Source organism: Pseudomonas sp. NPDC007930 (assembly GCF_042958985.1).
Taxonomy (GTDB): domain Bacteria; phylum Pseudomonadota; class Gammaproteobacteria; order Pseudomonadales; family Pseudomonadaceae; genus Aquipseudomonas.
On record NZ_JBIBKC010000027.1, the window covers coordinates 1 to 44,707 of the forward strand.

At 66.0% G+C, this 44,707-nt stretch carries 43 protein-coding genes; 17 read left to right on the forward strand and 26 right to left on the reverse strand.

The genetic code is table 11. The features are described from left to right. Window positions 1–206: 206 nt before the first annotated feature. Window positions 207–824 carry a helix-turn-helix domain-containing protein gene (locus tag ACFZCE_RS25995; protein ID WP_390943422.1) on the reverse strand — a complete coding sequence of 206 codons (618 nt, stop codon included), beginning with the start codon at window positions 822–824 and terminating at the stop codon, window positions 207–209. A 318-nt stretch (window positions 825–1,142) separates the two neighbouring features. On the opposite strand from ACFZCE_RS25995, the gene ACFZCE_RS26000 reads away from it, so the two are divergent. From ACFZCE_RS26000 to ACFZCE_RS26025, 6 genes are all read left to right on the forward strand, one after another. Next, window positions 1,143–2,198 carry an extracellular solute-binding protein gene (locus tag ACFZCE_RS26000; RefSeq protein ID WP_390943423.1) on the forward strand — a complete coding sequence of 352 codons (1,056 nt, stop codon included), beginning with the start codon at window positions 1,143–1,145 and terminating at the stop codon, window positions 2,196–2,198. Window positions 2,199–2,320: 122 nt separating this feature from the next. Continuing rightward, window positions 2,321–3,082, forward strand: a complete 762-nt coding sequence (locus tag ACFZCE_RS26005; protein WP_390943424.1) for an ABC transporter permease subunit — start codon at window positions 2,321–2,323, stop codon at window positions 3,080–3,082. Then, window positions 3,082–3,903: an ABC transporter permease subunit gene (locus tag ACFZCE_RS26010; RefSeq protein ID WP_390943425.1), complete on the forward strand. Its 822-nt coding sequence runs from the start codon at window positions 3,082–3,084 to the stop codon at window positions 3,901–3,903. The genes ACFZCE_RS26005 and ACFZCE_RS26010 overlap by 1 nt, the downstream gene beginning before the upstream one ends. Before the next feature lie 35 nt (window positions 3,904–3,938). Then, window positions 3,939–5,078: an ATP-binding cassette domain-containing protein gene (locus ACFZCE_RS26015; protein ID WP_390943426.1), complete on the forward strand. Its 1,140-nt coding sequence runs from the start codon at window positions 3,939–3,941 to the stop codon at window positions 5,076–5,078. Window positions 5,079–5,080: 2 nt separating this feature from the next. Further along, a complete protein-coding gene (locus ACFZCE_RS26020; protein WP_390943427.1) occupies window positions 5,081–5,980 on the forward strand; it encodes a dihydrodipicolinate synthase family protein in 900 nt (299 codons plus the stop codon). Between the two features lie 58 nt (window positions 5,981–6,038). Continuing rightward, entirely contained in the window at window positions 6,039–7,469 is a 1,431-nt protein-coding gene (locus tag ACFZCE_RS26025) for an FAD-linked oxidase C-terminal domain-containing protein (RefSeq protein WP_390943428.1), read from the forward strand. A 331-nt stretch (window positions 7,470–7,800) separates the two neighbouring features. Here ACFZCE_RS26025 and ACFZCE_RS26030 read toward each other — a convergent pair whose 3' ends face one another. Next, window positions 7,801–8,400: a helix-turn-helix domain-containing protein gene (locus tag ACFZCE_RS26030; protein ID WP_390943429.1), complete on the reverse strand. Its 600-nt coding sequence runs from the start codon at window positions 8,398–8,400 to the stop codon at window positions 7,801–7,803. 216 nt (window positions 8,401–8,616) lie between these two features. On the opposite strand from ACFZCE_RS26030, the gene ACFZCE_RS26035 reads away from it, so the two are divergent. From ACFZCE_RS26035 to ACFZCE_RS26065, 7 genes are all read left to right on the forward strand, one after another. Further along, a complete protein-coding gene (locus ACFZCE_RS26035; protein ID WP_390943430.1) occupies window positions 8,617–9,402 on the forward strand; it encodes a transporter substrate-binding domain-containing protein in 786 nt (261 codons plus the stop codon). Window positions 9,403–9,452: 50 nt separating this feature from the next. After that, window positions 9,453–10,358 (forward strand): dihydrodipicolinate synthase family protein, encoded by a 906-nt coding sequence (locus ACFZCE_RS26040; protein WP_390943431.1) that lies wholly within the window; start codon window positions 9,453–9,455, stop codon window positions 10,356–10,358. Between the two features lie 11 nt (window positions 10,359–10,369). Further along, window positions 10,370–11,101, forward strand: coding sequence for an ABC transporter permease subunit (locus ACFZCE_RS26045; RefSeq protein WP_390943432.1), 732 nt, complete (start codon window positions 10,370–10,372; stop codon window positions 11,099–11,101). Further along, entirely contained in the window at window positions 11,094–11,903 is an 810-nt protein-coding gene (locus ACFZCE_RS26050) for an ATP-binding cassette domain-containing protein (protein WP_390943433.1), read from the forward strand. Before ACFZCE_RS26045 ends, ACFZCE_RS26050 begins: the two co-directional genes overlap by 8 nt. Further along, window positions 11,893–12,699: a pyrroline-5-carboxylate reductase dimerization domain-containing protein gene (locus ACFZCE_RS26055; protein ID WP_390943434.1), complete on the forward strand. Its 807-nt coding sequence runs from the start codon at window positions 11,893–11,895 to the stop codon at window positions 12,697–12,699. Before ACFZCE_RS26050 ends, ACFZCE_RS26055 begins: the two co-directional genes overlap by 11 nt. 208 nt (window positions 12,700–12,907) lie before the next feature. Further along, entirely contained in the window at window positions 12,908–14,149 is a 1,242-nt protein-coding gene (locus tag ACFZCE_RS26060; protein ID WP_390943435.1) for an OprD family outer membrane porin, read from the forward strand. A 22-nt stretch (window positions 14,150–14,171) separates the two neighbouring features. Continuing rightward, window positions 14,172–14,564, forward strand: a complete 393-nt coding sequence (locus ACFZCE_RS26065; protein WP_390943436.1) for a hypothetical protein — start codon at window positions 14,172–14,174, stop codon at window positions 14,562–14,564. Between the two features lie 183 nt (window positions 14,565–14,747). Here ACFZCE_RS26065 and rhmD read toward each other — a convergent pair whose 3' ends face one another. The 15 genes from rhmD to ACFZCE_RS26140 form a co-directional block, all read right to left on the reverse strand. After that, complete coding sequence (rhmD, locus tag ACFZCE_RS26070) at window positions 14,748–15,932, reverse strand: L-rhamnonate dehydratase (RefSeq protein ID WP_390943437.1); 1,185 nt, start codon at window positions 15,930–15,932, stop codon at window positions 14,748–14,750. A 27-nt stretch (window positions 15,933–15,959) separates the two neighbouring features. Next, complete coding sequence (locus tag ACFZCE_RS26075; protein WP_390943438.1) at window positions 15,960–17,279, reverse strand: MFS transporter; 1,320 nt, start codon at window positions 17,277–17,279, stop codon at window positions 15,960–15,962. A 66-nt stretch (window positions 17,280–17,345) separates the two neighbouring features. Continuing rightward, window positions 17,346–18,269 carry a dihydrodipicolinate synthase family protein gene (locus tag ACFZCE_RS26080; protein ID WP_390943439.1) on the reverse strand — a complete coding sequence of 308 codons (924 nt, stop codon included), beginning with the start codon at window positions 18,267–18,269 and terminating at the stop codon, window positions 17,346–17,348. Window positions 18,270–18,580: 311 nt separating this feature from the next. Next, the gene (locus ACFZCE_RS26085; protein ID WP_390943440.1) at window positions 18,581–18,841 is read right to left on the reverse strand and encodes a helix-turn-helix domain-containing protein; all 261 of its coding nucleotides are present in this window, start codon (window positions 18,839–18,841) and stop codon (window positions 18,581–18,583) included. Further along, window positions 18,810–20,027 carry an MFS transporter gene (locus tag ACFZCE_RS26090; RefSeq protein WP_390943441.1) on the reverse strand — a complete coding sequence of 406 codons (1,218 nt, stop codon included), beginning with the start codon at window positions 20,025–20,027 and terminating at the stop codon, window positions 18,810–18,812. The genes ACFZCE_RS26085 and ACFZCE_RS26090 overlap by 32 nt, the downstream gene beginning before the upstream one ends. Beyond that, a complete protein-coding gene (locus ACFZCE_RS26095; RefSeq protein ID WP_390943442.1) occupies window positions 20,024–20,743 on the reverse strand; it encodes an ATP-binding cassette domain-containing protein in 720 nt (239 codons plus the stop codon). Before ACFZCE_RS26095 ends, ACFZCE_RS26090 begins: the two co-directional genes overlap by 4 nt. Continuing rightward, entirely contained in the window at window positions 20,740–21,519 is a 780-nt protein-coding gene (locus tag ACFZCE_RS26100; RefSeq protein WP_390943443.1) for an ATP-binding cassette domain-containing protein, read from the reverse strand. The genes ACFZCE_RS26095 and ACFZCE_RS26100 overlap by 4 nt, the downstream gene beginning before the upstream one ends. Further along, window positions 21,516–22,403: a branched-chain amino acid ABC transporter permease gene (locus ACFZCE_RS26105; RefSeq protein WP_390943444.1), complete on the reverse strand. Its 888-nt coding sequence runs from the start codon at window positions 22,401–22,403 to the stop codon at window positions 21,516–21,518. Before ACFZCE_RS26105 ends, ACFZCE_RS26100 begins: the two co-directional genes overlap by 4 nt. Next, complete coding sequence (locus tag ACFZCE_RS26110; RefSeq protein ID WP_390943445.1) at window positions 22,396–23,289, reverse strand: branched-chain amino acid ABC transporter permease; 894 nt, start codon at window positions 23,287–23,289, stop codon at window positions 22,396–22,398. The genes ACFZCE_RS26105 and ACFZCE_RS26110 overlap by 8 nt, the downstream gene beginning before the upstream one ends. A 38-nt stretch (window positions 23,290–23,327) precedes the next feature. Continuing rightward, the gene (locus ACFZCE_RS26115) at window positions 23,328–24,413 is read right to left on the reverse strand and encodes an ABC transporter substrate-binding protein (RefSeq protein WP_390943446.1); all 1,086 of its coding nucleotides are present in this window, start codon (window positions 24,411–24,413) and stop codon (window positions 23,328–23,330) included. A gap of 25 nt (window positions 24,414–24,438) precedes the next feature. Then, window positions 24,439–25,134, reverse strand: a complete 696-nt coding sequence (locus ACFZCE_RS26120; RefSeq protein WP_390943447.1) for an FCD domain-containing protein — start codon at window positions 25,132–25,134, stop codon at window positions 24,439–24,441. Beyond that, the gene (locus tag ACFZCE_RS26125) at window positions 25,131–25,901 is read right to left on the reverse strand and encodes an Asp/Glu racemase (protein ID WP_390943448.1); all 771 of its coding nucleotides are present in this window, start codon (window positions 25,899–25,901) and stop codon (window positions 25,131–25,133) included. The genes ACFZCE_RS26120 and ACFZCE_RS26125 overlap by 4 nt, the downstream gene beginning before the upstream one ends. Next, the gene (locus ACFZCE_RS26130) at window positions 25,898–27,145 is read right to left on the reverse strand and encodes a D-amino acid dehydrogenase (protein ID WP_390943449.1); all 1,248 of its coding nucleotides are present in this window, start codon (window positions 27,143–27,145) and stop codon (window positions 25,898–25,900) included. Before ACFZCE_RS26130 ends, ACFZCE_RS26125 begins: the two co-directional genes overlap by 4 nt. Before the next feature lie 15 nt (window positions 27,146–27,160). Beyond that, window positions 27,161–27,508 (reverse strand): Rid family hydrolase, encoded by a 348-nt coding sequence (locus tag ACFZCE_RS26135; protein WP_390943450.1) that lies wholly within the window; start codon window positions 27,506–27,508, stop codon window positions 27,161–27,163. A gap of 511 nt (window positions 27,509–28,019) precedes the next feature. Next, entirely contained in the window at window positions 28,020–29,099 is a 1,080-nt protein-coding gene (locus ACFZCE_RS26140) for a tartrate dehydrogenase (RefSeq protein ID WP_390943451.1), read from the reverse strand. A 154-nt stretch (window positions 29,100–29,253) separates the two neighbouring features. Between ACFZCE_RS26140 and ACFZCE_RS26145 the strand changes: the two genes are divergently transcribed. Continuing rightward, window positions 29,254–30,405 carry an MFS transporter gene (locus ACFZCE_RS26145; RefSeq protein WP_390943452.1) on the forward strand — a complete coding sequence of 384 codons (1,152 nt, stop codon included), beginning with the start codon at window positions 29,254–29,256 and terminating at the stop codon, window positions 30,403–30,405. Between the two features lie 37 nt (window positions 30,406–30,442). On the opposite strand, the gene ACFZCE_RS26150 is transcribed toward ACFZCE_RS26145, so the two are convergent. The 8 genes from ACFZCE_RS26150 to ACFZCE_RS26185 all read right to left on the reverse strand — a co-directional run bounded on the left by ACFZCE_RS26150 (window position 30,443) and on the right by ACFZCE_RS26185 (window position 38,439). Further along, entirely contained in the window at window positions 30,443–31,846 is a 1,404-nt protein-coding gene (locus ACFZCE_RS26150; RefSeq protein WP_390943453.1) for a PDZ domain-containing protein, read from the reverse strand. 32 nt (window positions 31,847–31,878) lie between these two features. Then, on the reverse strand, window positions 31,879–32,886 hold the full coding sequence (locus ACFZCE_RS26155; protein WP_390943454.1) for a hypothetical protein: 1,008 nt from the start codon (window positions 32,884–32,886) through the stop codon (window positions 31,879–31,881). 113 nt (window positions 32,887–32,999) lie between these two features. After that, entirely contained in the window at window positions 33,000–33,968 is a 969-nt protein-coding gene (locus ACFZCE_RS26160; RefSeq protein ID WP_390943455.1) for an ABC transporter substrate-binding protein, read from the reverse strand. A gap of 8 nt (window positions 33,969–33,976) precedes the next feature. Further along, window positions 33,977–34,780, reverse strand: a complete 804-nt coding sequence (locus ACFZCE_RS26165) for an ABC transporter permease subunit (protein WP_390943456.1) — start codon at window positions 34,778–34,780, stop codon at window positions 33,977–33,979. Then, the gene (locus ACFZCE_RS26170; RefSeq protein ID WP_390943457.1) at window positions 34,777–35,562 is read right to left on the reverse strand and encodes an ATP-binding cassette domain-containing protein; all 786 of its coding nucleotides are present in this window, start codon (window positions 35,560–35,562) and stop codon (window positions 34,777–34,779) included. Before ACFZCE_RS26170 ends, ACFZCE_RS26165 begins: the two co-directional genes overlap by 4 nt. Continuing rightward, window positions 35,559–36,119, reverse strand: coding sequence for a carboxymuconolactone decarboxylase family protein (locus tag ACFZCE_RS26175; protein ID WP_390943458.1), 561 nt, complete (start codon window positions 36,117–36,119; stop codon window positions 35,559–35,561). Before ACFZCE_RS26175 ends, ACFZCE_RS26170 begins: the two co-directional genes overlap by 4 nt. Window positions 36,120–36,223: 104 nt before the next feature. Further along, window positions 36,224–37,270 (reverse strand): AraC family transcriptional regulator ligand-binding domain-containing protein, encoded by a 1,047-nt coding sequence (locus ACFZCE_RS26180; protein ID WP_390943459.1) that lies wholly within the window; start codon window positions 37,268–37,270, stop codon window positions 36,224–36,226. A gap of 167 nt (window positions 37,271–37,437) precedes the next feature. After that, the gene (locus ACFZCE_RS26185; RefSeq protein WP_390943460.1) at window positions 37,438–38,439 is read right to left on the reverse strand and encodes a phosphotransferase; all 1,002 of its coding nucleotides are present in this window, start codon (window positions 38,437–38,439) and stop codon (window positions 37,438–37,440) included. Between the two features lie 218 nt (window positions 38,440–38,657). Here ACFZCE_RS26185 and ACFZCE_RS26190 point away from each other — a divergent pair, with 218 nt between their 5' ends. Genes ACFZCE_RS26190 through ACFZCE_RS26200 form a run of 3 tightly spaced genes read left to right on the forward strand, consistent with a single transcriptional unit; the run spans window position 38,658 to window position 42,769 of the window. Then, window positions 38,658–39,950: an aminotransferase class III-fold pyridoxal phosphate-dependent enzyme gene (locus tag ACFZCE_RS26190; protein ID WP_390943461.1), complete on the forward strand. Its 1,293-nt coding sequence runs from the start codon at window positions 38,658–38,660 to the stop codon at window positions 39,948–39,950. Between the two features lie 60 nt (window positions 39,951–40,010). Beyond that, window positions 40,011–41,306, forward strand: coding sequence for an MFS transporter (locus tag ACFZCE_RS26195; protein WP_390943462.1), 1,296 nt, complete (start codon window positions 40,011–40,013; stop codon window positions 41,304–41,306). Between the two features lie 5 nt (window positions 41,307–41,311). Next, the gene (locus ACFZCE_RS26200) at window positions 41,312–42,769 is read left to right on the forward strand and encodes an amidase (RefSeq protein WP_390943463.1); all 1,458 of its coding nucleotides are present in this window, start codon (window positions 41,312–41,314) and stop codon (window positions 42,767–42,769) included. A gap of 87 nt (window positions 42,770–42,856) precedes the next feature. Here ACFZCE_RS26200 and ACFZCE_RS26205 read toward each other — a convergent pair whose 3' ends face one another. Next, a complete protein-coding gene (locus ACFZCE_RS26205) occupies window positions 42,857–44,491 on the reverse strand; it encodes a hypothetical protein (protein WP_390943464.1) in 1,635 nt (544 codons plus the stop codon). Window positions 44,492–44,707 lie beyond the last annotated feature (216 nt).

The following is a 44,707-nucleotide window of genomic DNA, read 5'->3' on the forward strand; positions in this document are numbered from 1 at the left end:
GATGGGCCCTGAAGCTCATGCACAAAGTCAGCAGAGCTCACAGATTGATCTCTTCCGTAAAGCCGTGAAATGGCTTAAGTGAACAGCATTACGGCACAGCCGGCCTCCCACCGGGCTTGTGTAACTGATTGATTTACAAGAAATCACAAATCTGGTGAGAGGCCGTGGTCCGGCACTCCGGCTGTGCCGGGCGAAGGGCCCTTCGCTCAGTGGGCGTTGTTGATGATCCACAGCACCTCGGCGTCTTCCGGCCCGGCGGTGGTCCACAGGTGTTCGGTGCTGGCGTCGTAGTACATCGCGTCGCCCTCATTCAAGTGCATCGGCTGGTACAGGCGGCTGTTCACCACCAGGGTGCCCTTGAGCACGAAGAGGAAAATCTCCGCGTCGCTTTTTGGCCACACCGCGTAGTCGTCTACCGAGCGCGCGCTGATCACGCTGCGCAGCGGGGTCATGCGCTTGTGCTTGAGGTCGTGGCACATCACCTCGTTAAGGCAGGTTTTAGACTGGTGCACGCTGGCCTGGCGGGCCCGGGTGATGCTGCGCCGGCCTACCAGCCGCGGGGGCTCTTCGCGGTCGGTGAGCAGCTGGATCACGTCCAGGCCAAAGCCGCTGGCAAGCTTTTGCAGGGTGGAGATGGTCGGCGACAGTTCGCGCCGTTCGATCTTCGACAGGGTCGAGGCCGAAACCCCGGTGGCTTCACTGGCGCCCTTGAGGGTCCAGCCGCGCTGGCGGCGCAGGTTGGCGAGGGTGCGGTCCAGTGCCGGCGCGCCGTCGCTGGCCTCCTGCACGGGGCTCGCGTCGAGGTGGGTAGGCGACGGTGGCATCAAGGGGCGGTCCTTCTCTAGGGGCAAAAGCGATGGTTGCTGGCGTAGGCGCAAGCATAGGCGCTTTTCCTAAAAGACTCAAAATTTCGTATAGTGAAAATATTCCCCGATACTCGTTGACACCATTCGAAAAGAGATTAACCTCTGACCCAGGCCCCGTGGCGGCCCCAACAGAGAATGGACCTTCCGTTCCAGGGGCGCGAGTGGCCACCATAACAAAGCAAGCCATCTTCTTTTGCAAGCGTAAGGCCCGCCTGGAACGCGGCGGGCGCGGTCACTGCCTCGATGTCATCCGATAACAAACAGCAGGGGTACGCGATGAACGATTTACCGATCAGCCGGCGCCATTTGCTGGCCCTGGCCGGCGCTACGGCAGCCGGCGCCCTGGTAGCGCCCTACGTCAAGGCCGCCACGGCGCCCAGCAAGGAACTGGTATTGGTGACCTGGGGCGGCAATTACCGCCAGGGCATGGAAGACGGCCTGGTCAAGCCGTTCATGAAAGAAACCGGCATCAACGTGACCATCCTCGACACCCCCGACATCGCCAAGGTCAAGGCCCAGGCCATGACCGGCAACGTGCAGTGGGACGTGTTCGACGCCCCCGGCTCGATGGGCGCGGCGGGTGCCGCCAATGGCTACTGGGAAGACCTCCCGCAAGGCCTGTTCGATGAAAGCGACCTGCTGCTGCCGGTGCAAAAACAACTGGTGCCGTTCTTCACCTTCGCCGGCGGCGTGGCCTACGACCCGGCGCGCACCCCCGATGGCAAGCACCCGAACACCTTCAAGGACTTCTTCGACCCGGTGGCGTTCCCAGGCCGGCGCACCCTGCGCCCACGGGCGATGGAAATCCTCGAGATCGCCCTGCTCGGCGACGGCGTGGCCCCGGCCGACCTCTACCCGCTGGACGTAGACCGCGCGTTCAAGGTGCTCGAGCGGATCAAACCGCACGTGTCGAAATGGGTCGAGGCCACCCCGCAAACGGTGACCCTGCTGCAAACCGGCGAGGCAGACTTCAGCTTTACCTACGCCAACCGCATCCAGGCGAGCAACCGTGACCAAGGCGTGAAGCTGGGCTTTTCGTTCGAGCAGAACCTTAACGGCGTGGAATACCTGGCGGTGCTGAAAAACGCCCCCAATAAAGACAACGCGTTCAAATTCCTGCAATTCGCCATGCGCCCTGAATACCAGGCCTCGTGCATGGAGGCCAAGGGCGGCGCGCCGATCAGCCGCAAGGCTTACCCGCTGCTCAAGCCGGAATCGCTGCAGTGGCTGCCCAAGCTCGACGCGCCGAACAACGCCTACATCAACGACGGTTGGTGGGCGAAGAACCTCGAACCGCTGGAACGCCGCTTCAAGGAATGGTTGCTGGCCTGAGCCCGGCCACTGGCAGGGTTTTCTGTTTCTGCTTCGAGGACGTCACCGTGAATATGCGCGCAACGAGCGGGCCCTGGCCCTTCATTGCCCCGGCGGCCATTTTGGCGATGCTGGTGGCATTGGTGCCCTTACTGTTCATCCTCCACACCAGTACCGCCGGCGGCACCAGCGCCGAGGCCTTCCATTCGGTGGGCAGCAGCGCGCTGTTTCGCCGGGCGCTGGTCACCACCGTGCAGGTGGCGGTGCTGGCCAGTTTGATCAGCCTGGTGCTGGGCTACCTGGTGGCCCTGCACCTGGTGCGCCAGCCGCCGCGGCGGCGGGCGATGCTGATGGTGCTGGTGCTGCTGCCGTTCTGGACCAGCATCCTGGTCAAAAGCTATGCCTTTACCATCATCCTCGGCCGCGAGGGCCTGATCAACGGCGCCCTCAGCTGGCTGCTGGGCACGCACATCGAGTTGCCGTTGATCTTCAACCGGGCCGGCGTGCTGATCGGCATGACCAACTACCTCACCCCTTTGGTGGTGTTCCCGATCCTCGCCAGCCTGCTGGCGATCGACCCGGCGCTGTACCGCGCCGCCGAGATCATGGGCGCGCGGCCGGCGCGGATCTTCTTCACCGTGACCTTGCCATTGAGCGCCCCCGGCGTCGCCGCCGCGGTGCTCAGCGCCGCGGTGGTGTCGCTGGGGTTCTTCATCGTGCCGGCGCTGCTGGGCGGCAAGCAGGACTTGATGCTCGCCAACCTGGTCGACTTCTACACCCGTGAAGTGCTCGACTGGGGCGTGGCCTCGGCGGTGGGGGTGATGCTGTTCGTACTGATTGGCGTGTTCGCGGTGCCGGCAATGGTGCTGCGCCGGCGCAAACAACAACAGCTGGGGGTAGCGTAATGGCCACACAACAGCAACCGATCAAGGATGGGCGCAAGCGCTTTGGGCAGCTCAGCGGCACGCTGCTGGCCAGCCTGGTGTACGTGTTCCTGCTGGCGCCGAGCCTGATCGTGATCCCGGTGTCGTTCGGCTCGCGCTACGAGCTGAAATTCCCGCCCAGCGAATACTCGCTCGAGCTGTTCCAGCTGCTGTTTTCCTCCAGCGCCTGGACCCAGCCGCTGTGGCTGAGCCTGCGCGTGGCGCTGATCACCACCGCCCTGGCCACGGCCATCGCGATCCCGGCCAGCTACGCGCTGGTGCGCTTTCACTTCATTGGCCGCAACCTGCTGCACGGTTTGATCATGAGCCCGCTGGTGGTGCCTTCGGTGGTGTTTGCCCTTGGTATCTACCTGTACTTCTCGTACCTGCGGCTGACCGGCACGGTGCTCGGGCTGGTCATCGCCCACACCATGTTCGTGCTGCCCTATGCGCTGGTGATCATCACCGCCGGCATGCAGAAGCTCGACACCAACCTGGAGTTCGGCGCGATGCTGATGGGCGCCGGGCGCTTGCGGATGCTGCGCACCGTGGTGCTGCCGCAACTGTACCCGTCGATCTCGGCGGCGGCGCTGTTCGCCTTTTTGATCTCCTTCGACGAAGTGGTGATTTCCTGGTTTCTCGCCGGGCCGACCACCACCACCTTGCCGGTGAAGATGTTCAGCGCCATCCAGTGGGAAATTTCCCCGGTGATCGCCGCGGTGTCCACGGTGCTCACGGTGATCTCGCTGGTGGTGTGCCTGGTGAACGTCGCCCTGCAGAAAAAAGACCTGCCTTCGACCTGATACGCCCCAGGCGTGTGTACCCAAAGGAACTGCGCATGACAGCCACCCCCATGATCGAACTGCAGAGCATCGGCAAAACGTTCAACCAGTTCGTTGCCCTCAAGCCCACCAGCCTGGCCATCGAGCAGGGCGAATTCCTCACCTTGCTGGGGCCATCCGGTTCGGGCAAGAGCACCTTGCTCAACCTGATATCCGGCGCCTATTCCAGCAGCAGCGGGAAGATCCTGCTCAAGGGCAAAGACATCACCAGCGCGCCGCCGCGTGACCGGGAAATCGGCATGGTGTTCCAGAACTACGCCTTGATGCCGCACCTGTCGGCGTTCGACAACGTGGCCTACCCGCTGCGCGTGCGCGGCGTGGCCAAGGCGCAGATCCACACCCGGGTGATGGACGCGCTCAAGCGCGTGGGCCTGGCCGGCTTCGAGCAGCGCAAGCCCAAGCAGCTTTCCGGGGGCCAGCAGCAACGGGTGGGGATCGCCCGCTGCATCGTTTATTCGCCGTCGATCATCCTTATGGACGAACCCCTGGGCGCGCTGGACAAAAACATGCGCGAGCAGATGCAGGACGAAATCAAAACCCTGCACCGGGAGATCGGCACCACGTTCATCTACGTGACCCACGACCAGGAAGAAGCGCTGAATATGTCTGACCGCATCTGCCTGATGAACGAAGGCGGCATCGTTCAGTTGGGCACCCCGGACGACCTGTACTTCCGCCCGGTCAATGCCTTTGCGGCGCGCTTTATCGGCGAGTCGAACCTGCTCGCCGGCAGCGCCCTGAGCGCTACCGAGGTGCGCCTGAAAAACGGCCAGGTGTACAGCGTGGCCGGCCACCCGGCGCTGGTGCCCGGGCAGGCCTATGAACTGCTGCTGCGCCCGGAACGGGTGCGCATCGTCGCCCCTGGCCAGGGCGGGGCGATGGCCCGCGGTACGGTGGCCGGGGTGGCGTTCATCGGCAGCCTGACCACGCTGACGGTAAACCTGCCCGACGGCAGCGCGCTGAAGCTCAAAACCACCTCCTTGCCCAGCCAGAACCGGCCGCAGCCGGGGGAAGCCATCGACCTGTGCTGGGCCCCGGAAGATTTCATCGTGCTGGGCGCCGAGCCGCCCGCCACCCCGCGCCACCTCGCCGCGCCTGACGCGGTGGGCTATTCCTCCGTCATTTCGAGAGCCTGATCATGCCTTTGAATTCCCTCGCCGGTATCGTCACCGCCACCCCCACACCGCTGCTCGGCGACAGCGTAGACGTGGCCTCGGCCCAGGAACTGGCGCGCTACCTGATCGCCAACGGCAGCACCGCGCTGGCGCCGGTGGGCGGCACGGGCGAATACGTGTCGTTGAGCTTGCGGCAAAAGGTCGAGATGGTCCAAGCCACGGCGCAGGCCGCGGCGGGCCAGGTGCCGACCATCGCCGGGCTGATCGCCCCGGGCCTGGGCGAGGCGCTGGGCGCTGGCAAGCAGTTGCTCGAGGCTGGCGCCGACGGCCTGCTGGTGACCACCCCGTACTACGTGCGGCCGACCCAAGCCGGGATCATCGATTACTTCAAGTGTTTGTCTGACCGCCTCGACACGGACCTGGTGCTGTACGAGTTCCCGTACCGCACCGGCGTGGCGCTGACCGCCGAAACCGTGCAAACCCTCGGCGAAACCACGCGCATCGTGGCGATGAAGGCCTGTAACGCCGACACCGGCCTGCAACTGCGGGTGATCGAGGCCGCTGGCGAGCGGATTTCGATCCTCTCCGGTGACGAAGACGTGTACCCGCTGCACATCGCCGCCGGTGCCCGCGGCGGGCTGGTGGCGTCGTCGTGCATCATCCCGCGGGTGTGGAACCGCATCACCGCGCTGGTGCAGGGCCAGCAGATGGCCGAGGCGCTGGCGCTGCACGCGCGGATCCGGCCGTTCCTCAAGTTGCTGTTCAGCGAACACAACCCGGTGCCGCTCAAGGCCGCGCTGCGGATCATCGGCCGCCCGGCCGGCGAGCCGCTGCTGCCGCTGCAGCCGGCCAGTAGCCAGACGCTCACGGCGCTGGCGGCAATGCTCCCCGAGGTGCTGGCGCTGGAAGCGTCGTTGGCCTGAGGCGGGTTGAAACGGCGGGGCCACGGCCCTGCCAGGGCATAGGGGCAAGGGGAAGGCAATGGTTGATGAACACCCGCTGGTGAGTGAAATCCGCGCGCGGCTGGGCGCCAAGGGCGTCAGGGCCGGCAGCGATGCCGAGGGCTACCTCGAAGACTTTTGGGGCCGCGCCCGCGGCCAGGCGCTGTGCGTGGCGCTGCCGGCCAGCACCGAGGAGGTCTCGGCGGTGCTGGGCTTGTGCCACCGGCACCAGGTGGCGGTATTCCCCCAAGGTGGCAACACTAGCACCTGCCTGGGCGCGGTGCCGGATGGCAGCGGGCAGTCGATTGTGCTCGGGCTGGGCCGGATGAACCGCATCCACGGGGTCGACCCGGTGGACTACTCGCTGGTGGCCGAGGCCGGCTGCATCTTGGCCGACATCCAGCAGGCCGCCGCCGCCGAAGGGTTGTTGTTCCCGCTCAGCCTGGGCGCCGAGGGCAGTTGCCAGATTGGCGGTAACGTTTCGACCAACGCTGGCGGTACCGCGGTGCTGCGCTACGGCAACACCCGCGACCTGGTGCTGGGCCTCGAGGCGGTGCTGCCCGACGGGCGTGTCTGGAACGGCTTGCGCACCTTGCGCAAGAACAACACCGGTTACGACCTCAAGCATTTGTTCATTGGCGCCGAGGGCACCCTCGGGGTGATCACCCAGGTCGCGCTCAAGCTGTTCCCGGCGCTGGAGCGCCTGACCACGGTGCTGGTGAGCTTCGACGACATCGCCCACCTCAGCGCCCTGACCGGGCCGCTGCGGCGCGCCTTCGACACGGCGATCATTGCCATGGAGCTGATCAGCGCCAGCGAAGTGGGCATCGTCAAGGCGATCTACCCCGACCTCAACGTGCCGTACGCCGCCGGTGAAGGCTGGTACCTGCTGCTCGACATCGCCCACGGCAGGGAAGGGGACATCACCGACACCCTGCAAGGGGTGCTCGGCGAGGCCATTGAGCAAGGCTACCTCAGCGACGTGCTGATCGGCGCCAGCGAGGCCCAGCGCGAGGCGATCTGGAAGCTGCGGCACACGGTGACCGAAGCCCATAAGCAATACGGCATGGGCATGTCTCACGATGTGGCGATCCCGCTGGCGGCGATCCCGGGGTTCATCCAGGCCGCCGGAGCGCTGGTGGCGCGGCAGTTTCCCCAGGCCGAGGTGGCGCTGGTGGGGCACGTGGGCGACGGCAACCTGCACTACAACGTGATGTTCGAAAAAACCGTGTGGGCAGCGATCGGCGACCAGGCTGCCACGCGCAAGGCGGTGTACAAGGCGATCTACGACCTGGCCGCCAGCCTCGGCGGGACCTTCAGCGCCGAGCATGGCGTGGGCGCCCTGCACGTGGCCGAGATGGGCACCTACAAGCCGGCGCTGGAGCTGGAACTGATGCACGGCATCAAGGCCTTGCTCGACCCCGGCCAGCGCATGAACCCGGGGAGGGTGCTGCCGCCGTGGGTGGGTTGAAGGGCCCTTCGCCCGGCTGTGCCGTAATGCTGTTCACTTAAGCCATCTCACGGCTTCATGGAGGGGATCAATCTGTGAGCTCTGCTGATTTTGTACATGAGCTTCAGGGCCTATCGCCCGGCACAGCCGGCCTCCCACGGGTTCTGTATTGCCCAGTAAATCAATCACTTACACAAATCTGGTGGGAGGCCGGCTGTGCCGGGCGAAGGGCCAGTCCGGTCATGCGCTTGGTAAAACCTCGGGAGAGGTCAGGGCTTTTTACCCTCGATTTAGCGCTCTGATTGCTTACGTGAACAGCATTACAGCTGTGCCGGGCGATAGGCCCTGAGCCCTAGCCGCTGATCACCCAGAGGATTTCAGCATCGTGCTCGCCCTTGCTGGTCCACAGGTGCTCGGTGCTGGCGTCGTAGTACATCGAGTCGCCCTCGTGCAGCTCGATCGGCTCGTACAGGCGGCTGTTGACCACCAGTGTGCCCTTGACCACGTAGAGGAAGATCTCCGCGTCGGTCTTGGGCCACGACGAGTAGTCGTCGAGCGAGCGCGCGCCGATGGTGGTGTAGAGCGGGGTCATGCGCTTTTGCTTGAGGTCGTGGCAAAGCACCTCGTTGCTGCAGCTGTTGTTCGCATAGCGGCTGCCCTGGTGGGCGCGGGTGATGCTGCGCCGGCCGGCCAGGGTCGGGGTGGGCTCGGCGTTGGAGAGCAGCTGCACCACGTCCAGGCCAAAGCCGCTGGCGATCTTCTGCAAGGTGGAAATCGTCGGCGACAGCTCGTTGCGCTCGACCTTCGACAGCGTCGAGGAGGCCACGCCGGTGGCCTGGGCGGCGTCTTTGAGGGTCCATTGGCGCTCACGGCGCAGCTCGGCAATCTTCTTGGCGATGTCGGTTTCACTGCCTGAAGCAACCGCCTTTTTTTCATTAACGTTCTGATTCATATCGTTTTGTGTCGCTCTATCAAGGGGCCGCGGCGGCGCGTGGGCGGGGCTGTATCGCCATCCTACCCGGCGCCGCGCGTTTCCGAAAGCGACATGAGATTTCGTATAGTGGAAATAGTTTCGTATAGGCATTGACTTTGCCCCGGATCGGATTAATCTCGGTTTCATTGGCGATGGGGCAGTACCCAACGCCGCCGGCGACCCAAGGGGGCAACCATGAAACTGAAGGCAACAGCGTTGAAGGCAATGGGCGTGGTGCTGGGTTTGGCGGCATCGATCAGCGCGGCCAGCGCCGCCACCGAGCTGCGCGTGGGCACCTCGCTGACGCAAATGCCCTGGGGCTTCTACGACGCCCAGCAAGCGCCGACCGGCATCGACGTGGCCATGTGCGGGGCAATCGCCCAGCAGATGGGCTACCAGGCCAGCTTCACCAACCTCGACTACAAAGGCCTGGTGCCGGCGCTGCAGGCCGGGCGCTTCGATGTGGTGTGCGCGGCGATGTACATCACCCCCGAGCGTGAGCAGGTGATTTCGATGGTGCCGTACCTGCGCGCCAGCCAGGCGGTGGTGACGCAAAAGAGTTCGGCGATCAAGGGCATCGACGACCTCTGCGGGCATTCGGTGAGCGTGCTGCAAGGCTCCGGCTCGCTGAAGGTGCTGCAAGGGGCCAGCAGCACCTGTGAGGCCGCCGGCAAGCCGGCCATCGCGATCCAGTCGTTCGACACCCAGCCGGTGGCCATCCGCGCCATGGAAAACGGCAGCGTCGAGGCCTTTATCGCCACTGACTCGTTGATTTCCTACTACCTGCAGCGCAACGACAACCTGAAGAAGGTCGCCACCGGGATCAACCCGATGACCCTCGGCATCGGTGTGCCCGCCGGCGACACCGCGCGGGTGGGGGAAATCAAGCAAGCGCTGGCCAAGCTGCAGGCCAGCGGTGAATACGCCGCCATTCTCAAGCAGTGGGGCATCGAAAACGCGGGCATCGCCGCGGGCAACTGACACGCGCCCTGGCGCAGTACTTCATTCAACGTGAAACAAAGGTGGTTGGTGTGAAAAAAGAACTCAAAGGCATCCTCAGCGCGATCGTCACCCCCTTCAACCAGGGCGGCACCGCGGTCGACAACGGCCGCTACGCTGAACTGATCGGCACCCAGGTGCGGGCCGGTATCCATGGGGTGGTGGTCAGCGGTTCCACCGGCGAGCACCCGGCGCTGAGCCTGGCTGAGCGGCGCACGATGTTCGAAGTGGCGATCGAAGCGGCCGCCGGCAAAACCGACGTGATCGCCCACGTGGGCAGCAACAACGTGCGCGACACCCTCGAGCTGGCCCGCCATGCCCGCGAAGTGGGCGTAGACCAGATGCTGGTGCTGACCCCGTACTTCGACAGCCTGGGCTTCGACGACGTACGCCGCTTCCTCGGCCAGGTGGTCGAGATCGCCGGCGGCGCGATCATCTACTACGACACCCCCGGCATCACCCGCCTGAACATCAGCGAGCAGGAGATGGTCACCCTCAAGCGCGAAGGCCTGGTGTCGCACATCAAAGACAGCCCGCAAAGCTTCGCCCGCACCATGCGCTTGCTCTCCAACCCGGAAGCGCCAACCGTGCTGGCCGGCTCCGACCCGGCGCTGCTGGCGGCGCTGCTGCACGGCGCGCCAGGCTCGATCATCGGCGCCTCGGCTTGCGTGCCAGAGCTGTGCGTCGAGCTGTACAACGCCATCAAGGTGCAGCGTGACTACCCGCAGGCGCTGGCGGTCTGGGCCAAGCTGTGGCCGATCCTCGACTTCATGCTGCTCAACGGCTACGTGCCGCTGGCCAAGGCTGGCTGCGCCGCCCGCGGGCTGGACGTGGGCGCGCCGCGTGAGCCGATGAAGCCGTCGCCGGCAGCGCTGAAAGAACGCTTTGCGCAACTGCTGAGCAACCTCGGCGTGCAGCCGTACGCTGCCCACCGCTAAGGAGAACGGCGATGTCGGTTTGGGACTGGTCGGTATTTTTCCATAACCTGGTGCACCCGGCGATCCTCCAGGGGCTCTGGACCACGGTCTGGTTGACCTTCTCGACGCTGGTCCTGGCGATTGCGCTGGGTACCGCGGTGGCGCTGGTCGGGCGCATCGAAAACGTCGCCGCGCGGGCGTTCTACCAGGGCTACGTGGCGTTTTTCCGCGCCACGCCGCTGCTGGTGCAGTTGGTGTTTCTGTACAGCGCGTTGCCACAGATGGGCGTGCGCTTGTCGGTCATGGAAGCGGCCATCATCGGTTTGATGCTCTCGGAAAGCCCCTACGTGGCGGAGATCGTCCGTTCGTCGCTGTCGGCGGTGCCGGGCGCGCAATGGGAGGCGGCGCGGGCGATTGGCATGCGCCCGGCGACCATCATGCGCGCGATCATCTTTCCCCAGGCGTTTCGCATCGCCATCCCGCCGCTGGGCAACGAGTTCGTGCGGCAACTGAAAAACACCTCGCTGGTGTCGATCATTTCCATGACCGAGCTGTTCCGGGCCACCGACAGCCTGACCCAGACCAACTTCCGGGTGCTCGAAGGGCTGGCGGTCGCCACTTTGTATTACCTGGCGCTCATGGTGATCTGGACGGGGTTGCAGAACCGCCTGGAACGCCGCAACTCCAAATGGTTCGCCGAGGCGGGCAAGGCCGATGCCACTGAGGCGGCCGCTGCCCCGGCAAAGGTGGCTTCCCATGCATGAGTCTTTTTTGCAGGTCACGGACCTGGTCAAGCACTACGGCAGCTTCACCGCGCTCAAGGGCGTGTCGCTGGCGGTCGCCAAGGGCGAAGCCATCGCCCTGATCGGCCCCAGTGGCTCGGGCAAGAGCACCTTGCTGCGCTGCATCAACGTGCTCGAAACCATCACCGCCGGGAGCATCCGCGTGGATGCCAGCGAAATTGGCTACCGCGCCACCGGCCAAGGCCTGAAACGCCTGGGCGAAACCACCCTGGCACGCCAGCGGGAAGACATCGGCATGGTGTTCCAGAGCTTCAACCTGTTCCCGCACATGTCGGCCCTCGACAACGTCACCGCCGGCTTGCGCCTGGTGCGTGGCCGCGACGAGGCCAGCGCCCGCCAACGCGGCCTCGAGCTGCTGGCGCGGGTGGGCCTGGCCGACAAGGCCGGGCACTTTCCACGCCAGCTCTCCGGTGGCCAGCAGCAGCGGGTGGCAATCGCCCGGGCGCTGGCGATGGAGCCGAAGGTGATGCTGTTCGACGAGCCCACCTCCGCGCTGGACCCAGAAACCGTGCAGGAAGTGCTGAACGTGATCCGCGATGTCAGTGCCTCGGGCATGACTACCCTGATCGCCACCCACGAAATGGAATTCGCCCGCCGGGTGTCGCACCGCACGCTGTTCATGGAGGCCGGGCAGATCGTTGAGCACGGCCCTTCGGAGCAGGTGCTCGGCGCGCCGCAGACCGAGCGCTGCCGGAAATTTCTCAAAGGCCTCAGCGGCCTTGCCACTTCATCGAATACCGAGGACCTGAACCATGCACATTGAACAACGCGTTGGCATTATCGGCGGCAACGGCTGGCTGGGCGGCGCGATCGCCCAGGCGGCGCTGGCCGCCGGGCTGATCAAGCCCGCGCAGCTGACCCTCTCGGGCCGCTCGAACAAACCCCTGGCCCCGGCGCTGGCGGGCGTCGAGGTGACCCAGTACAACCAGCACCTGGTCGAGCAGGCCGAGGTGATCGTGCTGTCGGTGCGCCCCGACCAGTTCGCCGAGGTGAACATCGACGCCCGCGGCAAGCTGGTGATCTCGGTGATGGCGGGCGTGCCGGCTGAGTACATCGCCGCCCGCACCGGCGCCAGCGAAGTGGTGCGCGCCATCCCTAACGCCGCCGCCGCCCTGGGCCAGTCGTTCACCCCCTGGTACGCCACCGCGCCGGTCACGGCGCAGAACAAAGCGCTGGTGCAGGCGTTGTTCGCCGTGTGCGGCGAGGCCGCCGAGGTGCCGGAAGAAGGCTTCATCGATTACTGCGTGGGCATGACCGGCTCTGGCGCGGCATTCCCGGCGCTGCTCGCGCAGGCCATGGAAACCCATGCCATCGCCCAGGGCCTGCCGGCCGACTTCGCCCGCCGCGCGGCGTTGGGCGTGGTGGTTGCCGCCAGCCAGTTGCTCGCCGCCCCCGGCAGTGACCCGGCCGCGGTGGTGCAAGAGATGATCGACTACAAAGGCACCACCGCCGCGGCGCTCAACAGCATGCTCGCGCAGAACTTCAGCCAGGCCGTGGCGGCTGGGCTGGACGCCGCCGGCGCCAAGGCCAGCGCGATGTCCCGGCAAGTCACGGGCTAAGTTTCAGCGGCGCGGCCGCCGCGCAGGTTCATTTAATGGCGAACTTCCCTGGGGCTGTTTAACCCCAGGGGCGGCGGCGTGCGCGCCCACGGTGTTGTAACTCCATAACTCAAACAGCAAGTTTTCAAATTTCGCAACATGGCTGCCCACTTATAAATGCGTCGCCCGCTGGCGGCTATAAAATCGACTCTTGTTTCGGAGCGGCAACATGAAAGTCAGTTATTTCGGCGTGGCAGCGGTGTTGGGGTGCTCTGGCTATATGGCCACGGCAACGGCGTCTGAGCAATCCGACGCCAAGGGGTTCGTTGAAGGTTCCAGTTTGGTGGTCAAGGCCCGCAACGTGTATTACAACCGTGACCAGCGCCAGCGTGGCGCCACGCAAAGTTACGGGGAAGAATGGGCGCAGGGTTTTCAAGGGTTCTTCCAGTCTGGCTTCACCACCGGCATGGTCGGCTTTGGCCTGGACGCGATCAGCCTGACCGGCCTGCGCCTGGACACCGGCGACGGCCGCACCGGCGGCGGCACCCGCCTGCTCGAGCAGGACGGCAGCGGCGCCAAGGCCAGTTACTCGTCGCTGGGCGTGGCGGTGAAGATGCGCGTGTCGAACACCACGGTGAAGGTGGGTACGCAAACGGTCAACGTACCGGTGATGGCCGGCTCAGACAGCCGTTTGCTGCCGGAGACCTACCAGGGCGTGCTGGTCACCAGCAACGAGATCCCCAAGCTGAAGTTGCACCTGGGCCACTTCACGGCGATGAAGCAGCGCAACGAAAGCAACCACGACAGCGCCCGGCTGACCGATATCGACTTTGTTGGCGGCATCTACAGCTTTACCCCGAATATTCTGCTCGGGCTGTACCGCTCTGATGTAGAAGACTACTGGACGAAGAACTACGGCGGGTTGTCGTGGAACCTGCCCCTGGCCGCTACCCAGGCGGTAAAGTTTGACTTCAATATTTATAAGACCGAGAGCCAGGGCCAGGCGCGCGGTGGCGTGGTCGATAACCGCATCTGGAGTTTGGCCGCGGCCTATACCGTCGGCGCCCATACCTTCGCCGTGGCCCGCCAGGAAGTTCATGGCACTGGCGGTTACACCTATGGCGTGGAAGGTAACAGCACGATTTACCTGGCTAACTCGATCCAGTATTCCGACTTCAACTACGAAGGCGAGAAATCCTGGCAGGCGCGTTACCTGGTCGACTTCAAGAACTACGACATCCCCGGCCTGACCTTTATGATCCGCTACATCAAGGGCACGGACTTTACCGTCGGCACCCGCGACGACGGCAAAGCCTGGGAACGCGACGTGGAGGTGAAGTACGTGGTGCCGACGGGCAAGGCGAAAGACTTGAGCTTCCGCCTGCGCAACGCGATGTACCGCAGCAGCGACCGGGGTGGCGACATCAACGAGGTGGCCTTCACCACCGAGTACCCGATCAACATCTTCTAAAGCGCAACCGGGGAGGTGGGCGATGTCTTGGCAACCGACGTGGTTGATGGCCCGCCAACCCGGGCCTAAGGGCCTGGGCGAGGTGCACCTGTGCGCCACGCCAGGGCCCAGCCCGCATGAGCATGCGCTGGAACAGGTGGCCGCCGCCGGGCTGGCCGTCGGGCTGGACCCGTTCACGGCGATCAGCCAGGCGTATGAGCGCTTGGGCTGGGCAGGATTTAGAGGCGACCCGTTACACCCCGTTGAATCATTGACCGCGGCCGAGCGCCTGGCCTGCGCCGTAGCCGCGGCGCTGATGGGCCAGCCGCGGCGGTTGAGGGTGGTGGGGCCGTTTGGCACTGAGGCGGCGGATTACCTGGCCCAGGTGTTGCCCGCGCTGGCCCGGCGGGTGGGCTGTGAGGTGTGCTGGGTTTAACGGCCTTTCGCCCGGCACAGCCGGAGTGCCGGACCACGGCCTCCCACGGGTTCTGTGTTGCCCAGTAAATCAAGTACTTACACAAATCTGGTGGGAGGCCGGCTGTGCCGGGCGAAGGGCCTTGAAGCACCTGCACAAAATCAGCAGAGCTCACAGATAGATCCACCGATGAAGCCTGCGCGCCTAGTGCTCATACGGCCGATGCAACGCACACTCAGGGTTCAGGCTCACGCCAAAGCCGGGTTTATCCAGCAGCCCCACCCTCATCCGGCCATTGACCGGTACCGGTTCGCCCAGCAGTTGTGGGTGAAACATCGGCACCACTTCATTTGCCTTGGGTGCCATCATCAGGAACTCGGCAAATGGGCTGTTATGCCGCGTGGCGACAAAATGGTAGCTGTACACCGAGGACCCATGGGGGATGACCAAGGCCCCATGGGCATCGGCCAGGGCGGAAATCTTGACCAGCTCAGTCAGCCCACCGCACCAGCCCACGTCGGGCTGAAGGATGTCGCAGCAGCCCATTTCCAGTAGCAGGCGGAAGCCCCAGCGGGTCGCTTCGTGTTCGCCAGTGCTCACCAGCATGCCCTTGGGTACGTTCTGGCGCAGCGCCGCGTAGCCCCAGTAATCGTCGGGCGAAATAGCCTCTTCGATCCACTTCAGTCCATATTCATGGGCCGCGGTGGCCAGCCGGGTGGCGTAGTTCACGTCCAGGCTCATCCAGCAGTCGAGCATCAGCCAGAAGTCCGGCCCGACCCTTTCGCGCATCACCGCCAGCGCTTCGAGGTTCTTGCGCAGGCCTTCTTCGCCTTCGGCCGGGCCGTGGTGCAGCGGCAGTTTGCCGCCGATAAAACCCATTTTCTGCGCCAGGTCCGGCCGCGCGCCGGTGGCGTAGAATTGAAGTTCTTCGCGTACCGCGCCGCCGAGCAACTGGTGCACCGGCTCCTGGCGTACGTGACCGAGCAGGTCCCAGAGCGCGAGGTCGACCCCGGAGAGGGTGTTGATCACCAACCCCTTGCGGCCGTAGTACTGGGTGGAGAAATACATCTGGTCCCACATCCGCTCGATGTCGGTGACCTTCGCCCCTTCAATAAAGCGTGCCAGGTGTTTTTCGACAATGTAGGCGGCCGGCTCGCCGCCGGTGGTCACGGCGAAGCCCACATGGCCTTCGCTGTCTTCTACCTCAACCACCAAGGTACCGAGCACGTTGATCCCGAAGCTGCGGCGGCTCTGCCGGTACGCTGGATAACGGGCCATGGGTGTTGCGATGTGATCGTCGATCCAGTGGCCGTCGGCCTGGTCATGGTAGTCGGCGCCGCCGCCCCGCAGTACATAGGCACGCACGTGTTTGATCGTGGGAGTAGGCATCGGTATGGCTCCTTGAACGAGGGGTTATCAATGGCGCGCCAGCAGGCCGCTGGCGGTGGCGGAGGAGGGGCGGTGGGACACACGCTTGAGCAGGCCGGCCAGCAACGCGGCGCTTAACGTCATGCCGGCCAGCATCAGCAAACCGGCGTGTGCAGTGCTGAAATGGCTGTCGGCCCATTGGCGAATGTTGGGTGCCAGGAAGCCGCCCAGCGCGCCCACTGAGTTGACCAGGGCGATACCGGCAGCGGCCGCCCGGCCACCCAGCAGGCGCGCCGGAAACGTCCAGAACAGCGGCTGCACCGCAATGAAACCGGCGGCGGCCACACCCAATGCTGCCACGGTGGCCGCGGCAGGCAGCGCCTGGCTGGCGGCGAACATACCCAGCGCCGCCACGGCCAGGCACAGCGCGGCAAGGTGGTGATACTGGCCGCTGCGATCCGCCAGGCGGCATACCGCCCAGGTGCAGAGCATGGCGCCTAGCCAGGGCAGCGCCGCCACCATGCCGACCTTCCAGCCCATCTGGCTGCCCATGGCCTGGGCGATCTGCGCCGGCATGTAGAACACCACGCCGTATACGCTGGCCTGGATCAACCCGTACAGCAGGCAGAGGAACACCAGCCGCGGGTGCATCAGCAACCGCAGTAGGCTGTTGCTGGTGTGGCTATGCTGGGGGGTGTCACGCGCCAGGGCCCCGGCCAGTACCGCCTTCGCCGGCGCGCTAAGCCAGCGCGCGGCCTGCGGGCGGTCGTCGAGCCAGGCCAGGGCCAGCAACCCCACGCCGATCGCGAGCAAGCCCTCGATCAGGAACATCCACTGCCAGCCTTGCCAGTGGGCCAGCCCGTCCAGCTCGAGCAACGCGCCCGACAGCGGGCTGCCAAGGATAAACGCCAGCGGCGCGCCGAAGTAAAACACGCCCATGGCGCGAGCCCGGTAGTGTTCGGGGAACCAGTAGGTCAGGTACAGGATGATCCCGGGGAAAAATCCCGCCTCAGCGACCCCTAGCGCAAACCGCAGCGCATAGAACACCTGCGGTGTGGTCGCCCAGGCCATCGCCGCCGAGGCGACCCCCCAGGTGACCATGATCCGGCACAGCCATCGGCGCGCGCCGAAGCGATGCAGCAGCAGGTTGCTGGGGATTTCCAGCAACGCGTAGCCCAGAAAGAACACGCCGGCGCCGAAGGCAAACGCGGCATCGCTGATGCCGGTGTCGGCCTGCCAAGCCTGTTTGGCGAAGCTGACGTTGGCGCGGTCCAGAAAAGCAACGATGTACATCACGAGTAACAGGGGTAGCAGCCGGCGCGAAACGATGCCGACCACCGAAGCCAGGCTTGGAGTCTGTAGTGTCATGGAGGCGGCCCTCAGCCGGTTTGGCGGGCATGCCCCGGCATCAGGCCGGGGCGGTCGGGTAGGGCGTCAGGCCCAGCGCAGTACCATTGCGTCGAGGTCACGGGCCAACTCGACCAACTGTTGCCGGGTACTCTCGTTGAGTGCAGGCAGGGGCGCGCGCGGCGCGTCACAGCGAATGATCCCGCCGGCCTTGAACAGCGCCTTGGCCGCCAGCAGCCCAGCCTGGCGGTTTTCGAAGTTGATCAGCGGTAGCCAACGATTGTACTGCTGCTTGGCTGCTTCTCGGTCGCCTTGGGCGTATGCCTTGAGGATCGGCTGCAAGCCATCAGGGTAACCCCCGCCGAGGATGCCGCCGGTGGCACCGGCTTCCAAGTCGGCGAACAGGGTAATGGCCTCTTCACCATCCCACGGGCCCTCGATGGCGTCGCCACCCAGGCGGATCAACTCGCGGATCTTGTTCGCCGATTGCGCGACCTCGATCTTGAAATAGCACACGGCCGGGACCTCATGGGCAAGCGTGGCCAGGAACTGCGCCGACACCTGCGTACCGCTCATGGGTGCGTCCTGGTACATGATCGGAATGTCGAGGTTGCCGGCCACCGCGGCGAACCAATCACGTAGCCCAGGCTCGGCCACCCGGATGGTGGCGCCGTGGTAGGGTGGCATGATCATCACCATCGCCGCGCCCAGTTGCTGTGCCTGCTGATTGCGCGCGGCGCAAATCCGTGGGCTGAAGTGGGTGGTGGTCACCACCACGGGTACCCGCCCGGCCACATGGTCGAGGATGGTCTCGGTCAATACCAGGCGTTCGTGGTCGGTCAGTGAAAACTGCTCCGAATAGTTCGCCAGTATGCACAGGCCGTCGGCGCCGGCATCGATGATGAAATCAATGCATCGCTTTTGCCCTTCAAGGTCAAGTTCACCGTGGCTGTCGAAGATGGTCGGCGCCACGGAATAAGCACCGGTATAGCGCGGAGAGGTAGCGGGCATGAGGTTCTCCTTTCCTGGTTTTGATGGCTCTGCGATAGGGTTTTTGGAGGTATTTTCACAACGGGAAAGTTGCTAGATATGTGCCAGGCTTCTATTTTTTTTATAGAAATAAAGTAATGCCACTGGAACACTGAAGCCGAAATTTATTAAGCGTTAACAAAGCGGCAAGAGTGTTTTAAGTGGGCCGCCTATTGCGGATTGAATGTCACTCGCGAAGTGGCATGGTGGGCCAAGTGCCAGCACCGACCCCAGGCCAAAAAAAACCCATCGCGCGGCGATGGGCAGTTTGAAAAGGGCGTTCACAGTGCGTGCTAGGGCCCGATGCCCTGATCAGGGGCAGTGCCCGGCAGCCGCCGTGGCCGCCCCGGGATCGGTTTGGCCAGCAGCGCCGCCGCGCCGCCCCGGCGGTAGTCGGCCACCCAGCGAAACACCGTGCGGCGGTTCAGGCCCATGGCGGTGGCCACCTGGGCCACGCTGCAACCTTGTTCGATGGCGGCCACCGCGCGCAGGCGCAGGGCCTCCAATACGCGGTGGTCCAGGCTACGGGCGTCGAGCGATGGCTTGGTGGGCATGGGTGTTCACCTCGGGTACGGTGGAAGTTCGCAGTACAAAGCCAACGCCAATGGCTTGCAGCACTGCCAGCACGGCAAACAGCGCGGCGATCACCAGGTTGGCGTTGAGCGGTAGCAGGCTGGCGCAATGGCTGGCGATGCCGGCGCAGAGCATCATTGCGCAGCCCAGCAGGCTGGCGGTGGTGCCCGCGCGGGTGGGGTGCAGGCGCAGGGTGATGGCCACGACGTTGGCAAACAACAAGCCTTGCCCGAAATTGACCACCAGTACGCCGGCCAACAGCCATGGCACGTGCAGGCCGGCGGGCCGCGCCGCCATGGCCAGGGTGCCCAGCGCGGTCAAGGCCAACCCGGCGATCACCCGCCGGTGGGCAGGCACCCGCGCCAGCAACACCCGGTTAAGTAACGTACCGGCCAGGTACGCGGTGCCGGCTGCCAGTGCAGTGGCGCCGAACAAGGCTGGGGCGGGGCCGTGGCGTTGCTCGATGACGAATGGGCCGATCACGCTCCACACCAGAAACAACGACAGGCTGCTACCCAGCGCCAGGCTGGCGCACACAAAGCGCCGGTCAGCGAGGATCAAGCGGTAGCCGCGCAGTGATTCACCCAGGCTGTTGCGTGCGGGCAACGACTCTCTCAGCCTTAGGCTGAGCAGTAGCAACGCACCGCTGTAGGCGGCATAGAGCGCGAAATTCCAACGCCAGCCCAGGGCTTGGTCGATCAACCCGCCAATGAACGGCGCCAGCACCGGCCCCAACCCCCAGGCCAGGCTCAGCCATACCACCGCGGAGGCAAAGCGCTCACCTTTGACCGTGTCGACCAGCAGCGCCCGCGCGCATACCTGGCACGCACCCACCGCAAAGCCCTGCAGCAGGCGCCCCAGCACAAAGGCCTCGAGGCTTTGCGCGAGCATTGCCAGCAGGCTGCCCGCGACGAACAGCGCCAGGCCTGGGTATAGCGCCGCCAGCCGCCCGCGGCCGTCGGCGATCAGGCCAAAACACAACTGGCCGGCGGCGTAGGCCAACAGCGTGTAGGTGATGCTCGCCTGCAACTGCCCGGCGCTGGCACCGAAGGCCCGAGCGATGGCCGGCATGCTCGGGGCGAACAGGTCGATGGCGATCCCGCTGACACTGTTGAGCAGTGGCGCCATCACGATCACATAGCCGATGTACCGCGCAGTGGCCGTCATGCTGCGCGGCCCCCTAGGTACAGCTCGCGCATACGCGCATCGTGCAGCAGCTCAGCGGCGGCGCCGCTCATGGCCACCTTGCCTTGGGCCAGCACGTAGGCGCGGTCGCTGATGCGCAACGCCTCGACGGCGTTCTGCTCCACCATCAGGATTGCCACCTGTTCCTGCTGGCGGGTGTGTTCGATGGCGGCGAACACTTCATGCAGCATCTTCGGTGACAGCCCCGCCGAGGGTTCGTCGAGCAGTAAGGTGCGCGGCCCCGGCATCAGCGCCCGAGCCAGGGCGAGGATCTGCCGCTCACCGCCGGACAGCGCCGCCGCGCGCAGGTGCAGCTTGCGCCCCAGCACCGGGTATAGCGCACACAGCGCGGCCAGCCGCGCCTGGCATTGCCGCGGCGGCAGGAACTGCCCACCCACCAGCAGGTTTTCGCGCACGCTGAGGGCGGTGAACACGTTGTCGGTCTGCGGCACGAAACCCAAGGCGCCGCCGCGGGCCTTCAGGTGCATGGGCTGGCGGCTGGCGTCATCGCCCTCGAGCTCAATCACCCCCTGGCGGGGGAAAAAGTACCCGGCGATGCACTTGAGCAAGGTCGATTTGCCGCAGCCATTGGGCCCCAGCAGGGTCACGATTTCGGCGCGGTTGACCTCCAGCGCCACCCCTTGCAACACGTCGATGCCTTTCACGTAACCGGCGCTCAGTGCCTTGACACGGATCATAGTGCAGCCTCCAGAATGGGGTGTTCGCTGCCCAGGTAAGCCTGTAGCACCTGGGGGTTCTCGGCCAGTTGCGCCGGGGCGCACTCGGCGACGATGCGCCCGCGGTCGAGCACGATGCAGCGCTGGCACAGCTCGCCGATAAAGTGCATGTCGTGTTCGACGATCATCAGCGCGATGCCCCGGGCGGCCAGCGCCTTGAGGGTGCGGACCATGTCGTTGCGCAGGTTCGGGTGCACCCCGGCGGTGGGTTCGTCGAGCATCAGCAGGCGCGGTTTGCCCATCAGCGCGCAGCCCACGCTGAGCAGTTTTTTCTGCCCGCCACTCAAGGCCGCGGCGGCGTTGTCGCGCACCGCGCGCAGCAGCAACTCGTCGAGTAACTGCTCGGCCGCCGCCCGCGTGCGAGCTTCTTGTTCGCGCTGGGCAGGCCCGCCCAACAGGCTGCGCCAGAAGCCATGGCGACGGTTGTCGGCAGCCAGCAGCACCTCGAACACGGTCATCCTCTCGGGCATCGCCGGCAGTTGAAAGGTGCGCGCCAGGCCGTGGCCGTTGATTTTGTCTGGCGCCAGCCCGTGCAAGGGCTGGCCGCCCAAGGTGAGGGTGCCGGCGTCAAGCGCGACAAAGCCGCTGATGGCGTTGAGCAGGGTGCTCTTGCCGGAGCCATTGGGGCCGATCACCCCGACGATTTCTCCCGGGGCGATGGTGAAGCTGACCCCTTGCAACACGGCATTGCCGGCAAACGCCTTGGCCACGCCGGCCACTTCCAGTAACGGGCTCATGGCAGCTTCCTCAGTTGTTCTGGCAGCAGCCCAGCGCTGCGCCACAGCAGGCACGCCAGCAGCAGCCCGCCAATCAGCCCCAGGCGCAGCGCGCCGACGCTGTCGCTGCCCAGCCCCAACGCATCGCGCGCCAGTGGTACGAAGGAGTACGCCGCCTGCACCAGCAGTGTGCCCAGCAGCACCCCGGCGACCCGCCCACTGCCGCCGATCATCAACATGCTCCACACCAGGAAGGTTTGCGCGGCCAGCAGGTAGTCGGGGCTGACGAAATGGGTGTAACCGGCCAGCAGGCTCCCGGCCAGGGCAGCGATTGCCGCGCTGGCCATGGTCGCGCTGCGCTTGAGCCGGCCTGGGTCATAGCCCAGGCAACAAGCCAACGCCGGTTGCTCGCGCAGCAAGCGCAAGGCGCGGCCGTAGCGGGCGCCGGCCAAGCGTGCGCTGAGCCAGGCGGTGGCGAGCAACGTGGCCAGCCCCAGGGCGGCGTAGCCCAGGCTTTGCGCGGCACCTGGCAGGGCGTCCAGCGGGCCGGGCAGGGCGCTGATGCCCTGGGCACCGCCGGTGAAATCGCCTTGGTTGAGGGCGACGATGCGGAGGATTTCCGCCACCGCCAGGGTGGCGATGCCCCAGTAGTCGCTGGCCAACTGCCGGCCCAACCGCGCTACCAGCGCGCCGAGGGCCATCGCCACCAGCACCCCGGCCAGCATCGATAGCGGCAGCGGCCAGCCGCGCAGGTGGCCGATGCCCACCGCATAGGCACCCACACCGGCAAAGGCGATGTGGCCGAAGTTCAGCAGCCCGGCGTAGCCGGCCTGCAGGTTGAGGGCCAGGGCCATCAGCCCGTACAGGCAAGCCAGGGTGAACACGTGCAGGCAGAAGTCAAACACGGCGCACCTCCCGGTCGAACAGGCCATAGGGGCGCCACAGCAGCGCCAGCAAAAGGATCACGAACGAGGCGGCGCCGATGTAGCCGGCTGGCACGAAGGCCAGTGCCTGGCCATACAGCCAGCCCACGTTGAGGTTGGTCACGGTGGTTTCGGCCACGGCGATCAGCAGCGCGCCGAGCACCGCCGCCAGCGGGTTGCCCAGCCCGCCGAGGATCGCCGCGGCAAAAATCGGCAGTAGCAGGTCGTTGCCCAGGCCCATGTAGGCGCCGCTGGTCAGCGCCAGCAGCGCGCCGCCCAGCCCAGCCAGCGCCGCGCCGAGAAAATGCACCGCGTGCATCAGCCGCTCGGCGTCCAGGCCAGCCGCCGCAGCCAGTGGCGCATTGCAGGCGAGCGCGCGCATCGCCCGGCCCTGGCGGGTGGCGAGCAGGCCCCAGCCACAGGCCACCAGCACCAGCAGCGTGACCCCCATCGCCAGCGCCTGGTTGGGCGCTACCCACACGCCGCCAAGCACCCAGGGGCTGCGCAGCGCCAGGCTGTAGCCCAGCGGGCTGGCGCCCTGCGCGGCAAGCACGGTGGCCACCAGGATCATCGCCAGGGCCAGCGAGCCGATCATCGCGATCGCCGGCCCCTGGCGCTGCAGGCGGCGGAACACCAGCAGGTTCAGCAGCACTGCCAGCACCCCGATCGCCAGGCTGGCGATCAGCACGGCGGCGGCCAGCGGCGCGCCGCCCCGCTGCAGGTGAACGCTCAGGCAAGCGCCGAGCATGGCGTACTGCACGTGGGCGATATTGGGGAATTTCGCCAGCCCGTAGACCAGGCTCAGGCCGAGCGCGATCAACGCCAGGTCGCTGGTGCGGCTAAGCGTATCGAAGATGAACTGCCACATGGCAAGCCTACCTTTTTCAATGGATGCCCCGCGGGGCGTTAACGGGCGCGCAGGCTGCCATCCTGGTAGGCCAGCTTGTCGTAGGGCTGCTCGGTGCGCTGGCGGTCGGCATCCAGCGCCAGCGCGCCGGTGGCGCCGCTGAAGGTCGCGCCGAGGGCGTCCAGGGCGGCGGTGAGCTTGGCCGGGGCCGCCGATTGCGCCCGGTTGATGGCCGCCGCGGCGAGCATCACGCCGTCGTAGGCGTAGCTGCTGTAGGACGACTTCATCGCGAAGCCGTAGCGCTGTTGGTAGGCGTCGGCGAAGGCCTTGCCGGCACTGCCCAGGCTGGCGACTTCCATGCCGATCTGGCCGTTGGCGATCTGCGGCGCGGTGTCGGCGGTGCACATCGACAGGTAGATGCCGTACCAGGGTGTTTTGCTGATGCCCAGCTCAAACGATTCACGGTTGATCACCGCCGCTTCCTGGCCGTAGGCGCTGTACACGTACACATCCGGCTGGCTGCGCTGCATCTGCTGCAGCTCGCGGCGGTAGCTCGGCTGGCCCGGGGTGTACAGCACCTCGGTGACCACGCTGCCGCCGCCGGCCTCGATGAACTTCTTGAACTGCTGCTCGATGCCCTGGCCGTAGGCGCCGTTGGGGGCGATGAACGCCACCTTGCGGTAGCCCAGCCCCAGCACGTCCTTGGCGGCGAACTGGGCAGAGAGGTCGTCCAGGCCCATCAGGCTGAAGCTCGAGGCGCCGATCTGGCGGATCGCCGGGCTGGAAGAGCCGATGTTCAAGTGCACCATGCCCTGCTTGACCAGGTACTGTCCCAGCGGGATGGAAATACTCGAGGAGTATTCCCCCAGCACCAGCGGCACGTTGTCGATGCTATGCAGCTTGGTGGCAGCGTCCAGCGCGCCGGTGGCGCCGTCGGCGGAGTCTTCGATCTTCACCACCAGCGGCTCGCCGAGCAGGCCGCCCTTGGCGTTGATGTCGGCTACCGCCATTTCGATGCCGCGGCGTTGGTCTTCACCGATGCTGGCGCTGGAGCCCGACAGCGGCAGCACCGCGCCGAGGGTTACGGCGTAGGCAGGGTGGGCCAGCACGCAGGCGGCCAGGGTCATTGCAAGACGAATGTGCATGAGAGGGTCTCCACAGTGATAAGGGTCAGTGCGTGGCATACAGGCGAAGCACGCCTGCCTGAATGAAGGCAACGATGTCTTCCATCCTCTGCGAGATGTGTTCATGCACCAGCGCGCCGCAGGCGGCGCCGTCGCGCCGTTGCAGGGCGTCGAGGATCTGCAGGTGGTCGTCGTACAGCGCGCCGCGGCGTTCTTCGAGGTCGATCCAGCGGAAGAAGCGAATGCGCGCGTTGATCGCTTCCAGGGCGTTGGCCATTTCCTGATTGCCCGACAGCCGCGCCAGCTCGACGTGGAATTTTTCATCCTCCAGCACCAGGTCGAGGGTACTCAGGTGCGCGGTGTGGGCCATCACCTCGGTCCAGGCCTGGCGCAGCGCGGCGATCGCCTGGTCGCTGGCGCGGTGCAGTGCCAGGGCGATTGCCGAGCGCTCCAGCGCGGCGCGCAGTTCGTAGAGGTCGAACACCTCTTGGCGCTGTAGCTTGCGCCCATAGAAGCCGCGGTTGGGCACCATGGTCAGCATGTTTTCCGCCACCAGCCGGTGCAGCGCTTCGCGCAGGGGCGTGCGGCTGACCCCCAGGGTGAGGGCCAGCTCGCTTTCGTTCACCCGTTCCTCAGGGCGGATCTGGAACAGGATGACCATCTCGCGCAGGTGGCGGTACACGTCGTTCACGGTCTGCCCGGCGCGCTTGGTGCCGGTGGTGGGTTTCTCGGTCGGGCTCATTGGGCGAACAGGCTCCCCAGTTGCGCTTGCGGTTCATCGATGCCGGCCAGGCGCAGTGCATGCCAGGCCATGGCGTAGTTGCTGGAAATCACCGGCTTGCCTAGCTCGCGCTCCAGCACCGGGATCAAACTGACCATGCGCAGGCTGGTGCACGAGACGAACACCGCATCGACGTCTTCATGCCGGCCAAGGGCGAGCGCGGCGCTGTGCAGTGAGCCGGCATCGATGCGGGCGACGTCGTTGTCGTCGGCATGGTTGAAACTGCCGATGCGGCTGACGCCGACCCCGGCGCCTTCGATGTGCTCGGCGAACAGCCGGTTGATGCTTTCCACGTAGGGGGTCAGCAGGGCGATACGTTTTGCGCCGAGGGCCTTGAGGGCTGCCATGGCGGCGGTCAACGGGGTGGTGCAGGCCACCCCGGGGCGCGCCTCGCGAATCCGTGCGAACACGTTCTGCTCACCGATCACCAAGGTCCCGGAGGTGCAGCCGAAGGCGACCACCTGCAGGGCGATACCGGGCAGGATCAGGTCGACCGCCGGGCGGATGTCTTTCTCCATGGCGGCGAGCGTGGCCGGGGCGATCTCGGCGGCGTTGTACAGGCGGCTTTCATAGAAGGCCACGCCCGGCTGGGTGAGCAACTGGCGCCACTCATGCTCTAGGGTATGGTCGGTGGCCAACACCACCAGGCCGATCCGCGCGCGGGCGGCGATGCCGGCGTCCATGGCAAAGCCGAAGTGTTCGAAGGGTGCTGCCGGTGCGCTGCTCATGCCAAGGTCATCCCGGTAAGGTCGATGTCAGGTGTGCGCTGGCTCATCAGGTCGGTGAGGATCCGCGCCGAGCCGCAGGCCATGGTCCAGCCCATGTGGCCATGGCCGATGTTCAGGTACAGGTTGCGGTGCTGGCTGGGGCCAATGATCGGCGTGCCTTCCGGGGTCATCGGGCGCAGCCCGGCCCAGAAGTTCGGCTGGGTGTAATCGGCGCCTTCGGGGAACAACTCGCGGCCGGCGGCGAGCATGTGGGCAAAGTCCGCCGGGCTGTGCTCGGTGTGGTAGCCGGTGAACTCCGCGGTGGCGGTAAAGCGCAGGCGCTCGCCAAAGCGGGCGTAGGCGACCAGGTTGTTTTCGTCCACCCCGCCCAACCGCGGCGGGTTGTAGCCGGGGCCGGCGGGGAAGGTCACCGAGTAGCCCTTGACCGGGTACACCGGCAGCCGGTAGCCCAAGGGCCGGGCCAGCAGCGGCGCATAGCTGCCCAGTGCGAGCACGTATTCGTTGGCCTGGCGCGGCCCGTGCTCGGTGTGCACGGCGCTGATCGCGCCGGCGCTGGCCTCCAGGCGGGTGATCGGGTTGCCGAACTCGAAGCGCACGCCCAGGCGTTTGCAACGCTCGGTGAGGTCGTGGGTAAACAGCCGCGCGTCACCGCTTTCGTCGGTAGGGCAGTAGATGCCCCCGGCGATGTGCTGGCGCGCCTGGGCCAGGGCGGGCTCCAGGGCCACGGCGCGGGCCGCGTCGATCACTTCCATTGGCATGCCGCCGTCGGCTAACACCTGCATGTTGGCGGTACCACGGGCGAACGAGGCGGCATCGCGATACAGATACAGCAAGCCATGGCTGAGGCGGTCGTAGCGCAGCCCCTCGGCCTCGGTCAGCCCCTGCAACTGCGCCTGGGAATAGCGGCACAGCACGAGTTTGCGTGAGGTGTTCAGCCGCGACTGCACGGCGGTGCAGTTGGCCAGGAACTTCGCCGCCCAGGTCCACATTTGTGGGTCGGCGCGCAGCTTCAGGCGCAGCGCTTGGCCTTCCTGGTACAGCGAGCGCAGCAGGATGCCCGGCGCCCGTGGCGAGGCCCAGGTGTAGGAATGCCCGGGGGCGATCAACCCGGCGTTGGCGAAACTGGTTTCCAGTGCCGGCTCCGGCTGCCGGTCGATCACCGTGACCTGGCGGCCGCTCTGGGCCAGGTAGTAGGCGCTGGTGATGCCGATCACCCCGGCGCCGAGCACGATAGTGGTGGTCATGCTGCCTCCTGGGCCTCAGAGGGCCGCGATCACCGCGATCTCGACGGTGTACGGTGGGAACGCCAGGGCCGACTCGACACAGGCCCGTGCTGGGGCGTGACCTTCCGGCACCCAGGCATCCCAGACCTCGTTCATGGCGGCGAAGTCCTGGTGGTCGGCCAGCCAGATCGTGGCGCTGAGCAGGTGGGTTTTGTCGCAGCCCGCCTCAGCCAGCAGGCCGTCGATCTTCTCGAGGATCTGCGCGGTCTGCCCGGCAGGGGTGGCGTGGGTGTCGCTGGCCACCTGGCCGGCCAGATAAACCACGCCGTTGTGGATCACCATCTGGCTCATGCGGGCATTGGTATTGAAGCGCTGAATCGACATCGGCCATCTCCTGGGTGAGTGCATTAGCAAGTGAATACACTTGTGTATTTGCGAAGGGCGTGCCAGTTGATGGCTCTGCAATGGGCTTTTTAGCCCGCTTTTCCAGCATCGGAAAAAGTAGTGCCAGTGCCACTGGATAAAAAACCGGTTAAAAAACAACCGCCCTCTAGCGGCGGCGAGGTGGCATTACTTCGGCGCGGCGGGCCGTGGCAGGGGGGCTGGGCGGGGTACTGGCGCAAGGGCAAAATGGGCGCAAAGGGTGCAGGCGCGCGCGGGCGTGCACAGAGTCAGGGCGGGAATCAATCGGTAATCGCTGCTGATTTTGGGCATGAGCTTCAGGGCCCTTCGCCCGGCACAGCCGGCCTCCCACGGGGTGTGTGTTGCCCAGTAAATCAAGTACTTACACAAATCTGGTGGGAGGCCGTGGTCCGGCACTCCGGCTGTGCCGGGCGAAGGGCCCTGAAGGCCATACGCTCAGTAAAACCACCTGAAGAAATCAGCGCTCATCAGGTCATTGCAGCGCCTGGGCGATCGCCGCGCCGAGCGCTTCGGTGCTGCCGCTGCCGCCGATGTCGCGGGTCAGCGGTGCCTGTTCCGGCCCCAGGGCCAGCACCGCCTCGATGGCGCGCAGCACGTCGGCGCCGGCTTCGGGGTGGCCGAGGTGGTCGAGCATCATCGCCCCGCACCAGATCTGCCCGATCGGGTTGGCGATGCCCTGGCCGGCGATGTCTGGCGCCGAGCCGTGCACCGGTTCGAACAGGCTGGGGAAGTTGCGCTCCGGGTTGATGTTGGCCGACGGCGCGATGCCGATGGTGCCGGTGCAGGCCGGGCCGAGGTCGGAGAGGATGTCGCCGAACAGGTTGCTGGCCACCACCACGTCGAACCAGTCCGGGTGCAGCACGAAGTTCGCGGTGAGGATGTCGATGTGGTACTTGTCGACCTTCACCTCGGGGTACTCGGCGTGCATGGCGGCCACGCGCTCGTCCCAGTAGGGCATGGTGATGGCGATGCCGTTGGACTTGGTCGCCGAGGTCAGGTGTTTTTTCGGCCGGCTCTGGGCCAGTTCGTAGGCGAACTTGAGAATGCGGTCGACGCCGACGCGGGTCATCACGGTTTCCTGGATCACCACCTCGCGGGCGGTGCCGGGGAACATCCGCCCACCCACGCTCGAGTATTCGCCCTCGGTGTTCTCGCGCACCACCCAGAAGTCGATGTCGCCCGGTACGCGCCCGGCCAGCGGCGCCTTCACCCCGGGCATCAGCCGGCAGGGGCGCAGGTTCACGTACTGGTCGAACTCCCGGCGAAACTGCAGCAGCGATTGCCACAGCGAGACGTGGTCGGGCACCACCTCCGGCCAGCCCACCGCGCCGAAGAAGATCGCATCGTAGCCCTTGAGGGTGGCGAACCAGTCATCGGGCATCATCTTGCCGTGGGCCAGCCAGTAGTCGGCGCTGGCGAAGTCGAACCAGTCCCATTGCAGTTGCACGCCGTGCTTGCGCGCGGCGGCCTCGATCACCCGCACGCCTTCGGGCATCACTTCCTTGCCGATGCCGTCTCCAGGGATCACGGCGATTTTGTGCGTGTTGTTCATGCGCTGCTCCGTTGAGTGAAGGTGGGCTTGAGTATAAGACGCCGCCCTGGACCCCGGCGCCGCGTGCCGTGTTCAAACCGGTACAGATGCACCGCGGCGCTCAGCGCCCTATCATGGCCGGCTATCGAATTTTGCAGAGGGACGCCCGCCGCCCATGGCCCATTCACTCAACCCGAAGGTGTACGTACTGACCTTCACCGCCTTCGTGATGCTTTCGTCGGAGTTCATCGTGGCCGGGCTGCTGCCGCAGATCGCCACGGCCCTGGGCATCAGCATTGGCCAGGCCGGCTGGCTGGTCACCGCGTTTGCCCTGGGCATGGGCGCCAGCGCGCCGCTGATCGCCGCCTTCACCCACCGGGTGAGCCTGCGCACGCTGTTGATCGCCGCCTGCGTGGCCTTGCTGCTGGGCAACAGCCTGTGCGCGCTCACCAGTGATTTCACCTTGTTGCTGATCGGCCGGGCGCTGGGCGGGGTAGGGGTGGCGGTGTTCTGGACCAACGCGGCGTTGGCCGCGGCGGCCATGGCCAGCCCGGAGGTGCGCAGCCTGGCGGTGTCGCGGGTGCTGATTGGCGTGTCGGTGGCTTCGGTGGTGGGGGTGCCGCTGGGCAAGCTGGTCAGCGACCTCTGGCACTGGGAAGCGGCGCTGGTGTTGATGGCCGTGCTCAGCGCGGTGGCGCTGGCGATGGTGCTGCGCTGGGTGCGGGTGCCCGCCGGCGCGAGCGAGCCCGCGCATTCCACCCTGGCCGCGCGTTTGGCCGCGGTGTGCCAGCGGGACGTTCTGCTGGCGCTGCTCAGCTACCTGTTGGTGTTTGGCGGGATCATGGCGGTGTTCAGTTACCTGGCCACCTTTTTGATCCAGTACACAGCCCTGCCGGCGCTGTACGTGACCCCGCTGCTGGCGTTGTACGGCCTGGCCGACATTGCCGGCAACCTGCTGATCGCCAAGCGCGTTCCAGACCCACTGCACCTGCTGTTCAAGCGCCTGCTGCTGGTATTGGCGGCGGCGCTGGCGGCGCTGTCGGTGTTCGGCACCCAGGCCTGGCTGTTGCCGGTGGTGATCATCGCCGCCGGCGCCTGCCACGCGGCGGCGGGGCTGCTCACCGGCATCGATGTGCTGCGCCGGGCCGGGGCCAACGCGCAGTTGGTGGGGGCCTTCAACGTGACCGCGATCAACCTGGGGATCATGCTCGGGGCGGTGGCCGGCGGGGCATTGATCGACCAGGGCGGGCTGGCGTTGATTGGCTGCCTGGGGGGTGGGTTGGTGTTGCTGGCTTGGTGGGTGCGGGGGCGCTTGGTGGTGGTGTAGGGCCCCCGCGGGGTGGCTCGAAGCCTGCCAATGGCGGCTAAGGTTCCCAGAGCAAGGTCACGCCATAGCCGCCGGATTGGGTAAACGCTGGGAGCTTGCGTGCGGCCAGTTCGGCTTTCCAACTCTGGAACGCGTTGTAAGTACCGTTGGCGCAAATGCCGTAGCTTTTGGTGACCGAGGCCGGGCTTACGCCCTGCGCCAGCAAGTACTGCTTGAATTGCTCGGCCACGACGTTACCCATTTCGTATGCCGTATTGCGAGTGGCGGCTGGCACCGGGAAAACTTTGCTCAACCAGCGCACGTAGCCTTGCGGGTTGACACCGTCACCCATCACCATCACATAGCAGTACACCTCATAGTTCTGTGAGATCGGCACAACGGCTGGCGGGTTGGCCGTGAGCACAGGGCTGAGGGCCAGGGCCCGATGGTTGCGCCACACCACCACTTGCAGGGTTTTACCCCCGGGCTGCGTGCCCAGGTATGCGCGCAATGCCGTAGGGCTGTTGAAGGCCTGGCCGTCTACCGACTGCACAATGTCGCCCGCTTGCATCTTGGCTTGCTCGGCAGCGCCGTGGGCAGACACGCCCATGACCAGTACCCCTTGGGCGGCGGGCATACCCAGGTCGCGCGCCAATGGGGGTGGAAGCGGCGCGTCTTCTTCCTCTAAGTTGAGCCCCAGCCAGCCGTGGCTATCAGCGCTCACCGCAGCCGGTGCAGGGGCAGAAGCGGGAGCAGGCGCCGTGGCCGCCACCGCGGCGCGCTCGGCGCTGACCACCACGGTCAGGTCTTTGAACGCATGGGCACGCCACACCCGCACGGTGGCTTTGTAGCCCGTGCGCATGCTGCCAACCACTGCCTGCAGGCTGGCGGTGTCGGTTACGGCCTGCCCGGATACTTCGGTGATGACGTCCAGGGCCTTCAGGCCGCCTTTGTCACCTGCGCCGCCTTTGGGCGCGGCGATCACCAGTACCCCCTGCGCCGGTGAAAGGCCCACGGCGGTGGCCATGGTGCTGCTCAGGGTTTCGACCTCGATGCCAAAGCCACGATCGGCCGAGGGCGGCGCGACCACGGTGGCGGGCGCCGATGGCGCCGCGGCGGCAATGGCCGCAGGCGCTGGGCTTGCCGGCGTGCCGTTGAGGCTGGGGCAGCCCTTTTGCCTGGCGATGTTGACGATGGCCGCCGAGTGGTTGGCCATGGTCACCACGTAGTCAGGTTTTTGGTACACCTGGTAAAACTGTTGCAACTGATCACAGCCAGCGTTCTGGTACTGGGCCAGGCTTGCCGAATCGACCGGATAAGCCACCTCCGTGGCCGGCGTGGTGTCGCTCGCCGCCTGCAGGCCGTACATCATCAGGTCAATCGGGTCGGCGCAGCCGTGCAACCCAAGCAGTGCGGCGGCCAGGGCCAGCCGGCAGCCCAAAGTGCGGTATTTATCCAGCATGGTGGTTCACTCCAGGGCCGGCAGGGCAGCCATCAAGGGGAGGGTGCGGAGGGCGCGGCCACGGTCAGCGGCAGGTCGCGGAAGGCATGTTCACGCCACAGGCGCACGGTCGCGGTGTAACCGGCGCGCATGCGTTCGGCGGTGTTTTTCAGTTCGCTGGCGCTGGCCACCGGGCGGCCGGCGATTTCAACGATCACATCCAGCGGCTTGAGGCCATTGGTGGCCAGGCTGCGCACGACCATCACGCCGCGCTGTGCCGTGGGCAGGCCGAGCACTTTTGCCGTGCTGGGCGCCAGGTCGCTGAACGAAGCACCCAGCGCGGGCACGTCGAGAACGCCGGCATCGGCAGGTGCGGTGTTTTGTGTGGGCGCCGTGGTACCTTGCGCAGGCGCCACCACCGCCGGCGCTACCCGGGCCGCGCCGGCCGCCACCGGGGTCGGAGCCCAGGCCACCTCGATGGTCTTGATGCTCAGGTTGAACTGGCCAATGCTGCGAACGTGCTCTCGGCGCGCCTGCGCCTTGGCCAAGGAGTCTTCCACTTCACAGCTTACCTGTGGCGCGGCAATGCCATAGGTGCGCTTGAGAAACGCGCTGAACTGGGCTTTTTCCGGAGCATCGCGCTCGGTACCCCAGGCGCTGTACTGAAAGATGCTCGACAGGTAACTGTCGCCGCGCCCGCTCAGTTGCCAACAGATGCCATACATCGCTGGCAGCACATAGGCCGGGGCAGCGCCGTTGCCGGGCCGGTCGCAGCCTTGCTCGCGGCGAACCTGCTCCATCGCATCGATGCGCCAGCCGAAACTCTTGGCAATCGCCGGGGTTTGCCTGGGCTGATCGGCGCGCAGGCCGTCGGCGTACATCTTCAGCGATGCGCAGTCCATCCCGCGATAGCTCGCGGTGCTGATGCCCATGTTTTCTGGGGTCTGGTTGGCTTCGACGAGCTGGGTCATGCCGGCGTCCATGGCGGCGCAGCCGGCCAGGCACAGCACAACACAGCTCACGCCTGCGCGGCGCGCCCACTTGAACGGCGTGATCATCATGTGGGGCGGGCTCGCAAGGCGCTGTTAGCGCAGATGCTGACTATTTACCATGCGCGCTAACATTATGAAACATTACTCAGCAAAAAAGGCTTGCCACCGGCAAAGCACAAGCATCAGTACTTCACGCCCTGCTGCTGGTCAGCCCAATTCAAATCGAGCCAGCTGCTGCCTTCGGGGATCGCCGCCAGGTTGCCCAGCTCTACCTGGGTTTGCAGCGCATCGTGCAAGGCTTGCGGGGCGATCGCCACCGAGCCGGCGAACACGCCGTCGTCGATCAGCCGCTGCACCGCGCTGCGGACCACGGTGGGGTCCAGCGAGGGGAACAGCTTCAGGCCGCTGGCCACCGCGGCTTGGGGGTTCTGCCGGATCGCCTTGAGGGCGTGGTCAATACCGCTGACAAAGTGCTTGGCCACGGCCGGGTCGATGTCTTTGCGGGTGGTGATCGCCGAGAAGGTGTACGGGCCGATTTCCTTGGAGAACGCCGCGACCACCTTGTAGCCCTGGGCTTCGGCCTGGGAGGCGCCGGGTTCATAGAGCACCGCGCAATCGGCCTGGCCGGAGGCAAGTGGGCCGATCTCGTTGCCCAGCGGTACCTCGAGGATGTTCAGGTCACGCTTGGGCTCAAGCCCGGCCTGCTTGGCCAGCTTGAGGAACGCCGAGGTGCTGGTGGTCGGCATTGCGCCGGTGGCCACGGTTTTGCCGGCCAGGCTGTTGAAGCCGCTGTAGGGCAGGTCGGCCTTGCAGGTCAGCCACACGCCGAGGCGGTTCAGGGTACCGCCGACCACTTTCACCGGTGCGCCACGGCCCACGGCGATGGCGGTCCATTCCGGGCCATGCAGGGAAAAATCCGCGCTGTGGGCGATCACCGCGGCCAGGGCGTTGGTCGAGGACGACGCCACGTCGATGCGCACGTCCAGGCCCTGGTCTTTGAAGTAACCCTGCTCCTGGGCGAAATACACCGGCAGGTAGAACACCGATTTGAATGCCGCCGACACCACCACGGGGGTATCGGCCAGCGCCGCGGCAGACAACGACGACAACAACGCCAGGCTGGCGAGCCGGGCCGGAAGGGAACGCTTCATGGGGAATCCTAGAGGGTGAAGTGAGGGGCGTAGGTTTGGTCTTTCCAGCGCAGCAGGGTGCGTTCGGCCAGTTCAACGCCGGCGTAGAGCACAAAGCCCAGCGCCATCAGGGCGAAGATGCCGACCCAGACGGTATTGAGGTCGTACAGCGAAGAGGCCACGAAGATGATGTGGCCGATGCCGTAGCTCGACGAAATGAACTCACCGACGACGGTGCCGACCAGGGCAAAGCCGATGTTGATGCGAAAGGTACCGATCACGTAGGGCAGGGCCGAGGGCACCACTACTTTGCTGAACACCTGCCATTTGCCGGCACCGAGCGACACCAGCATTTTTTGCAGGTCCGGGTCGGTGTCTTTGGCGGCCTGGAACGCGGCCAGCAAGGCAACGATGGCGGTCAGCGAGATCGACAAGGCGATCTTCGACACCAGCCCGGTGCCGAACCAGAGGATCACCAGCGGCGCGAAGGCGATTTTCGGCACGCTGTTGATCGCCACCAGAAACGGCTCGATCACCCGCGCCACGTAGGGCGAGTACCACAGCAGCAAGCCGGGGAGGGTGCCCAGCAGGGTGCCGGCGACAAAGCCGACGATCGACGCCCACAGGGTGTAGCCGGCGTGCTCCCAGAGCTCGCCGGATTGCGCCAGGTGCCAGGCCGCGGCCCAGGCGCCGCTGGGCGAGCCGAACAGGAACGCCGAGAGGTAGCCAGCCCGCGCGCCGGCTTCCCAGAGCCCGAGCGCCGCGCCGAGTATCAACAATTGCACCAGCCGCACGGGCAGCGCGCGGGGGGCGTGGGAAGGGTGAGCAGTCATTGGGCACCTGCCAGGGGGGACGCGGTCTGGATGTCGAGCTCACGGCACAACAGGTCGAAGTAGCCGGCAAAGCGTGGGTCATGGCGGGCCTGCAAGGGCGAACGGCTGCTCAGCTCGATGCGCTGCTCGCTCTTCACCCGCCCGGGGCGGGCACTGAGCACGTAGATTCGCTGCGACAGGGCAATGGCTTCGTCGATGTCGTGGGTGACCAGGATCACCGTTTTGCCTTCGCGGCTGGCGGTGTCGACCAGCATCGCCTCGAGGTACAGGCGGGTTTGGTAGTCCAGCGCGGAAAACGGCTCGTCGAGCAGCAGGATGTCTGGGTTGGGCAATAGCGTACGGGCCAGCGCCACACGCTGGCGCATGCCGCCAGACAGCTGCTTGGGGTAGTGGTCCTGAAACGGCAGCAGGCCAAAGGCACTCAGGTAGGCGCGGGCCCGCTCTACCGCCTCGGCGCGTGGCACCTTGCGCAGCTCCAGGCCCACCAGCACGTTGTCGAGCACGCTGCGCCAGGGCATCAGCAGGTCGCGTTGGAGCATATAGCCGACGCGCCCGCGCAGGTGTTGCACCGGTTGGCCATCGAGCTGGATGCTGCCGCGGTCATGGGGCAGCAGGCCGCTAAGGATGTTGAACAACGTCGACTTACCGCAGCCCGAGGGCCCGATGATGCTGACGAACTCACCGGCTTGCACGTGCAGGTCGATGCCGTCGAGCACGGGCAGTGCCTGGCCGCCATGGCTGAACGCCTTGCTCAGGCCGGCGATGCTGAGCGCTGCGCTCATGGTGCCTCGGCCTTGGGCAGCTCGAACGCGACGGTGTCTTCATCGGGCACTTCCAGTGCTTCGTTGAAGCGCTTGAAGAAGCTGCACAGGGCGATGCGCAAGGTCAGCTCGACGATCTGCGCCTGGCTATAGACCTCGCGCAGGCGCCGGTGCACCTCGTCGGGGATGCGCTCGGGGGTGAGGGTGACCAGCCGCGCGTAGTCACGCACCAACAGGTCGTGGGCGTCCAGGCCGGGTACCTGGTCGTCGAGCAGGTGGTCGATCGCTGCCTGGCTGATGCCATGGGCCGCCAGCTTGGGCGTGTGCAGCACGATGCAATAGTGGCAGGCATGGGCCTTGGACGCCGTGAGCAGGGCGATCTCCAGGTGTCGCGGGCTGATCAGCGCGTCGCGCCGCGACTGCACCAGGTAAGCAAAAAGATGTTCCAGCGCCGGTGGCCGGTGGGCCACCGCGCCGAGCAGGCTGGCATAGGGGCCGTAATCCTGCAGCAGGCGTTCGAGGGTGCCGGCAGTGGCCGGGGCGACCTGTTGCGGGGTAAGGATGTCGATGCGAGGCATGAAGGCACGTTCCGCGGGGTGAGGTGAGGGCGCGGAACGTTAAAGGCATGAAAACCTTGGGTTAAATACCGTTTTGGAATAGCGCTAGATCGCCGGCTGCGACCTCAATGGCTACCCCGCCACTGTTTCGGGCTGACCCCATACCAACGCCGGAACGCCCGGGAAAACGCACTGGCCTCGGAGTACCCCAGGCGCAGGGCGAGGTCGGAGATCGGCAGGTTGGCCTGGCTCAGGTAGTACTCGGCCAGCTCGCGGCGGGTGCTGTCGACCAGTTGGGTGAAGGTCAGGCCGTCATCGCCGAGCCGCCGTTGCAGGGTCCAGCTGGTCAGCTCGAGGGCGTGGCAAACCCGCTCGAGGTTCGGCTCGCCGTCGGCCAGTTGGCTGCGAATCTGGGTTTGCACCTGGCACACGATGCTGTTGCCGTCTTGCTCGCGGGCGGGTTGGGCCAGCAGGCGCATGCTTTCCATCACCAGGGTCAACAGGCGGCTGTCGCGGCCGGGCATGGGTTGGTTGAGCAGGGCGCGGCGGAAGATCAGCGAATTACGCGGCTGGTCGAAAAACACCGGCGCGTCGAACACTTTGCAGTGCTCATGCCAGGCCAGCGGGCGAGGGTGCTCGAAGTGCACGCGCTCGGGCGCCCACTTCTGCCCAAGGGCATGGCGCATCAGGTTGGTGAACATCCCCAGCGACAGCTCGGCGTCCTGGCGCTTGCGCACGATCGCGCCGTGCTGCACCTGGTAGTCGAGCCGGCACCAGGGCCCTTGTTCCTCCAGGCGCAGCAGGCTGCCTTGCTGGTGGATGGGGAACATCGCCACCACATTGCGCAGGGCGTCGCCCAGGGTGGCCGAGCACAGGCCGATGTAACCGAGCATGCCCAGGCCGTCGGGTTTGAACTGGGCGCCATAACGCAGGCCGAAGTTGTCGTTCTGGGTTTGCCCGGCGGCCTCCTCGAACACCGCGCAGTACTGGCCCAGGCTCAGGCTCCAGGTCGGGTGTTGCAGGGCCTCTGGGTCAAGCCCGGCGCGGCCGAGGATGCGGTCGGCGTCGCCGCCCTGGTCATGGATGAAGTCCACCAGGCCGGTGGCGGCGGAACTGAGCACGCCGATGGCGGGGGTGGCTGCGGCGGGCCGCCGGGCGGGGGTAGGGTGCATGGCGTCTCCTGGCGCGGGAAAGGTGTGGCTACCGCGGAAGACGCAAGGAGCGTGCCGGGGCGTTTTTGGCCTGGCGAGGGGCTTGCGGGGCCGGTGTTTGAACCCTTCTGGTGCGCCGGGGGTGGACGGCGCACGCGGGTTGGGCCGGGCGCGGGCGCCCCAGCCACTCACAAGCCAGGGTGCCAGCGCGCTGGGTCGGCCAGGTAACGCTGGCACAGGCCCAGGGTGCCAGCCACCCACTCGGGCCCCAGTTGCCGGGCGGTGGCGGTGTTGGCGTGGCTGCCGGTCCAGGCCAGCAGTTGCAGGCGGCGTTGCAGGATCAGCGTGGGCAGGATGGCCAGGTCTTGCTGGCTGAGGCTGGCCGTGCGGCTGTAGCCCTCGAGCCAACTGGCCACCCAGCGGGGGGCGTCGGCATGGTGTTCATGGAAGCTCAGCGCCGAGGCGAGGTCATGCAGGTACCAGCCAAAGCCGCAGTCGTCGAAGTCGATCACCCGGGTGTGCGCGCCGTCGACCAACAGGTTGGCCAGGCGTAGGTCTGCGTGGATCAAACCGAAGCGCTCGGCGCCCTGGCCGTAGCCGGCTAACTGTTCGCCGATTGCCGCAACCGTGTGCTCGACCAGCGCCCACTGGCCGGGCTGCACATGCGGCGCCTGGCGCCAATCGCCCCAATGGCCATGGGCGCCGAGCATGCTGGCGTGGTCCCAGCGCAGCCGTTCGAAGCCGGCTGGGCGCTGCCAGCCACGGGCATGGCGGTGCAACCGGGCGTTGATCGCGCCAAGGCGTTCGAACGACGCCAGCAGGTTCTGTTGCGGGTGCGGCTCGGCGCCATCGATCCACTCGAACAGCACCACCCAGTGCGCGGCATGCCCCGGCAAGCTGGCGCGCTGGATGCAGTCGCCGTCCGCGCCGGCAAGCGGCCGCGGCACTTCGATACCGCTGCCGTGCAACGCCGCCAGCCAGGCCAGTTCGCTGGCGATGGCGGCGCGGCTGTGGTAGCCGGGGCGGTGGATGCGCAGTACGAAGCGCTGGCCGTGGCCAGCCTCGACCGCATAGGTGGCGTTCTCCGACAGGCACAGCAGGCGCGGGCGGCCTTGGTGCGCGGGCAGGTAAGCGGCCAGCGCGGCGAGTGCCAGTGAGTCAGGCTGAAGGGGTTGCGGGGCGGCGTTCATCTCGGGAGCTCTCGTTGTGCGTGTTGAAGTACGTGAGCCGAGGATGCCCAGCACCGCGCGGGGCTGGCTTGACGGCGGGTGGCAACCACTTGACCGGCGAGCACAACGCCTGGCCCGGCGCCGGCGGATTTGATCCTGCGGCGCAACAGTTGTGGCCCAGGGTCAAGTGCGCGGGCGGCAGGCGGCCCACTATGGCGGCATCCCTTGGAGAAACCACGATGTTGAAAGTCAATGCCTTCGATCAGCAGCAGGCCGCCAGCCTCGGCGCTGATCAACGCCAGCGCGTCGAGCGCCGCGCGCGCTTGCTGGGCCCGGCCTACCAGCTGTTCTACGACCAACCGCTGCACCTGGTGCAGGGCAGCGGGGCGACGGTCACCGACCACGCGGGCAAGCGCTACCTGGACCTGTACAACAACGTGCAGTCCGTGGGCCATTGCCACCCCAAGGTGGTCGCCGCGCTGGCCGCGCAGGCCGGGCAATTGAACGTGCACACCCGCTACCTGCACGACAACGTGCTGGACTACGCCGAGCGCCTGCTGGCCAGCATGCCCGCCGAGCTGGGCCACGCGATGTTCACCTGCACCGGCAGCGAGGCCAACGACCTGGCCCTGCGCATCGCCTGCGACTACACCGGCGGCAGTGGGGTGATCGTCACCGAGTACGCCTACCACGGCATCACCCAGGCGATTGCGGCGTTGTCGCCGTCGATGGGCAGCTATGTACCCGTGGCCCGCGACGCCCGGGTGGTCCCGGCGCCGCGGCACCTGCCGGGGTCGCCCCAGGCGGTGGGCCGGCAGTTCGCCGCCGAGGTGCGCAAGGCGCTGGCCGACATGCAGCGCCATGGCATCAAGCCGGCGGCGCTGCTGGTCGACACGCTGTTCACCAGCGACGGCGTGTTCGCCGACCCTGCGGGGTTTCTCGCCGAAGCGGTGGCGGCGGTACGCGCCGCCGGCGCGGTGTTCATCGCCGATGAAGTGCAACCCGGCTTCGGCCGCACCGGCAGCCACTTCTGGGGCTTCCAGCGGCATGGCCTGGTGCCGGACCTGGTCACCCTCGGCAAGCCGATGGGCAACGGCCACCCCATGGCGGGGTTGGCGGTCAAGCCGGATATCCTCCAGCGCTTCGCCAGCCAGGCGGCGTACTTCAACACCTTTGGCGGCAACCCGGTCTCCGCCGCGGTGGGCCTGGCGGTGCTGGAGGTGATCGAAGAGGAGGGGTTGATGGCCAACGCCGAGCGCGTGGGCGCCCTGCTCAAGGCCGGCCTGCAAAGCCTGGCGCCGGCGTTGGGCACGGTGCGTGGGGCGGGGTTGTTCATTGGCGTTGACATCGTCGATGCCAGTGGCCAGCCCGACACCCTGCGCGCGCGCGGGCTGGTCAACGCTTTGCGTGACGAAGGCTTTTTGATCGGCGCCGCCGGGCCGGCCTCGAGCGTGTTGAAAATCCGCCCACCGCTGTGTTTGCGGCGCGAAGAGGCCGAGCGTTTTCTCAGCGCATTGGCCCGGTTGTTGTAGTGGGTTTTGCTGGGCCTTTTGCCTGCTGCCGCCCCCCATTTTGAACCGCAGGGATTGTTCATGACGACCTCAAATACCTCACGCCTGCGCCAGGTGACTGCCGCGGTGATCGGCAACGCACTGGAGTGGTATGACTTCATCGTGTACGGCTTTCTGGCGAGCATCATCGCCGCGCAGTTCTTCCCCGGCGCGGACGACTACAGCTCGCTGCTGATGGCCCTGGCCACCTTTGGCGTGGGCTTTTTCATGCGCCCGGTCGGCGGTGTGCTGCTCGGCCTGTATGCCGATCACAAAGGCCGCAAGGCGGCGATGCAGTTGATCATCGCGCTGATGAGCGTGGCGATCGCGATGATCAGCTTCGCGCCGCCGTATGCCGCCATTGGCGTTGGCGCGCCGTTGTTGATCGTGGTGGCGCGCATGCTTCAGGGCTTTGCCACCGGCGGCGAATACGCCAGCGCCACCGCCTTCCTGGTAGAGAGCGCACCGGCCGAGCAAAAGGGCCTGTATGGCTCCTGGCAGTTGGTGGGGCAGTGCCTGGCGGTGTTCGCCGGCGCCGGCATGGTCGCGTTGGTGACCTACCTGCTCGGCAGCGACCGCCTGCAGGCCTGGGGCTGGCGCATCCCGTTCGTGGTCGGCTTGCTGATCGGCCCGGTGGGCCTGTGGATCCGCCGCTACATGGACGAGCCCGAAGCGTTCGTTGAGGCACTCAACCGCCAGGCCGGGCCCAAGCCCAGCCTGTGGCAGGTGGTGCGTGAGCAGCGGCGGGGCATCCTTACCTGCCTGGGGCTGACCAGTGTCGGCACCGTGGCGTTCTACGTGGTGCTGGTAAACATGCCGCAGTTCGCCCACAAGCAACTGGGCCTGCCCCTGGACGCCGTGCTCAGCGTGCAGATGCTCGCCGTGGCGGTGATGGCGCTGGTGATCCCGCTGGCCGGCGCGCTGTCGGACCACCTCGGCCGGCGCCCGGTGCTGCTGGGCTTTACCCTGTTGTTCAGCGTGATGGTCTACCCGCTGTTCGCCTGGGTCGCCGCGGCGCCCTCGATCGAGCGCTTGTTGATCATGCAATTGCTGCTGTGCAGCGCCATTGGCGGGATTTTCGGGCCGTCGCCGACCACCCTGGCCGAGCAGTTCCCGATCGAAGTGCGCTCCACCGGCGTGGCCGTGGGCTACAACATGGCGGCGATGCTGTTCGGCGGCTTCGCGCCGTTGATCGCCACCTGGCTCACCAAGGTGCTGCAAACCCCCGTGGCGCCGGCGTTCTACGTACTGGGCGCCTGCGCCCTCGCGCTGTTGTCGATACTCTGCATGCGTGACCCCTACGTACCGAAAAAAGCCGCCGCCCCCTTGATGGTGTAACCGCAATGAGCACAACCACTGAAATCGTTGCCCTCGGCGCCCTGGAACTGTCCCGGGCGATCCACGCCCGGGATTACGCCTGTACAGAAGTGATGCAGGCCTACCTCGCGCATATCGAACGCTGCAACCCGGCGGTGAACGCCCTGGTCGGCCTGTTGCCTGGCGAAGCGCTGCTGGCCCAGGCCCAGCAGTACGACCAGGAACTCGCCCGCGGCCATTCCCGCGGCTGGATGCACGGCATGCCGCAGGCGATCAAAGACCTGGCCGCCACCGCCGGGCACGTCACCAGCCAGGGCTCGCCACTGTTCAGTGGCCAGGCCAGCCCGCATGACGCCATCAGTGTGGGCCGGGTCAGGGCCAGTGGCGCGATCGTGATCGGCCGCAGCAACGTGCCGGAGTTCGGCCTCGGCTCACACACCTACAACAGGGTCTACGGCACCACCGGCAACGCCTACGCCCCACACCTGAGCGCCGGCGGCAGCAGCGGCGGCGCCGCGGTAGCCCTGGCGCTGCGCATGCTGCCGGTGGCAGACGGCAGCGACATGATGGGCTCGCTGCGCAACCCGGCAGGCTTCAACAACGTGTTTGGCTTTCGCCCATCCCAAGGCCGCGTGCCTTACGGCCCGGCGGCGGAATTGTTCGCCCAGCAACTGGCCACCGAGGGCCCGATGGGCCGCAGCGTCGTTGACCTCGCCCGGCTGTTGCAAACCCAGGCCGGCTACGACCCGCGCGCGCCGTTGGCACTCAACGAAGACCCAGCCTACCTCGGCCAACCGCTGGCGCGGGACTTCACCGGGGTACGCCTGGGCTGGCTGGGCGATTACAACGGCTACCTGGCCATGGAGCCGGGGATTATCAGCGGCTGTGAAGCCGCCCTGGGCGACTTTCGCCAACTCGGCTGCGAGGTAGAAGCCTGCCAGCCGGATTACCCCATGGATGCCCTGTGGGACTGCTGGCGCGTGCTGCGCCACTGGCTGGTGCAGGGCAGCCTCGGCGCCCTCTATGCCGACCCGGCGCAGCGCGCCCAGCTCAAGCCTGAGGCGCAGTGGGAAGTCGAAGGCGGCCTGGGCCTGACCGCCGCCCAGGTGTACCAGGCCAGCAAGGCGCGCAGCGACTGGTACCGGGCGCTGCTGAAGTTGTTCGAGCGCTTCGATTACCTGCTGCTGCCGACCGCCCAGGTGTTTCCGTTCGACGCCAGCAGCGCCTGGCCCAAGCGCATCGCCGGGCGGGCGATGGACACCTACCACCGCTGGATGGAAGTGGTGATCGGGCCCACCTTGGCCGGGTTGCCAGCGTTGAGCGTGCCGGTGGGGTTTGGCGCCCAGGGGTTGCCGTTGGGGATGCAGATTATCGGGCGGCCGCAGGCGGACCTGGCGGTGTTGCAGTTGGGGTATGCGCATGAGCGGTTGACGCAGTGGGTGGGCCGGCGGGTGCCGGGGGAGTGGGGTGGGGTAGGAGGGTAGGGGCATGGTGGTTGCTTTCCGGGTGGGGCATTGATCAGCAGTGGAAAGGTTCGCTTCATGGTCCGGCACTCCTTTGGGCAGAGGGGGTTATGCCCAGGGTTGTACCGTCAAGCGAAGGCAGCCGGAAATACCAGGGCGGTCAGGCTGGTCGAACGGCAGGCGAATGTCGAAGGAGGGCGTGTTCGCGCTAAACAGTACTTGGGCCTCAACAGCGTCGATGTTTGCGTTGAGCCACCACAGTTTCACATGCCAAGGGCTGGTGGAGGCTGCGTCCGCGGGCGGCGTGAGTTCAACGATTGCCGTTCCGCGGAACAGATCGGCCCCCTCGAAATGGCCATCCATCCAGAAACGCCGCTCGATCACGTAATCAGGCACCTTGGCGGCGAAGGCCATGGCATAAGACAACGCCGGCGATTTGTCGACCTTCGCCCGCTTTGCCAGGAACACGCTGGAAAGGTAGACCGTACAAGGCCCATGCCCTGGCTGGGTCAGCTCCTCATGTGAGCGGCAGGCAGGGGAGTCTTCGACCGATTGGCGGCGGGTGAGAAACCAACGCTTGCCTTTGGGCGCCGCGCGAAACTCGAACTGATAGCCCGCTTCCAAGGTGCGGCCGTCATCCACCGCGTCTTGCACTTCTTGCGGTAACGAGACACTGCTGACTTCAAGGTAAACATCAACCCGTACATCACCAAACAGGAACCGGGTGAGGTTTTGATAACCTTCCTCCGAGTTAACGATACCGAAATAACCCGAGTGGGACCGATAGGCATAAGCGGTGGCGGCCGGCTGCTGGCTACCTTCAACCAGCGCACCGTGTGGGTCGGTTTGCACGCCCCAGAGCGAGGCATTGTCGATGCGCACCAGGCCATCGCTGCCATGGCCGACAAAGGCACGCACGGCGCCTTTTAATACTTCGTAGTCACCACGATTACTGCCGACCATGCAGAAAACCCGGTTGATCGGAAAGGCACTGCTGGGGATCAGATCTACGCGGCCGTTAAAGGCTGGGGACAGGTTGCCAAGGTTCAGGTAGTCGCGCATATAGTTGCGGTTGAAGGTGTTGGCCTGGGCAGCTGTAAACCAGTAAGGCACGTTCATGCCCAGCATATCGATGCCATTGTGCGGTGTGGCGAAAGTGAAGAACTTGTCGACGGTCGCGCGTGCTTCGGTATAAGCATGGGGCAGCCCAAGCGGTGCCCCCTGAAGAAAGGCCCTGGCCACCAGGCCACCCATGGAGTGCGCCACCAGGTAGCACTTGAAGTCAGCCTCGGGCATTACCTGTTGGCCATTGTGCAGATACTCGGCAACGCGTTGGCGTACGGTCAGTATCACCTCGTTGAGCTTCTGCGCATATTCCAGAACGTTACGCGATCGGCCGTCACCCAACAGATCAGAGCCGTCGTCGTAATAGCGCAGGATGATGATCGACGCCGGCGCGATACCCGGGATAACGTTGCCGTTTTCATCCCGGGCGGGCTGCCAGTCGCCGTCCATGATGTCGAAGCCGTTCTGGTACACATGCTGGTACTGGAATTCGCTCATCAGCCGCACCACGGGCGACTCGAATACCATTTTGTCGGCCAACTTATTGCGGCTCTCGACCGCTCGGTAAACCGTGGAGCCCACGTTGAAGCCACAAAAGGGATCGGCCGCGGTTTCATCACGCTCGCTGGCCCGCATGGCAAAACCGCGGATGTAGATGATCGGGTAGTGATGGGTCATCGGCGGCACCTGCGGGTATGCGTGGGCCAAGTGAAGGACTGCCGTTGCGTGGAGTAAAAGCGGGTTTTGGGGGCTGTCAATTCGTGGGGTGGCGGTGCGTGGGGTAGCGTTATCCAGCCGTTTGTAGTGGTCTACTAACCCCGGACACCTCGATAGGTGAAAATGACCCTATCGAGGAGCTTTTCATGACCAAGAAGTACAGAAAATTCGATCCCA

What these genes read in the sequence shown, in the direction of transcription:
- ACFZCE_RS26000 (WP_390943423.1), top strand. Translation starts at nt 1,143, where the DNA reads ATGAACGATTTACCGATCAGCCGGCGCCATTTGCTGGCCCTGGCCGGC.
- ACFZCE_RS26165 (WP_390943456.1), bottom strand. Translation starts at nt 34,780, where the DNA reads ATGACTGCTCACCCTTCCCACGCCCCCCGCGCGCTGCCCGTGCGGCTG.
- ACFZCE_RS26115 (WP_390943446.1), bottom strand. Translation starts at nt 24,413, where the DNA reads ATGCACATTCGTCTTGCAATGACCCTGGCCGCCTGCGTGCTGGCCCAC.
- ACFZCE_RS26025 (WP_390943428.1), top strand. Translation starts at nt 6,039, where the DNA reads ATGGTTGATGAACACCCGCTGGTGAGTGAAATCCGCGCGCGGCTGGGC.
- ACFZCE_RS26155 (WP_390943454.1), bottom strand. Translation starts at nt 32,886, where the DNA reads ATGATGATCACGCCGTTCAAGTGGGCGCGCCGCGCAGGCGTGAGCTGT.
- ACFZCE_RS26150 (WP_390943453.1), bottom strand. Translation starts at nt 31,846, where the DNA reads ATGCTGGATAAATACCGCACTTTGGGCTGCCGGCTGGCCCTGGCCGCC.
- ACFZCE_RS26125 (WP_390943448.1), bottom strand. Translation starts at nt 25,901, where the DNA reads ATGAGCAGCGCACCGGCAGCACCCTTCGAACACTTCGGCTTTGCCATG.
- ACFZCE_RS26130 (WP_390943449.1), bottom strand. Translation starts at nt 27,145, where the DNA reads ATGACCACCACTATCGTGCTCGGCGCCGGGGTGATCGGCATCACCAGC.
- ACFZCE_RS26055 (WP_390943434.1), top strand. Translation starts at nt 11,893, where the DNA reads ATGCACATTGAACAACGCGTTGGCATTATCGGCGGCAACGGCTGGCTG.
- ACFZCE_RS26080 (WP_390943439.1), bottom strand. Translation starts at nt 18,269, where the DNA reads ATGCCCGCTACCTCTCCGCGCTATACCGGTGCTTATTCCGTGGCGCCG.
- ACFZCE_RS26030 (WP_390943429.1), bottom strand. Translation starts at nt 8,400, where the DNA reads ATGAATCAGAACGTTAATGAAAAAAAGGCGGTTGCTTCAGGCAGTGAA.
- ACFZCE_RS26020 (WP_390943427.1), top strand. Translation starts at nt 5,081, where the DNA reads ATGCCTTTGAATTCCCTCGCCGGTATCGTCACCGCCACCCCCACACCG.
- ACFZCE_RS26195 (WP_390943462.1), top strand. Translation starts at nt 40,011, where the DNA reads ATGACGACCTCAAATACCTCACGCCTGCGCCAGGTGACTGCCGCGGTG.
- ACFZCE_RS26140 (WP_390943451.1), bottom strand. Translation starts at nt 29,099, where the DNA reads ATGAACAACACGCACAAAATCGCCGTGATCCCTGGAGACGGCATCGGC.
- ACFZCE_RS26045 (WP_390943432.1), top strand. Translation starts at nt 10,370, where the DNA reads ATGTCGGTTTGGGACTGGTCGGTATTTTTCCATAACCTGGTGCACCCG.
- ACFZCE_RS26085 (WP_390943440.1), bottom strand. Translation starts at nt 18,841, where the DNA reads ATGCCCACCAAGCCATCGCTCGACGCCCGTAGCCTGGACCACCGCGTA.
- ACFZCE_RS25995 (WP_390943422.1), bottom strand. Translation starts at nt 824, where the DNA reads ATGCCACCGTCGCCTACCCACCTCGACGCGAGCCCCGTGCAGGAGGCC.
- ACFZCE_RS26035 (WP_390943430.1), top strand. Translation starts at nt 8,617, where the DNA reads ATGAAACTGAAGGCAACAGCGTTGAAGGCAATGGGCGTGGTGCTGGGT.
- ACFZCE_RS26075 (WP_390943438.1), bottom strand. Translation starts at nt 17,279, where the DNA reads ATGACACTACAGACTCCAAGCCTGGCTTCGGTGGTCGGCATCGTTTCG.
- ACFZCE_RS26095 (WP_390943442.1), bottom strand. Translation starts at nt 20,743, where the DNA reads ATGATCCGTGTCAAGGCACTGAGCGCCGGTTACGTGAAAGGCATCGAC.
- ACFZCE_RS26120 (WP_390943447.1), bottom strand. Translation starts at nt 25,134, where the DNA reads ATGAGCCCGACCGAGAAACCCACCACCGGCACCAAGCGCGCCGGGCAG.
- ACFZCE_RS26050 (WP_390943433.1), top strand. Translation starts at nt 11,094, where the DNA reads ATGCATGAGTCTTTTTTGCAGGTCACGGACCTGGTCAAGCACTACGGC.
- ACFZCE_RS26160 (WP_390943455.1), bottom strand. Translation starts at nt 33,968, where the DNA reads ATGAAGCGTTCCCTTCCGGCCCGGCTCGCCAGCCTGGCGTTGTTGTCG.
- ACFZCE_RS26010 (WP_390943425.1), top strand. Translation starts at nt 3,082, where the DNA reads ATGGCCACACAACAGCAACCGATCAAGGATGGGCGCAAGCGCTTTGGG.
- ACFZCE_RS26205 (WP_390943464.1), bottom strand. Translation starts at nt 44,491, where the DNA reads ATGACCCATCACTACCCGATCATCTACATCCGCGGTTTTGCCATGCGG.
- ACFZCE_RS26065 (WP_390943436.1), top strand. Translation starts at nt 14,172, where the DNA reads ATGTCTTGGCAACCGACGTGGTTGATGGCCCGCCAACCCGGGCCTAAG.
- ACFZCE_RS26100 (WP_390943443.1), bottom strand. Translation starts at nt 21,519, where the DNA reads ATGAGCCCGTTACTGGAAGTGGCCGGCGTGGCCAAGGCGTTTGCCGGC.
- ACFZCE_RS26135 (WP_390943450.1), bottom strand. Translation starts at nt 27,508, where the DNA reads ATGTCGATTCAGCGCTTCAATACCAATGCCCGCATGAGCCAGATGGTG.
- ACFZCE_RS26145 (WP_390943452.1), top strand. Translation starts at nt 29,254, where the DNA reads ATGGCCCATTCACTCAACCCGAAGGTGTACGTACTGACCTTCACCGCC.
- ACFZCE_RS26060 (WP_390943435.1), top strand. Translation starts at nt 12,908, where the DNA reads ATGAAAGTCAGTTATTTCGGCGTGGCAGCGGTGTTGGGGTGCTCTGGC.
- ACFZCE_RS26110 (WP_390943445.1), bottom strand. Translation starts at nt 23,289, where the DNA reads ATGTGGCAGTTCATCTTCGATACGCTTAGCCGCACCAGCGACCTGGCG.
- ACFZCE_RS26200 (WP_390943463.1), top strand. Translation starts at nt 41,312, where the DNA reads ATGAGCACAACCACTGAAATCGTTGCCCTCGGCGCCCTGGAACTGTCC.
- ACFZCE_RS26170 (WP_390943457.1), bottom strand. Translation starts at nt 35,562, where the DNA reads ATGAGCGCAGCGCTCAGCATCGCCGGCCTGAGCAAGGCGTTCAGCCAT.
- ACFZCE_RS26180 (WP_390943459.1), bottom strand. Translation starts at nt 37,270, where the DNA reads ATGCACCCTACCCCCGCCCGGCGGCCCGCCGCAGCCACCCCCGCCATC.
- ACFZCE_RS26190 (WP_390943461.1), top strand. Translation starts at nt 38,658, where the DNA reads ATGTTGAAAGTCAATGCCTTCGATCAGCAGCAGGCCGCCAGCCTCGGC.
- ACFZCE_RS26090 (WP_390943441.1), bottom strand. Translation starts at nt 20,027, where the DNA reads ATGACGGCCACTGCGCGGTACATCGGCTATGTGATCGTGATGGCGCCA.
- rhmD (WP_390943437.1), bottom strand. Translation starts at nt 15,932, where the DNA reads ATGCCTACTCCCACGATCAAACACGTGCGTGCCTATGTACTGCGGGGC.
- ACFZCE_RS26175 (WP_390943458.1), bottom strand. Translation starts at nt 36,119, where the DNA reads ATGCCTCGCATCGACATCCTTACCCCGCAACAGGTCGCCCCGGCCACT.
- ACFZCE_RS26185 (WP_390943460.1), bottom strand. Translation starts at nt 38,439, where the DNA reads ATGAACGCCGCCCCGCAACCCCTTCAGCCTGACTCACTGGCACTCGCC.
- ACFZCE_RS26015 (WP_390943426.1), top strand. Translation starts at nt 3,939, where the DNA reads ATGACAGCCACCCCCATGATCGAACTGCAGAGCATCGGCAAAACGTTC.